52 protein-coding genes (2 of these 52 cut by a window edge) are annotated in these 57671 nt (G+C 59.3%); 38 read left to right on the top strand and 14 right to left on the bottom strand.

The genetic code is table 11. The features are described from left to right. The 9 genes from J2129_RS05580 to J2129_RS05540 all read left to right on the top strand — a co-directional run. A protein-coding gene (locus tag J2129_RS05580; RefSeq protein WP_209629929.1) for a DUF3344 domain-containing protein crosses the window boundary here: on the top strand, nucleotides 1-170 show its final stretch. Its footprint begins 2077 nt before the window's first position; only the last 170 of its 2247 coding nucleotides appear in the window; its start codon lies beyond the left edge, outside the window; the stop codon is at nucleotides 168-170. A 226-nt stretch (nucleotides 171-396) separates the two neighbouring features. Further along, nucleotides 397-5844, top strand: coding sequence for a PGF-pre-PGF domain-containing protein (locus J2129_RS05575; protein WP_209629928.1), 5448 nt, complete (start codon nucleotides 397-399; stop codon nucleotides 5842-5844). Nucleotides 5845-5903: 59 nt separating this feature from the next. Beyond that, complete coding sequence (locus J2129_RS05570; protein WP_245320641.1) at nucleotides 5904-6704, top strand: argininosuccinate synthase; 801 nt, start codon at nucleotides 5904-5906, stop codon at nucleotides 6702-6704. 7 nt (nucleotides 6705-6711) lie between these two features. Then, on the top strand, nucleotides 6712-9747 hold the full coding sequence (locus tag J2129_RS05565; protein WP_209629927.1) for a PEGA domain-containing protein: 3036 nt from the start codon (nucleotides 6712-6714) through the stop codon (nucleotides 9745-9747). Beyond that, nucleotides 9744-11015 (top strand): metallophosphoesterase family protein, encoded by a 1272-nt coding sequence (locus J2129_RS05560; protein ID WP_209629926.1) that lies wholly within the window; start codon nucleotides 9744-9746, stop codon nucleotides 11013-11015. The genes J2129_RS05565 and J2129_RS05560 overlap by 4 nt, the downstream gene beginning before the upstream one ends. Nucleotides 11016-11019: 4 nt before the next feature. Continuing rightward, on the top strand, nucleotides 11020-11871 hold the full coding sequence (locus J2129_RS05555) for an argininosuccinate synthase (protein WP_209629925.1): 852 nt from the start codon (nucleotides 11020-11022) through the stop codon (nucleotides 11869-11871). After that, nucleotides 11868-12446 carry a molybdopterin-dependent oxidoreductase gene (locus tag J2129_RS05550; RefSeq protein WP_209629924.1) on the top strand — a complete coding sequence of 193 codons (579 nt, stop codon included), beginning with the start codon at nucleotides 11868-11870 and terminating at the stop codon, nucleotides 12444-12446. Before J2129_RS05555 ends, J2129_RS05550 begins: the two co-directional genes overlap by 4 nt. Then, nucleotides 12443-13438 (top strand): tungstate ABC transporter substrate-binding protein WtpA, encoded by a 996-nt coding sequence (gene wtpA, locus J2129_RS05545; RefSeq protein WP_209629923.1) that lies wholly within the window; start codon nucleotides 12443-12445, stop codon nucleotides 13436-13438. Before J2129_RS05550 ends, wtpA begins: the two co-directional genes overlap by 4 nt. An 866-nt stretch (nucleotides 13439-14304) precedes the next feature. After that, entirely contained in the window at nucleotides 14305-15225 is a 921-nt protein-coding gene (locus J2129_RS05540) for a PocR ligand-binding domain-containing protein (protein WP_209629922.1), read from the top strand. A 203-nt stretch (nucleotides 15226-15428) separates the two neighbouring features. Here J2129_RS05540 and J2129_RS05535 read toward each other — a convergent pair whose 3' ends face one another. From J2129_RS05535 to J2129_RS05520, 4 genes are all read right to left on the bottom strand, one after another. Next, entirely contained in the window at nucleotides 15429-15593 is a 165-nt protein-coding gene (locus tag J2129_RS05535; RefSeq protein ID WP_209629921.1) for a hypothetical protein, read from the bottom strand. Between the two features lie 819 nt (nucleotides 15594-16412). Beyond that, nucleotides 16413-17216: a hypothetical protein gene (locus tag J2129_RS05530; protein ID WP_209629920.1), complete on the bottom strand. Its 804-nt coding sequence runs from the start codon at nucleotides 17214-17216 to the stop codon at nucleotides 16413-16415. A gap of 1082 nt (nucleotides 17217-18298) precedes the next feature. After that, nucleotides 18299-18622: a hypothetical protein gene (locus tag J2129_RS05525; RefSeq protein WP_209629919.1), complete on the bottom strand. Its 324-nt coding sequence runs from the start codon at nucleotides 18620-18622 to the stop codon at nucleotides 18299-18301. A 598-nt stretch (nucleotides 18623-19220) separates the two neighbouring features. Then, nucleotides 19221-21473, bottom strand: coding sequence for a hydrophobe/amphiphile efflux-3 (HAE3) family transporter (locus J2129_RS05520; RefSeq protein ID WP_209629918.1), 2253 nt, complete (start codon nucleotides 21471-21473; stop codon nucleotides 19221-19223). 145 nt (nucleotides 21474-21618) lie between these two features. On the opposite strand from J2129_RS05520, the gene J2129_RS05515 reads away from it, so the two are divergent. Beyond that, entirely contained in the window at nucleotides 21619-22446 is an 828-nt protein-coding gene (locus tag J2129_RS05515; RefSeq protein WP_245320639.1) for a methyltransferase domain-containing protein, read from the top strand. A gap of 580 nt (nucleotides 22447-23026) precedes the next feature. On the opposite strand, the gene J2129_RS05505 is transcribed toward J2129_RS05515, so the two are convergent. From J2129_RS05505 to J2129_RS05495, 3 genes are all read right to left on the bottom strand, one after another. Beyond that, complete coding sequence (locus tag J2129_RS05505) at nucleotides 23027-23167, bottom strand: hypothetical protein (RefSeq protein WP_209629917.1); 141 nt, start codon at nucleotides 23165-23167, stop codon at nucleotides 23027-23029. 111 nt (nucleotides 23168-23278) lie between these two features. Continuing rightward, the gene (locus J2129_RS05500; RefSeq protein WP_245320638.1) at nucleotides 23279-24109 is read right to left on the bottom strand and encodes an alpha/beta hydrolase; all 831 of its coding nucleotides are present in this window, start codon (nucleotides 24107-24109) and stop codon (nucleotides 23279-23281) included. Nucleotides 24110-25123: 1014 nt separating this feature from the next. Further along, nucleotides 25124-26161, bottom strand: a complete 1038-nt coding sequence (locus J2129_RS05495; RefSeq protein WP_209629915.1) for an AI-2E family transporter — start codon at nucleotides 26159-26161, stop codon at nucleotides 25124-25126. Nucleotides 26162-26365: 204 nt separating this feature from the next. Between J2129_RS05495 and J2129_RS05490 the strand changes: the two genes are divergently transcribed. The 19 genes from J2129_RS05490 to J2129_RS05400 are packed head-to-tail and all read left to right on the top strand — an operon-like array spanning nucleotide 26366 to nucleotide 37370. Next, a complete protein-coding gene (locus J2129_RS05490; protein WP_209629914.1) occupies nucleotides 26366-26851 on the top strand; it encodes a hypothetical protein in 486 nt (161 codons plus the stop codon). Beyond that, complete coding sequence (locus J2129_RS05485; RefSeq protein ID WP_348632294.1) at nucleotides 26839-27090, top strand: DUF2109 domain-containing protein; 252 nt, start codon at nucleotides 26839-26841, stop codon at nucleotides 27088-27090. Before J2129_RS05490 ends, J2129_RS05485 begins: the two co-directional genes overlap by 13 nt. After that, complete coding sequence (locus tag J2129_RS05480; RefSeq protein WP_209629912.1) at nucleotides 27083-27322, top strand: DUF2108 domain-containing protein; 240 nt, start codon at nucleotides 27083-27085, stop codon at nucleotides 27320-27322. The genes J2129_RS05485 and J2129_RS05480 overlap by 8 nt, the downstream gene beginning before the upstream one ends. Continuing rightward, the gene (locus tag J2129_RS05475) at nucleotides 27312-27548 is read left to right on the top strand and encodes a DUF2107 family protein (protein WP_209629911.1); all 237 of its coding nucleotides are present in this window, start codon (nucleotides 27312-27314) and stop codon (nucleotides 27546-27548) included. Before J2129_RS05480 ends, J2129_RS05475 begins: the two co-directional genes overlap by 11 nt. Next, nucleotides 27545-28009 carry a DUF2106 family protein gene (locus J2129_RS05470; protein WP_209629910.1) on the top strand — a complete coding sequence of 155 codons (465 nt, stop codon included), beginning with the start codon at nucleotides 27545-27547 and terminating at the stop codon, nucleotides 28007-28009. The genes J2129_RS05475 and J2129_RS05470 overlap by 4 nt, the downstream gene beginning before the upstream one ends. Next, complete coding sequence (locus tag J2129_RS05465; RefSeq protein WP_209629909.1) at nucleotides 28009-28605, top strand: DUF2105 family protein; 597 nt, start codon at nucleotides 28009-28011, stop codon at nucleotides 28603-28605. The genes J2129_RS05470 and J2129_RS05465 overlap by 1 nt, the downstream gene beginning before the upstream one ends. After that, entirely contained in the window at nucleotides 28598-29263 is a 666-nt protein-coding gene (locus tag J2129_RS05460; RefSeq protein WP_209629908.1) for a hypothetical protein, read from the top strand. Before J2129_RS05465 ends, J2129_RS05460 begins: the two co-directional genes overlap by 8 nt. A gap of 5 nt (nucleotides 29264-29268) precedes the next feature. Next, the gene (locus tag J2129_RS05455; protein ID WP_209629907.1) at nucleotides 29269-29472 is read left to right on the top strand and encodes a hypothetical protein; all 204 of its coding nucleotides are present in this window, start codon (nucleotides 29269-29271) and stop codon (nucleotides 29470-29472) included. Nucleotides 29473-29474: 2 nt separating this feature from the next. Continuing rightward, nucleotides 29475-30317 carry an NADH-quinone oxidoreductase subunit H gene (locus J2129_RS05450; RefSeq protein WP_209629906.1) on the top strand — a complete coding sequence of 281 codons (843 nt, stop codon included), beginning with the start codon at nucleotides 29475-29477 and terminating at the stop codon, nucleotides 30315-30317. Further along, nucleotides 30314-30553, top strand: a complete 240-nt coding sequence (locus J2129_RS05445; RefSeq protein ID WP_209629905.1) for a hypothetical protein — start codon at nucleotides 30314-30316, stop codon at nucleotides 30551-30553. The genes J2129_RS05450 and J2129_RS05445 overlap by 4 nt, the downstream gene beginning before the upstream one ends. 1 nt (nucleotide 30554) lies before the next feature. After that, nucleotides 30555-30917 (top strand): DUF1959 domain-containing protein, encoded by a 363-nt coding sequence (locus J2129_RS05440; RefSeq protein ID WP_209629904.1) that lies wholly within the window; start codon nucleotides 30555-30557, stop codon nucleotides 30915-30917. Further along, the gene (locus tag J2129_RS05435) at nucleotides 30914-31369 is read left to right on the top strand and encodes an NADH-quinone oxidoreductase subunit B family protein (RefSeq protein WP_209629903.1); all 456 of its coding nucleotides are present in this window, start codon (nucleotides 30914-30916) and stop codon (nucleotides 31367-31369) included. Before J2129_RS05440 ends, J2129_RS05435 begins: the two co-directional genes overlap by 4 nt. Then, nucleotides 31366-32451 carry a nickel-dependent hydrogenase large subunit gene (locus J2129_RS05430; protein WP_209629902.1) on the top strand — a complete coding sequence of 362 codons (1086 nt, stop codon included), beginning with the start codon at nucleotides 31366-31368 and terminating at the stop codon, nucleotides 32449-32451. The genes J2129_RS05435 and J2129_RS05430 overlap by 4 nt, the downstream gene beginning before the upstream one ends. A 7-nt stretch (nucleotides 32452-32458) precedes the next feature. After that, nucleotides 32459-33064: a 4Fe-4S binding protein gene (locus tag J2129_RS05425; protein ID WP_209629901.1), complete on the top strand. Its 606-nt coding sequence runs from the start codon at nucleotides 32459-32461 to the stop codon at nucleotides 33062-33064. Continuing rightward, complete coding sequence (locus J2129_RS05420; RefSeq protein WP_209629900.1) at nucleotides 33061-33459, top strand: molybdopterin dinucleotide binding domain-containing protein; 399 nt, start codon at nucleotides 33061-33063, stop codon at nucleotides 33457-33459. Before J2129_RS05425 ends, J2129_RS05420 begins: the two co-directional genes overlap by 4 nt. After that, nucleotides 33456-34751, top strand: coding sequence for a formylmethanofuran dehydrogenase subunit B (locus tag J2129_RS05415; protein ID WP_209629899.1), 1296 nt, complete (start codon nucleotides 33456-33458; stop codon nucleotides 34749-34751). The genes J2129_RS05420 and J2129_RS05415 overlap by 4 nt, the downstream gene beginning before the upstream one ends. Next, nucleotides 34748-36448, top strand: coding sequence for a formylmethanofuran dehydrogenase subunit A (locus tag J2129_RS05410; RefSeq protein ID WP_209629898.1), 1701 nt, complete (start codon nucleotides 34748-34750; stop codon nucleotides 36446-36448). The genes J2129_RS05415 and J2129_RS05410 overlap by 4 nt, the downstream gene beginning before the upstream one ends. After that, on the top strand, nucleotides 36445-37221 hold the full coding sequence (locus J2129_RS05405; protein ID WP_348632293.1) for a formylmethanofuran dehydrogenase subunit C: 777 nt from the start codon (nucleotides 36445-36447) through the stop codon (nucleotides 37219-37221). Before J2129_RS05410 ends, J2129_RS05405 begins: the two co-directional genes overlap by 4 nt. Beyond that, on the top strand, nucleotides 37221-37370 hold the full coding sequence (locus tag J2129_RS05400) for a DNA helicase PriA (RefSeq protein ID WP_209629897.1): 150 nt from the start codon (nucleotides 37221-37223) through the stop codon (nucleotides 37368-37370). The genes J2129_RS05405 and J2129_RS05400 overlap by 1 nt, the downstream gene beginning before the upstream one ends. A 1216-nt stretch (nucleotides 37371-38586) precedes the next feature. Here J2129_RS05400 and J2129_RS05395 read toward each other — a convergent pair. From J2129_RS05395 to J2129_RS05385, 3 genes are all read right to left on the bottom strand, one after another. Beyond that, complete coding sequence (locus tag J2129_RS05395; protein WP_348632292.1) at nucleotides 38587-38859, bottom strand: DUF1922 domain-containing protein; 273 nt, start codon at nucleotides 38857-38859, stop codon at nucleotides 38587-38589. A gap of 77 nt (nucleotides 38860-38936) precedes the next feature. Beyond that, nucleotides 38937-39164 (bottom strand): DUF5320 domain-containing protein, encoded by a 228-nt coding sequence (locus J2129_RS05390; protein ID WP_281069818.1) that lies wholly within the window; start codon nucleotides 39162-39164, stop codon nucleotides 38937-38939. Between the two features lie 100 nt (nucleotides 39165-39264). Beyond that, on the bottom strand, nucleotides 39265-39444 hold the full coding sequence (locus J2129_RS05385) for a hypothetical protein (RefSeq protein ID WP_209629895.1): 180 nt from the start codon (nucleotides 39442-39444) through the stop codon (nucleotides 39265-39267). A 1434-nt stretch (nucleotides 39445-40878) separates the two neighbouring features. On the opposite strand from J2129_RS05385, the gene J2129_RS05380 reads away from it, so the two are divergent. After that, nucleotides 40879-41619, top strand: a complete 741-nt coding sequence (locus tag J2129_RS05380) for a coenzyme F420-0:L-glutamate ligase (RefSeq protein WP_209629894.1) — start codon at nucleotides 40879-40881, stop codon at nucleotides 41617-41619. A 1119-nt stretch (nucleotides 41620-42738) separates the two neighbouring features. On the opposite strand, the gene J2129_RS05375 is transcribed toward J2129_RS05380, so the two are convergent. Next, a complete protein-coding gene (locus J2129_RS05375; RefSeq protein WP_209629893.1) occupies nucleotides 42739-42897 on the bottom strand; it encodes a preprotein translocase subunit Sec61beta in 159 nt (52 codons plus the stop codon). Between the two features lie 50 nt (nucleotides 42898-42947). Between J2129_RS05375 and J2129_RS05370 the strand changes: the two genes are divergently transcribed. The 7 genes from J2129_RS05370 to J2129_RS05340 all read left to right on the top strand — a co-directional run bounded on the left by J2129_RS05370 (nucleotide 42948) and on the right by J2129_RS05340 (nucleotide 50883). After that, complete coding sequence (locus J2129_RS05370; protein WP_209629892.1) at nucleotides 42948-43991, top strand: amidohydrolase family protein; 1044 nt, start codon at nucleotides 42948-42950, stop codon at nucleotides 43989-43991. A 32-nt stretch (nucleotides 43992-44023) separates the two neighbouring features. Continuing rightward, complete coding sequence (locus tag J2129_RS05365) at nucleotides 44024-44449, top strand: universal stress protein (protein ID WP_209629891.1); 426 nt, start codon at nucleotides 44024-44026, stop codon at nucleotides 44447-44449. A gap of 20 nt (nucleotides 44450-44469) precedes the next feature. Next, a complete protein-coding gene (locus tag J2129_RS05360) occupies nucleotides 44470-45333 on the top strand; it encodes a CBS domain-containing protein (RefSeq protein WP_209629890.1) in 864 nt (287 codons plus the stop codon). Between the two features lie 77 nt (nucleotides 45334-45410). Further along, entirely contained in the window at nucleotides 45411-46049 is a 639-nt protein-coding gene (gene psmB / locus J2129_RS05355) for an archaeal proteasome endopeptidase complex subunit beta (protein ID WP_209629889.1), read from the top strand. Between the two features lie 22 nt (nucleotides 46050-46071). Continuing rightward, a complete protein-coding gene (locus J2129_RS05350; protein ID WP_209629888.1) occupies nucleotides 46072-47961 on the top strand; it encodes a beta-CASP ribonuclease aCPSF1 in 1890 nt (629 codons plus the stop codon). A gap of 1 nt (nucleotide 47962) precedes the next feature. Continuing rightward, nucleotides 47963-49033 carry an MFS transporter gene (locus tag J2129_RS05345; protein WP_209629887.1) on the top strand — a complete coding sequence of 357 codons (1071 nt, stop codon included), beginning with the start codon at nucleotides 47963-47965 and terminating at the stop codon, nucleotides 49031-49033. Nucleotides 49034-50460: 1427 nt separating this feature from the next. Beyond that, on the top strand, nucleotides 50461-50883 hold the full coding sequence (locus J2129_RS05340; protein ID WP_209629886.1) for a hypothetical protein: 423 nt from the start codon (nucleotides 50461-50463) through the stop codon (nucleotides 50881-50883). 1512 nt (nucleotides 50884-52395) lie between these two features. On the opposite strand, the gene J2129_RS05335 is transcribed toward J2129_RS05340, so the two are convergent. Continuing rightward, entirely contained in the window at nucleotides 52396-53109 is a 714-nt protein-coding gene (locus tag J2129_RS05335) for a ribonuclease III domain-containing protein (protein WP_209629885.1), read from the bottom strand. A gap of 84 nt (nucleotides 53110-53193) precedes the next feature. Between J2129_RS05335 and J2129_RS05330 the strand changes: the two genes are divergently transcribed. Next, nucleotides 53194-54606 carry an aldehyde dehydrogenase family protein gene (locus J2129_RS05330; RefSeq protein WP_209629884.1) on the top strand — a complete coding sequence of 471 codons (1413 nt, stop codon included), beginning with the start codon at nucleotides 53194-53196 and terminating at the stop codon, nucleotides 54604-54606. Nucleotides 54607-55179: 573 nt separating this feature from the next. On the opposite strand, the gene J2129_RS05325 is transcribed toward J2129_RS05330, so the two are convergent. Together J2129_RS05325 and J2129_RS05320 are read right to left on the bottom strand one after the other, a co-directional pair. Next, nucleotides 55180-55641 carry an S-adenosylmethionine decarboxylase gene (locus tag J2129_RS05325; RefSeq protein ID WP_348632291.1) on the bottom strand — a complete coding sequence of 154 codons (462 nt, stop codon included), beginning with the start codon at nucleotides 55639-55641 and terminating at the stop codon, nucleotides 55180-55182. 521 nt (nucleotides 55642-56162) lie between these two features. Beyond that, nucleotides 56163-57671, bottom strand: partial view of a M1 family metallopeptidase gene (locus tag J2129_RS05320; RefSeq protein ID WP_209629883.1) — the 3' portion only. It continues 1329 nt past the right edge of the window; only the last 1509 of its 2838 coding nucleotides appear in the window; its start codon lies beyond the right edge, outside the window — the gene reads right to left on this strand; it ends in the stop codon at nucleotides 56163-56165.

Below are 57671 nucleotides of genomic sequence, written 5' to 3'. Positions count from 1 at the left end.
TTGCCGTGGCCGGTGTGCCGGGCGCTGATGTGCAGGTCGCGCAGGAAGGGGCCGCAGGCGGACCAGATGGAAACGACATCCCCCCTACCTCCCCACAGGAATCTTCGCCCGCATGGGCGCTCTCTCTGGCTGCCGCCGGTGCGGCGCTACTGATCAGGCAGAATTCTTGAGATCTGAGCAAGTAATAGATATAAATATTTTTTTCTTTTCGATTTGTGTGAATTTTAGCTATTTTCGGAAATTGCTGGCATTTGTGGATTCCCCAGATATTCCGTAAAACACGTTAATTTAACATTTTGAATCTGGTAACCCTTTTTATGCCTCTGCTGGGAGATTTATTGTGTAGATCACTGGAATGGAGGCTCCCCCTCCTGATTATGAGGTGAGTACGTGAAGATGAAGAACCGATTTATAATCCTGGCACTTCTGGTCTTTGCCGTTGCAGGGATGCTTGTCGCCCCTGTGGCTGCGGGAGACCCAACTCCCACGACCGAAGTGACCGTGATAAAACTGGCTGAAGACGGTACCAAACTTGATGAGGTACCGATCAGCCTCAACACATTGAAAGCAGGTAGACCAGACCTCCCCATCCAGGGAGATGGTGAGACCCACTATTATCACCAGGGTCCGGTCACCTCAGATCCCTGGAACCTTGCCGAGGACCAGAACCTTCTGGACATGGGCGCCCTGAAGGGTACCGATCTCAAGGATCTCTGTGAGGTCGTCGGCATGGATGAAGGGGACACGGTGACGGTCACCCCCATCGACAACTATGACCCACAGACCTACCCTTACGAGAATGTGTACAACCCCGACCCCAGACAGGGGAAGATGGTCGTCACCTGGTACAAGGATGGGGCAGATGTGCCTGAGTATTATGATGGGATGCGCCTGGTCTTCTTTGCCGAGACCACCAATGCAGACGGCAAGCATGTCTTCGGCAACCAGGACATGAAGGACTGCCTCCCTGACAACTGTCATTATAATGACGGCCTCCCCTCCTCAAAGGGCCTCTCCTCAAAGGCAGTCACCAACATCACCGTCCAGAGTGGTGACCCCGCCCCAGAGGACTGGTCCATCACCCTCAACGGTTCGACCGACCGCACCCTCACCAGGGACGAGTTCATCACCCTTGCTGCGGCACACCCTGCTTCATTCCAGACAAACAAATTTGGTCTTCTTGAAGGCGCTGACCTCTCTGCGGTCATCGGTCTTGTCGACGACGACGACCCCGCGACCGTGAACAAAGCCCTCGCCGCGCAGAACTACACGATCACGGTCTACGGTGAGAAGAAGGGCACAGAACAGATCTCTACCTTCTACTCCACCGAAGTGACGGACGGCGAGAAGACCTATGTCCTCGGGAACAGACTCGACGGCATCGAACTGAACAAGACCGGGATTGACGGCCGCGTCTTCTTCCCCCTCTACTTGCAGGGGACCGGTGTGGATGGGACCCAGCGGGCACTTGAAGGGATCTCGAAGATCGAACTCGACCTGCCAGATCAGCCTGGCGGGGACGTCGACGTACTCTATGACGGCGAAGTCACGCTCACGCCAGAGACCTTTACTGTCATGGCCTATAATGGCGATGTCGAGACCGACCGTGAGGTCAACCGACTGACTGCTCTCGGTGCCCTTGATGCGGTATCGGAGATCGAGGCCTTCACCTACAAGGTCGGCGACAAAGACTGGCCGACGCTCTATCTTGACGACATCGGGAAGTACGCCTACAACAGGAGTGCCAAAGATGCAACGCCTGGTTACAAGTATACCTGGACCTGCCTCTTGAACGACGACACTGTCCTTGACGGGTATGACAACAACCCGATGGCGGTCAATGTCTACGAACTCCACGACGGCGACCGTCTCCTCTTCTATTACGGTGACACGAAGATCGAGAACTTCGGGCCTGAGAAGGCAGACGCGATCGTGCGAATCACCGTCAGGATCAGCGATGGCATCGACTCTCTCTATGACGGCGGTGTAATCCTTGAAGAGGGCACATTTGACCAGACGGTCAATACCAACGTCTACCAGGTCAACAACTTCACCCCTCTCGGAGCGTTACACGCAGCCGCAGAGGTGGGCGGCTTTGACTATGTGCTCACCGACAAGAAGATGACAGATAGCGGCATCCTGATGCTCGACGACGTCGGGGAGTACACCTTCAGAAAAGTCAAGGACGAGGGTGGAAAAACTGTCGAGCAGTGGGCATGGACATGCTCGGTCGACGGCGCCACGCTTGACGACTACGGCAACCCCTCCACCGAGGGTCTGAATATCTACCCGCTTGAGAACGACAATGATGTCCTCTTCTACTATGGCGACATCAAGCAGGATGGTTATGGTCCCGAAAAAGCCATCGCCAAAGTTAGAATTTTCATCGGTGGCGAACCACCAGTTGAAAAGAACTGGGCCCTTACGCTGAAGGGCAAGACCCCGCTCTCGTTCACCAGGGCACAGTTTGAACAGGCAGTGGCCTGCGGCCATGTCGCCACCTACACCAACGAGGACGGCGAATGGAAGGGCGTGCCCCTCTGGTACCTCGTGGGAGCAGTCGACGACGAGGAGAGCGGCGACCACTACACCTTCAACGACGAACTGGCCGCTGAAGGCTACTCGGTGAAGGTCACCGACCGGAACCGTACAAGTCCATACGACATCAACTTCCCGAGCGAAACCATTGCCAGGGACGACACCTATATCGTGGCCAACACCCTGAACGGGGAGCCCCTGCCTGAACTGACCTCTGGAGGCAAACCCTGCTGGCCGCTCCAGATGGTGGGCCCGGATGTAACCATGGGCAAGAAGATCGGGAATATCGGCACCATCGAACTTGTCGGTCTCCCTGATCCTTCAGAAGGCTGGAGACTTACCCTGAAGGGTGATATCGAAGACACCTTTACGCAGGCGTTCTTCGAAGAGTCTGTCAGGTGCCACGGCGTCACCTACACCGACGAGGACGGTGAGTGGAAGGGCATTCCACTCTGGTACTTCGCCGGATGGGTCGACGACCACATCGTCCATGGTCAGGATGCATTCAATGACAATCTCGCTGCAGATGGCTATACTGTGAAGGTGAGTGCGCCAGACGGATTCAATGCAACCTTCGACAGCGCCGACGTCGCAAAGAGTCCCAACTATATCGTGGCCAACACTCTCAACGGAGAACCGCTTGCAGAGGGAGACTTCCCGCTCAAACTGGTAGGGAAGAACGTCACCTCTGGGAAACAGAAAGTCGGAACCATCAGTGAGATCTCACTTGTCGGCCTGCCGGGAGGCCCGAAACCCGGCGAATGGACCCTCACTCTGAAGGGTGAGATCACCGATACCTTCACCCAGAGCGAGTTTGAGGCGGCAGCGGCATGTCCATACCACACCGTCACCTGGACTGACAATAAGAACCGTGAATGGTCGGGTATCTCACTCTGGAGTCTCTGCGGATGGGTCGACGACTACACCATCCATGGCTCTGGCGCATTTAACACAAAACTTGCTGCACAGGGTTACACGGTGATAGTCACCGGGTCTGGGGACTACAGCAAGGAGTTCAGTAGCGAAGCGATCTCGAAGAACAACGATTTCATCATTGCCAACAAACTGAACGGGACCCCTCTGACTAACGAAAACGGTTACCCAGTCAGGTTGGTCGGTTCTGCACTGACCGAAGGCTCTCAAAGTGTTGCCAGTATCAAAAGCATCGAACTGACCGAGTTCCAGAAACCGACCGAGATCCCCACGGTGCGGATCGTCAAGTACGCCGAAGATCGCACGACGGTCATCGGCGAGAAAACCGTCGACTACACCTGGATGAAGGAGAACCTCAAGGTCTATGGAGATGGCGAGACATATTACCGCTATGAAGGCCTGAACTTCCCACCCAACGACCCATGGGACCAGGACGAGACCTATCCTCATGGTTACTTCAAGATCGAAGAGCAGATGATGGGCACCTCAGTCCGTGACCTCTGCGACCTTGTTGGCGGTATGGGCCCGGACACCGAGATCACCTTCGCCGCCCCTGACGGATGGGAGACGACCCTCCATTACGACAACATCTATGCTCCGGATGAGCGGCAGGGCGAGGCCGTCCTTGCCTGGTACTCCGGAGGGAAGGGCTATGTCCCTGACTACAATGACGGGTATCGGCTCTTCTTCACGCCCGAAGACCGCATTTTCGGCCAGTGGGACATGCACGAGTGCATCGACGAGAAGTACTGGCACTACAACTCCGGCCTCCCGTCCTGCGCCGGTCTCTCGGCCAAATATGTCTCAGAGATCAGGATCTACGACGTGCCTGAACCAGACTGGAACCTCCAGCTCGAAGGGGCCATAGACAAGGCCATCAGCAAGGGTTACTTTGAGAGCGGTCTTGCCTGCACCATGGGCGCCAACCATGAGAAGTCCTATATCGACAAGAAAGGTAGAGAATGGTCTGGTATGCCCCTCTGGTTCCTCCTTGGCTATGTCGACGACGAGAACTTCCATACTGGTAAGTCATTCAATGCCGACCTTGCAAGAGAAGGCTATGATGTCCATATCATCGGCCGCGACGGTTCAGAGACAGTCATCAACAGCCGCGATGCGATGTACAGCGACAACTACATCCTTGCAAACTCGCTGAACGGCCTGCATCTCGACGGTGACGATGAAAATTGGCCGCTCAGGCTTGTGGGCGAGAATGTCAGCGGCATGGACACCATCAAGGGCGTCGTCAAGATCGCCTTCATCCCGTCGACCATGGAAGACGAGGTCGTCGCCATCGGTGACATCGGTGCCGGTGAGAATACGACGCTCGACCTTGAAGAGGGAGCGTTCTCGGCGATCACCATCAAGGCCGCCGGTGACATCACAGATGGAAAACTCGCGATCAGAACCCCTGAAGAACTCCCTAACTACATCGACACACCGGCAGAGAGGATCTACCAGTACCTCCATGTCGTCTACCCGGCCCCAGAGAACACCATCGACGAGGCCGTCATCACCTTTGACCTCCCGGTCAGCTGGCTGTGTGACCACGGGATGAAGGCCGGCGATGTGAAGTTGATGCGGTACACCGACGGTGCCTGGCAGACTCTCACGACCACATATGTCAAGGAGGAGAATGGAAGAGCGTACTTCAGTGCAACCACCGACAAATTCTGCTACTTCGCGGTCGGCGGTGCAGCACCTGAACCCAAACCAGATCCAAAACCGGTCAGCCATACTTCTTCCTCCAGCAGCGGTTCCTCCGATGTCTCCGCCTTTGCCGCTTCATTCAAGCCCGACGAGACGAAGACCTTCCTGGTAGGCGAGACGGCGATCGAAAAGATCACGGTCACCGCCTACGAAGAAGTTTCAGACTTCCTGGTCACAGTGAAGAAGGCCCATCTCGGAAACGACGTCCAGATGCCTGACGGCCAGGTGTATGAACTCCAGGAGGTCACCCTCTACCATGCCGACCCTGCGGCGCTCGACGGGATCACCCTCGAGTTCGCCGTGCCATCGACCTGGCTTGAGAGTCATGATGTCGAGGCAGGCGACGTGGTCATGCTGAGGTATGTCGACGGCGCCTGGAAGCACCTCGACACCACCCTTGTCAGCGAGGAGAATGACAGGGCAGTCTACCGCGCCGACTCGCCAGGGTTCTCGTACTTCGCCATCGTCACCATGACGGGCGGGGCCGCAGAGCCTGAGGAGACGCAGCCGGCAGTCGAGGCCCCGGTCGAGACCCCGACCATGCCGGTGAACCAGACGGCAGATGAGACGACGGTGCCGACCACCGCACCGACCAAGACCCCGGTCTTCTGGGGCCTGCCGCTCATCGCCCTCGGTGCACTCCTGGTCCTCAGGAGAAAATAATCCCCATTTTTTTATGCAACATGAATTTTTCCGGATTTGAAAAAGGAGTTGAATGACAAATGAAAGAGCACGGCGTATTGAAAATCGCCCCACTCGTGCTGCTCATGCTGGTCTTCATGATACCGGCGGCCGCCGCGACGAGCGAGGTGCATGTCGTCAAGTACGCCCCTGACGGGACCACCGTCCTGGACGAGCGGACTGTAGATTACACATGGATGGAGGAGAACCTGCCTGTCCTTGGGGACGGCAAGACCCATTATTACCACCAGGGCCCGACCTTCAACGAGTCTGACCTCTGGGACCCTGCCGAATACCAGAACGTCGACACACGTGATCTGGGTGCGGTGAAAGGGACCGCGGTCAGCGACCTCTGCGACCTTGTCGGCGGCATGACCGCCGGCGATACCCTCAAGGTCAAGGCTGAAGACGGGTTCTACAAGAAATTCTCCTACGAGAGCGTCTACGAGGAAGACCCACGAAAAGGATCCATGGGGATCGCCTGGTACGTGGGCGAGGACTCCCTCACCGGCGACCCGCAGGGGTCAGGGTATGTCCCTGAGTATTATGACGGCATGCGCCTGATCTTCTTTGCCGACACCTCGACCAATCCCTGGGGCTGGCATGTCTTTGGGAACAATGATATGAAAGAGACCCTCCCTGAGAACGAGTGGCATTTCTTCGGCGGCGACTGGCCCTCGACGAGCGGGCTTTCAGTCAAGCATGTGGGCGAACTCGCGATCACGGCACATGACGCCGGGAACGATACCGGCGATCTCCCGACGACCCCGGCCACCGAGTCTCCCCTCTCTCCCCTGGCAGGGCTCCTTGCCCTCTGTGCCGTCGCCGCCCTGAGGAGGTGAACCAGCCATGAAGAGCATGCACAGCACGACGGCCAGGTGCCTGGCCGTCGCCGCACTCTTTCTTTTTCTTGCAGCATTGATCGCGGTCCCTGCCTCTGCGGCGCCGACGACCGAATTGACAATTACTAAACTGGCAAACGACGAGAAGACAGTCCTCGACCAGAAGACCGTCACCTGGGAGTGGATGAGAGACAATCTCCCTGTGCAGGGCGACGGCGAGACGACCTATTACAACCAGGGCCCGATCTTTGAGGGGGGCTGGAAAGAGGCCCATCCTGGCGAGGAGTATAACTACTGGAACCCGACCGAGGACATCAACCTTGATTATAAGGACTATGGCGAGTTCATGGGCACTGACGTCAAAGACCTCTGCGACCTCGTCGGTGGGGCGGCAGAGGGAGACATGATCGAGATCAAGGCCTGTGACGGGATGTATAAAAAGTGGCCGGCAGAGTACGTCAATTCTCCCAACCCCAGGCAGGGCCCGATGGTGATTGCCTGGTATCATGGAAAAGAAGATGAGGGGCATGGTTATGGCTACATCGACGAAGGATTTTCAAATGGCATGCGCCTCTACTTCCTCTCCGAGACTATGAACGATGCCGGGATGCATGTCTGGGGCAACTGGGACATGCACGAGTCGTGGGATGAGGAGTATTGGTATTTCTATAATAACGAGTTGCCCTCAGCAAGCGGTAACTCAGTCTATCATGTCGATCGGATCACTATCTTCAGCCAGATCGATCCCAGCCAGGGCGGTTCCTCCTCTGGTAGCGGAGGGGGCGGCGATAGCGGAGGGTTCTCAAAGTCCCACGGGTTCGAGGGCGCAATGCTCACCCAGGCCCTTCATGGGACAGTGAACGGTTCGGTCTCTCTTCTCCAGACCGATGGCGGTGCACAGAACATCACCTCCGGCGAGACCGCACACTTCACGCTCAACACCACCGGGCTTGAGGACGTCGAGACCGCACGCCTGTACCTCTTCGGGACCAACAACACCGCAAAGGACGAGGCCAAGAAGGACGATCTCTCTGCCGTGCTCGACTCGCAGACACTCACTCTCGCCGAATATTATGCCGACCTCGGCCCTGACGACGACGAACCTGCCGTCGAGACCTGGTGCTATGATCTCAAGGCTCCGGTGCCGGCAGGCAACCTCTCACTTGACATGAACTATCATGGCCCTGAAGAGACCGGGCTCACCCTGTACGGCGGGGTGCTCTTTGCGGTCGTCAGGGAGAATGAAACGACCACTACCTACTGGGTGGCCGAGGGTGCGGACGCCATCGAGGCCGACCAGGCTGCGGGTGTCAAGGAAGAAGCCGCGACCAGCAAGGCGGAGTTTGCCGAAGAGGTCATGCGAAACGGGGATATCGAGGCCAGGGTCTTCTCGGTCGTGACCGGGGCATGCGGGAACGACACCTACACCAACGCTCTCACCTTCCATGACGGAGAGTGGATGAACCTCCTCAATGCAGGTGAAGAGAAGATCTCGATCGGAGAGGCTGAGGTGACTCCGTACCTCAGGCCGGTGGAGAACACCCTTGCCGTCTCCAGCGTCTCCTATGATGAACGCGGCGATTATCTGGAGAACCGTCTTGCGGTCCTGGTCGTCGGCGACGCAGAGCCGGAGGCTGAGCCGACGCCGACACAGACAACGCCACCCCCCACCGTCGTCCAGACCACCGCCACGCTCCCGCCCACCACCCAACTTGCGGCAGGAGATGGCGAGGACACCGAGGAAGGAGATCTCTGGTCCGGGCTTTTTGGTTGGCTTCATGGCCTCCCGCTCGTTGGCTCGCTCTTCCCGGCACCGGAGGCCGATATTCCTGCGGTACCCACGCCGCCTCCGGTCCTTGAACCAGTCTCGACCCCCACGCCCGCACCTGCGCTCCCTGAGAGCGCATCCCTCACCATCATCACCGCCCCGGCCGGAGCACAGGTCGTCCTTGACGGGGAGTATCTCGGGACGATCACCCCGGCCAGACTGGAGGACGTGTCCACCGGCACCCACTCCCTCGAATTGGTCCTTGAGGGCTATCGCCCTTACGAGACCACCTTTGACCTCACCGAGGAGACCGATGTGACCGTTGCCCTTGAATCCACCAACCCCAACAGGAAAGTCGACCCGAACGGCCTGGACCTCCTTGCCACGCAGGGGAGCGACCTGCGCTCTGGTGGGATCTATGTCGACGCCTCTGACGCAGGGGCCACGATCTATATCGACGGCAGAAAGATCGAGGGAAAAACTCCCAAGGTGGTCAACGGCCTCAAGGAAGGGCGGCACAAGGTGAAGATCAAAAAAGACAAGATCTCGTATAATGTCGACACCAAGGAGGTCTGGGTCATCGCCGGTAAGATCGTCCCAGCCTATTTCAGCCGTTATGAAGGCGGTTCCATGGACCGTGCGGTCACCATCGAGGCCCCTGGCTTCAAGGGCGAGATGTGTGCCGTCAATGGGCATGCGACCGGCAAGAAGATCCCGGCAAAGGTGAAGGTTCCGCCGCTCACGGCATATGTCTCTCTCTGCCATAACGCCACCTTCCTCTCTTTCCCGGTCTCGGACCGGGCGGAGGATGGCGGGACCGTGACGCTTGATGACGTGCCTGCTCTGACCACCCTCAGGGTCGACTCGACTCCGGGCGGGGCCGAGGTCTTCATCGACGGCTTTGCCACCGGTCACGCGACACCTGCCCTCATCGAGAATGTCTCGTACGGGCGGCATGGCGTGATGGTCACAAAGCCGGGGTATCTCCCCAAAGAGGATGAGGTCTTCATCCCTGAGAGGATCGACGACCGCGCGATAAAGTTCACCCTGGATACCTATGCCCACGGCAGTCTGTATGTGAACAGCACCCCGGCGGGAGGGCGGATCTATCTCTACGAGAAGAACACCGGAGAGGTCACCCCGCACCTCTTCACCGGGATGGACCTCGGAAAGTACTCTGTCAAGGTGGTCGGGCGCTCTGACTCAAAGACCGTTGAAGACGTGATGGTCCACCCGGACCAGGTGGCGACCTGTGAGGTCAGGTTGAGGAGATGATTGGCGTAAGATCTTCTGAGCAGAAGGGCGGCGTCGCATGGCTCCTTCTTGCCATGCTCCTCCTCCCTGCCGCAGCGACGGCAGCGGGGGACGCCCTCCTCTGGGGGCCGTATGTCACCGGGACCGACGAGACCTCGGCGGTCGTCTCATGGAAGACCGCCGGGCCGACGGCCGGGGGTGTGGTGGCCTACGCCGATGAGACAACCTTTCAGGAGGAGGGATACACCGCGGAGGTGACCGACGACGTCACAACCTCGCTCCACCACGTCGCCCTCACCGATCTGACCCCTGGGACTGTCTATCACTACGCGGTAAACACCGACGGGGCGACCGGCCCTGACTGCCGGTTCAGGACTTTCGGGGAGGGGGCATGCACCTTTGTGGTCTACAGCGACACGCGAGGCCAGGCCCCTTACTTCACCCCCATGGAACGGCATAAACTGGTCGCCGACCGGATTGCGATGGAGGAGAGCCTCTCGTTTGTCCTCCACTGCGGGGACTTCGTCACCTTCGGGCATGACCTCGACGAGTGGAACCAGTTCTTCGCGTCAGGACGGCAGATGCTTTCGAACACCACCCTCTACCCGGCCCTCGGCAACCACGAAGGGAACCGTTCGGTGTACTACGAGACTTTCGAGGTGCCTGAGTGGTACTCCTTCGACTGCGGCCGGGCCCACGTTGCGGTCCTCGACTCCAATGACTGGGCGAAGGGGCGGCTCGACGAAGAGACCGTATGGCTGGAAGACGACCTTGCCGGTGCCGAGGAGCAGTGGACTTTTGCCGCCTTCCATCACCCGGTCTTCTCCTCCAATGAGCGCCACCGGGGCGGGGACCGCACTCTCCGCGAGGCCTGGACCCCGCTCTTCGAGCGCTACGGTGTTGCCGGGGTTTTCAGCGGGCATGTCCATGCCTACGAGCGCTACGAAGTGAACGGGACCGAATACTTCGTAGTCCCCTGCGGCGGGGAAGCGCTCTACCCGCTTGCAGAGGAAAAAATGGCCGGGTATGCGAACAGTCTTGAGCACACCCTCGCCTACCTCCGGGTCCACGTGACCGCTGAGAATGTCACCGCCGAACTGGTGCCGGTGGCAACGCTCTCTGAGGACAGCAAGGAGGTCGTGGCCCTCCACCCCCCTGACGCCGTCTTCGAGACCGTGGTGATGACGCCGCAACGTGGAGGGGGAGAGCCCGCACAGACGCCGCTCTCTCCGTTCAGCGCATGCGCGGCATTTGGTCTCGCGACTCTGTGGCTGAGAAAAATATGGTGATTGTATGAACGAAACAAAGAGTATATTTCTAATCCTGCTCCTCTGCGCATGTTTCGCAGGGGTGCAGGCCGCACCGACCGACTCGGTGTATGTGGTAAAGCTTGGAGACAACGGCACCACGGTGCTCAATGAGACGACCGTCGACTACCAGTGGATGGAGACGAACCTCCCTGTCCTCGGCGACGGCGTGACCCATTACTACCATCAGGGCCCGGTCTTTGCTGAAGACAAAGAGACCCAGTGGGACAGGAACGAGACCACCAACTTCAAGGACCGCGGGGCAGTGAAGGGGACTGACCTTGCCGACCTCTGCGACCTGGTCGGTGGGATGGAACCCGGCGACGAAGTGATGATCAAGGCGGGCGACGGGTACCATATCGAGTTCGGGTACGAGAACGTCTATGAACCCCAGCCGCGCCAGGGCCCGATCGGCATCTGCTGGTACAATGGCGAGGACGCCGCTGTCGGTGAACGGCAGGGTGTCGGCTATCCGTCTGACTATCATGCCGCCATGCGTCTGGTCTTCTTTGCCGACAACTCCACCAACCCTGAGGGCAAACATGTCTTCGGGAACCAGGATATGCGCGAGTGCTTCCCGCCCGAACGCCTCCACCTCTTCAACAACCTCTACCCCTCTACCTCAGGCTATACCGTGAAGTGGATCGACGAGGTGCGGGTCTATGAGGACGGCTACGGCGGGGCCAAGAATGTCCCTGTCAAGTCACTCCAGGGCTCTGCCTTACCTGAGACGACCGGGGTTCCGGCGACCACAGAACCCACAGAGAGTCCGGCACCGGTCTTCGGGCTGCTGACCGGACTTGGTGTTGCCGGACTGGTATGGAGGATGCGCCGATGAAGGCCCGTATCATCCAGTGCCTGGCCCTCGTTGCGCTCGTCTGCGCGGCGGCCGCAGTCTGCGGGTGTACCGGGACGAACGATCCTGGTGCTCAGGTCGAGGACAAGGTCGCCTGGAACCTCACGCTCACCGACGGCACGCAGGAGAAGGTGCTCACCTTCGATGAGGTCAAGGCACTCCCTGCCTGGGAGGGCTATGGCTATGCGGTCTCCACGGTCGGGATCAAATACGGCCCCTATACGGTGAAAGGTGTCCCTCTCACCACGCTCTTCGAGCAGATCGGTGGGTTTGAAACCGGCGACCAGGTCGGGATCTCGGCGCCTGACGGCTACTACTGGGTCTTCGACGACGAGCAGGTGGCCGGGAAGGGGTTTGTGACCTTTGACGAGGATCTCAAGGAGAAAACCTCGCCAGACCTCACCCTGGTCCTTGCCTACGAGTTCAACGGCACGGCGGTCCCAGAAGGGGATGGCGGCCCGCTGAGGATCGTGGTCGGCACCGACGACCCTGGCACCATCACTGAAGGGAGCGCCTGGGTGAAGTGGGTGGACACGATCGAGGTGGAACGTTCATGAGGGGCCTCCCCCTCATGCTCCTCCTCCTTGCGGCGGCGTGCGTCCTGACTGCCGGGTGTACCGGCGGCGACGACGCACCCACCACTCTCCGTGTCGTCCCGGCCGGGAGTCTTCTTCTTCCTATGGAAGAGGTGGAGGCCGGGTTTGAGGCCTCCCATCCTGGGGTGGATGTCCAGATCGAGGGGCACGGGTCCATCCAGTGCGTGAGGCAGGTGACCGACCTCCACCGCGCCATCGACGTGGTGGTGGTCGCAGACGAGGCACTCATCCCTGATATGATGTACCGCCCGATGGAGGAAGGCGAAGGGAACTACACCGACTCGTACACCACCTTTGCCACCAACCAGGTGGTCGTTGCCTATACCAACCACAGCCTGTATGCCGACGAGATCTCCAGCAAGAACTGGCATGAAGTCCTTGCCAGGCCAGACGTCGTCGTCGGGATCTCGAACCCGATGCTCGATGCCGCGGGCTACCGCTCGCTGATGGTGACGACGCTTGCCGAGGACTACTATGACAACGACACCATCTATGACGCCATCCTCGGCGACTATCTCAATCCCGCACCAGAGGTCTCTCAGGACGGGGACGCCACGGTGATCACCCTCCCTGAAGTCCTCAAGGCAGAGGGCGAGAAGGTCCGGGTGCGGGACGGGAGCATCTATCTCCTCTCGCTCCTGGACGCCGGCGGAGTGGACTATGCCTTCGAGTACCTGAGTGTCGCCGAGGGGCATGGCCTGAACTATGTCACCCTCCCGACCGAGATCGACCTCAGTGCTGCGGCATATGCCGACGACTACAAGAAGGCAGTGGTGAAACTTGGGTTCCAGCGGTTCGGGTCCATCGGGAGCGAGCGGATCGGTAACCCGATCGTCTATGCGGCGACGGTCCCGAACACCGCCCCGCACCCTGACCTTGCCCATGAGTTCATGGACTACATGGTTGCAGAGTTCTCTGAGGGGCATGGCGAAGGCTGGCCTTCACCCCTCTGAACATTTTTTTCTGGGAAGGCATATGGCAGACCGCCGTGTGTCTCTTTTTTTCAGGCCCTATAGAATCCGGCATGAACCCCCGGCCCACGCATACATGATTGAAACATGGTCGTGGGTCTCCAGGGTGTGTGGATCTGTGCCCGCCCCTTCACACAGGACACCTTGTGAGACCGCCGCCTCATTGCCGCCCCGCCCCTCTCTCCGTCTCCGGTGCGAGACATCAGTGAAGATGCTACGCTGAGGGCGCCCGATAATTCTGAGAGCGTTTCTGTAGTCCGTATGTCTGGTGTGGAGGATCCTGGCGAGGAGAAATCATCATACAAATCTCCCTGGTCGATCGTCAGGGCCGTTTTCATGGTAATCCCTCGCCACTTTTTGGCGCGAGCGTGACCGCCCCGCCCCGCCTTCCCCGCCACACGAGAGGTCGAGGACGGCCCTCCCTTTTCAGGGACTTCGAATGGATGACCGGTATGAACACCCGCGACCTTGAGAAGGTCAAACACCTTCGAGCGGCGAGTCCCCCCGTACTCGCACTGCAGGGACGCCCTTTCACAGAGTCAAAGACCATTTTTGATCCCTGAGAGGGTCCACGCCGTGACTACGTCCGGGATGGCCTCAGGGCCTGTTTCTCGAAGGTGCTTCCATATTCATGAGCGCTGTCCTGATGTCATGCAGTTGTCAGGGGGATGGTTCCGCATTTTAAGCAGTTCTCCATTCTTTCTTTTTACATTATGCTTCTCTCCAGAGATCAGGATTATTCAAAGAAACTATATGGGGGAACAGTGATTATTTCTCTATATCAGGAACCAGATCCACCACCAGGTCAGTGCCTGAAATGTACCCAGGAACACATTGATTGATACACTATGAGCGAACGAGTTGTTGTCCAGGCCCCTGAACTCACCAGGTTGCATACCCTGCTCGATGAAGCCGGCGACCTTCTTGGTCTCCCGTCGTCTCTCCTCACTCTCGAAGGCCGTGAGTGCGTGTCTGTCGGGGAGGCACGAGTCTGCTCTGAGTTTCACAGGAAACATACGGCCAGTGGGAGGGAGTGCAGGAAATGTATGGCAAAGGTCGGCACCTATGCCTCATCTCGGAGTTTTTTCGTCTATCTCTGCCCCTATCATCTCTGGCGGATCGCCGTCCCGGTCACCATCGGGGAGCGGCATGTGGCGACCCTCCTTGGACCCCCGTTTTTCCGTTCAGAGAATGAGCCGAAGTCTGGATATTTCCTGAGCCTGGCGCAGCGGTATGGATATCCTGTCAGGGACTATGAAGATGCCCTTGCAGAGGTCTCGGTTCTCTCTGAGAAGGAGGTCGAAGAGGCCAGGAAGAAGTATATCGTCCTTGGCCATTTCCTCTCCCATAACCTCACCCACCTCCACCGGTCCATGACCGAGGCGGCGAGACGAAAAAATGTGGAAGAGCGTCTGAATCGCCTGGAAAATAATCTTCGGGCAATCTTTGAGCATGCAGGGACGGCGATGGCGATGGTCAGGGAGGACGGAGCCCTGATCCATGTCAACACCCGGTGTGGTGAACTCCTTGGCGAGGACAGAACTCACCTGATAGGGCGGCGCTGGACCTCGATATTTCTGCCTGACCAGCAGCATGTCCTCGACGAGTTCAACCGGTGCAGGAAGGGGGGTGCGGCGTCTCCTTCTGAGGGGTGCGAGGCGGTGATCAGGCGGGCCGATGGCGAGGAGATCGACGTGCTCCTGACCGTGGGCAAGATCTCTGAGCGGCCCCTGTACCTGATCTCCCTGGTCGACCGTCGCAGGCGCTGAAGGTGCAGGTGGGACTGGGACTTTCGGGTCTGCAGATACCTTCACCTCTTCGAGGTGCACCCCTGACTCGACCGCCTTCCTCGATGCTCACGTAGGTGGGCGTTGCCCCCGGACCCTGGATGGAGATGAGACCAGGAAGGCACAATCAACAACCATGTGGAGGGGATTGCCGTCCCCTGCCTATTATCGCTTACGCGGGGGGTTCAGGGGGCAACATGTCCCCCGTCGAAGAGCACTGTCGAGAGAATTTCTACACAACCGTCTCTCCAAGAGGTCATCTCAAAACTCTCCTGTCTTCCCCCCTCTGCCAAAAGATAAAGAGAGATGATAGTGTCAAACTCTCCTCTCTTTGTAGCGTGTACATCCATTCATCATCTTCTTCTATCTTTTCACCGGGTGTTCTGCCGCCCGACCTCTATCTTCGTCGTGGGGGGGTTCCGGGGGGTCTCCCCCCCGGCGAAAGAAACCAGGAGAACATTCTTTAGTCTCTATACATGTGGGGCGGCACGTCAGATCATCATGCCTTCTTCGAACAATCGCCCTGGGGGCGCGGCTCCCCCAGACCCCCTGGATGAAGATAGGGGCAGGAAGGCGCATGTGATGATGCAGAAGAGGGGATTACCGTCCTCCCCCCTCTCTTCTGTGGGGGGGGACCGCGGGGCAGCCAACCACCCGACGGAAGATCTGTGCTCAGAATTTCTGGAATGAAAGGTTTTGATCCAGACGAAGATTCATGTCAGGATACTTTTGGGATTTGCTCCAGGTTTGCATGAGGATTCGATCCCCTCAAGTATCCCCTCTGACTGATACCCACAGGACAAGATCCAATTTTGGCTCTGTAGAGTTCCTCACTTTTCGTGGGAAGAATGCGTGTCATCCGCCTACCCATAGTTTCCCTCCGGAGGCTCTGCCCCGGACCCCTGGGAAGAAGATAGGGGGGAAGGCATCATGGGCGACTATGGCAAGAGTGCTGCCCTTCTCGCCCTCTCGTGTCGCGGCACGCCCCCCCCTCCAGAGAGATTCATTAAGAGGATTTCTACAGAGCCGTACTTTCGGCTCTGCAGAAATTCAGGTTCCTGTCCGTGTGCGACACACACTCTCGCGTCCAATGGGCGGGGTGGATGGGGACGCAATTTTTGAAAGAGTGGGCATGCGGGTGAAAAAAAAGGAGAAGAGATGAGATGGACTCAGGCGACGAGCAGTGCCCGTCCCACCTTTTTCTCACCGGTGAGGAGGTCGAATTCAAGGGTGGCGGGTTCAGGCCTCTCGGGCGTAAAGAAAAAGTCGCGCCACCGCCCCCTGTACTTCACCTTCGCACTCAGGTCGAACCTCACCCAGAGACTCTCAAACCCCTTTGGAGCCCTGACCAGGAGGTAGAAGTAGCGGATCCCCTGCAATTCCTCCACCTCGGTCCTCTCCAGGTCCCAGTGTCCCCCACTCTGGCCGGTGTCGAAGTGAGCGGTGACCTTTGGGACAAGCCTGGAGTACTCGACTCCGGTCTCGATCGTCCCCTCGAGCCCGGCGGTCACCCCGACCATTGGGACCAGTTCCAGTGAACCGGTGAGCCCCATCGTACTCGTCTCCCTGACGATGTCCGAGACCAGTCTCGGGTACATCGCATAAACCAGGGGTGCGTTCTTTTTTCCGTCCTGACGCAGGGCAACCCCGAATTCTGCCGAATGGAGGGCCGTCTCTTCACTCACAGGATGGAGTGAGCAGCAGAGCCTGACAAGGAAAAAGTCGTACGTCTCCATATCGGTCCTGACAAAGGGGTCAAGAACCTTCCAGTCGTCCTTGTCCAGGAGCATGGCAAGGTTCCTGGTCTCCGGCACCCCGATGACCGCGACCGGAGACTCTTCCCGTTCTGACACCGCCCTGAATCTCCTGGAAAACCCGGCCTTTTCATCCTCAGGTGCCGGGACAAGAAAATCGGCGGCAAGGATCTCTCCCTCTGTGATATGTGTGGTATGTCTTCCAAATGCCTGCTGCATGATACATCCCCCAGGTCTCCTTGCTGGCTTCTAAGATATAAGGGGATGGGGGTGTCACGAGGGGGAGGTGCAGGGAAAATCCTCTCAACGCGGGAAGAAAAATATGTAGAATCGACGTTGTAGTCCTCCTCGCCAATGCTTGAAGTCCGCCTGACCCATGTGCCTCCCTCCTGTCGCTTCGGTTTGGAGGGACGATCAGGTCTGAGGGAGTTTTGGGATATGCTCCATGAACATGATCCTGAAGCTTATCTCTTTGGCTCTGTAGAATCGGGCATGAACGTGGGGTTCAAGCATACATGATGAAAATTTCTCGTCACGTGCTCTCTTTCTCTCTCTTTTCAAGAGAGGAGAACCGGTGGGGATCGTGTTTCATCGCCGCCCCCACCGATCTTCGTCGTGGGGGGTTCCGGGGGGTTTCCCCCCGGCGCGAGATGACAGGGAAGATTCTATGATCAGGGCGGCACATCGGATCATCACGCCTTCCCGCAACACCATGTCGGGGGCGTTGCCCCCGGACTCCTCACGACGAAGATAGGGCAGGGAAGGCAGAGGCCTGATCATTCGGAAGATGTATCCGAAATCTTCGTGTCAGTTCAGACGGTGTTTGGTGGACTCAAATCATTATGGAAACCTGGAAAGGCGATCTTCTGGATCATTTTCATGGTAGATCGTCTTGATGAATCTCTCTGGCGGGGGGTATGCCGCCCCCCGAACCCCCCGCCCCCTGATAGGTCAAGGACAGCGGCACTCTCTTTATGGTTATTTATTCTGCCTTCCTGATCCTATCTTGTTCTTGGGGATCCGGGGGCAGAGCCCCCGGCCAAAGAGGCGGGACGGCGGGTGACACACATCTCCCCCACACAAAAGGTGAGGGTTTCTACAGAACTATCTCTTCGGGTTTTTATGAGAGTTTGAAATCCCCAAATTTCACTGATGGCGATACGCAGAGGATGGAAAAATCCTACGAGTGACCGACCGCCCCAATTGTTGAATTTTCATCGCCGTCTCGCACTGAGGGCTCTGCCCCCCTGACCCTCTGCGGATGGTGATTGGCAGGGGTTCGCATCCCCTCTTCACGATCATCACGCTGCCTTCCCGACCCACTCTTCATCCTGGGGATCCGGGGGCAGCGCCCCAGGTGCGGCGGTGTGGGAAGGGATGAACCCATAGGGACACACCGAAAAGGGGAGGATCTCCTCACCATATTTACTGCTTTTTGGGATGAACTCCATGAAAATGATCCTGACGATCAATCGGGGAGGTCTGTATGATGATTTCTCCTTACCGAGATCCTCCATGCCTGATATACGAACTACAGACACCCTCTCAGAATGATCGCCCACCCTCAGCGCAGCACCGTCACTGTCGTCTTGCGCCGGGGATCTCCCCCCGGCGAAAGAAAGCATGAGAAAGTTCTTTAGTCTATATGTGGGGCGACACGTCGATCTGTCTGCCTTCTTCGAACACTCTCTCCGGGGGCTCCGCCCCCGGACCCCCGGCGAGAAGATAGGGTCAGGAAGGCACAATCAATCGCCATGAAGAGTTCAATGCCGTCCACCGCCTCTCGAATCGCGCGGGGGACCGGGAGGTGGCACCCCCCGCCAGAGATACCTGTCCAGAGGATTTCTACAGAGCCAAAATTTTGATTATTCCCGGAGAAAGCGTGCACCGATCGCCTTTCCTCATTCTCTCGCCGAGGTTACTTGAAGACTCTCGTCTTCTCGTGTTCGCTCCGCTTATATCTGGAATATCAGAGATGCCCAGAAGATTGAAGATCGTCCTCTCAAGTGAATGTCTCAAATATTCTGTGCACGAAAAAAATAGTTCATATTTTTTCTTCACAGGAAATCTCCGACCGCCTGCGTTTTCAAGTTCGCTCCTGCTCGCAGCCGCCGGACCTTTGGGGTGGCGACTGGGGGGGAAGGCGGACTCGAGATATTTGCCGGAGACGATGGTGCCGTCTTTGGCCAATGTGAGAAAAAAATGTGACGCCAGGGAGGAGGCTCAGGCCCCGCCTGTGGAGGAGGGTGCGTCGTCCTGCTGCGCCTCGGTCTCCACACCCTTCTTCCCGCCGCCGACGACTGCGAGGGCCGCCGGCATGATGATGATCGCCCCGATCAACGAGAACCCGACGGCGATGACGGTCGTGACCCCGAAGTTGGCGATGATCTGGAAGTTCGAGAGGACCAGGGCCGAGAACCCGCACGCGGTCACCAGGCCCGAGACCGTGATCGCCGTCCCGACCTTCTGGACGCCCTCGCGGATCGCCCGTTGTGGGTCGCCGTGCTCGCGCATCTCCTCGCCATAGCGCTCCATCATCAAGATGGTATATTCTGAGGCCACCCCGATGGTCATCGAGCCCAGACATGCGGTCATGGGGGTGTAGTTGATCCCGAGCACCAGCATCCCGACGGCATTCCATCCCACAATACAGACGAGCGGGATGATCGGAGAGACCGCATACCTCTTCCTGTAGACCAGGACAAGGTAGGCGAAGATGAGCGCAAACCCGAGGTACGTCATCTCTGCCTTGCTCTTCGCGATGTTTGCGATGAGCGAGGTGAACATATCATAGTCCCCGGTCGGGTCCACCTCGATCCCTGGCGGCGGGCGCATCCACCCGACGTCGGCCATCACTTCCTTCTTGACCCGGTCCTGGGCGCCCATCTCCATATCGATGGTCGCAAGATCGATGACTCCCGCGGTATGCCCTGAGAGATAGCCTTTCAGTTCTTCCTGGGGCACCCGTGCGAGGGCGGCGTCGATCCCTGCCTGGTCAGAGGGGAGGACGCCCCCATTGTATTTTTTGATCAGCGTCGCCGCGCTCGTGACGCCGGTAAGTTCAGGATGGCGGGAGAGCGTATACTCCCCGAACCGGTCCATCCAGACGATGGTCTCGTAGTCGTCCACCCCCTCGCCCTGGACCAGGAGTGGGAGGGGCCTGACCGCCCCGACCATCCCGGTCACCTCGTTGAGAGAGAGTTTGGTCGGCATCTCAGGCGGGACAAAGGTATTCTGGTTGGTGTCGATCGGGATCGAAGAGTCGGCGACCACCCCGCCGTACGCCACGAAGGCGGCGACAAGGAGAACCGGGACCGGGTTCTTTGCGATCTTCCCGGCGATCTGCGAGAGGACCCCGTCGTACTTCTCCTTCATCTCCACCGCACGCCCGGACGCCGCAGGCTTTGGTGTATAGTTCCGCAGCAGCGCATAGGCCGGGAGACCGAGGAGCGTCACCCCATAGCAGCAGGTGATCCCGATGAGACTGACGATCCCGAAGGACTTGACCATCGGGACCGGCGAGATGAACATCGCGATGAACCCCATCGCGGTCGCCGCCATCGCCACCAGGATCGCCGGTCCTGTGCGGATGATGGTGGTGCGCACCGCCTCAGGCAGGGGCGAATGGCGGCACTCCTCGTCCAGGCGCGCCTGGAACTGGATCGCATAGTCGATCCCCAGACCCAGGAGCACCGGGAAGGCTGCCACCACCCCGATGTTGAGGTTGATCCCGGCAAATCCCATCACCCCGAAGGTGAGGATCATCCCGACCGCCACCAGGAGTGCAGGGAGGAGACGGTGACTCATTGAGGCGAAGAGGACGGCAAGGGTGACGCCCATCAGCCCCATCGCCGCGACGATCAGCACCGCCAGCGAACCAGAGAGTTCGTCCTCCATCTGCTCGTCGAAGGCGGTGTTCCCGGTCACCTCGATCGAGACGCCTGCAGGAGGTGACTCGCTCTCGATCACCGACTGGACGCTGTGGAGCACGCCGCGCGAGACGTCGGTCGAGACTCCCTGCTCGACATCGACGAGGACGAGCGTGAGGATGTTCGAGGGGAGGAGCCGATCCTTGAGGTCTGCAGGGAGGTGACCGAGGAGCATCTCGGCCTCGGCCCTCGAGCCTGGGAGTCGTCCATGGTTGATGCCCTTCAGCACGTCAGGAAGTCCTTGCGCCGAGTCTACATGGCGGACCTCCCGCACCTCGGTTTCCAGGCGGTCCAGAAAACTGAGGAATTCGGGGTCGAGGGGGTCGTCGCACTTGACCAGCAGGACGGCATTGTCTGAGAGGAAGTGTTCGGTATAACTGTCATAGAGTACCCCTTCCCGCGACGACTTGTCGAGATAGGTGTCTGACCCGGTCTCCATCGAGACGCCGGTCATCCCGACGATGCCGAGCAGGAAAAGGCAGAGGAGGAGCAGGGCCACCTGACGGGGGTACCTGACGAGGACCGAGGCCACTCGTTCAAAGAACATGGTCCCTCCGTGGGGGTGTTACCCGGTGATCCTGGTGTCTGGCCATTGAATTCACGGTAAGAATTTTTCTTCTCCAAGGTCTATGCACTTTTCGAAGGTCCGGGGTATGGAGGGGTGAGGGCCGGGCGCCGACCGCCAGACTGATATGGCCACACTCGAATGGGAGAACATGGACGACCTCCCTGACTACAATGCACTCTGGCGGGCGGCGGTCGAGGCGCGGCATGGGGAGGAGCGCGATCCCGGCGCCCGCTGGGACAAAAAATCCGTGGCCTTCGACCGGGCGGCCCGCGCCGACGGGGTTCCGGTCGAGTGCTGCATGATCGGTGTGAGGCCGAACGAGACGGTCCTTGACATCGGCGCGGGGACCGGGCGGCTCGCGGTCCCGCTTGCGCGCCAGGCGCGCCATGTTACCGCCCTCGACCCATCCGGGAAGATGCTCGAGCGGCTCAGGCGGCATATGGAAGAGGCCGGGCTCTCCAATTATGTGGTCCTCAAGGGGCGGTGGGAGGATGCGGAGGTCGAGAGCCACGACGTGGTGGTGGGCGCGAATGTCCTGGGCTTTGCCGATCTCCGTGCGGCCCTCGCAAAGATGGACGCCGCCGCACGCCGGGTGGTCTATCTCTTCTGGCACGCGGGGGAGTGGCGGGAGCCTGACGAGATGGCCCTGTACAGGGCGGTTTTTGAGGAAGAGCACGTCGGCTACCCTGACTATCTCTGGGTGGTGCATGTCCTCCACGAGATGGGGATCTATGCCAATGTCACCATCTACAGGACCGAGCATGCCGCCAGGTACGACTCGGCCGATGAGGCGGCGGCCTCGTGGTGTCGTCTCCATGAGGTGCCTGAGGGACTCGAGGCGACGGTGCGGGCGCATTTCGCGCGGGTGCTTGTCCCCTTAGAGAGAGGGGGATACATTCTCAGGCGGAGGAGGAGGATGGCGATGATCTGGTGGGAGAAGGGGATGGGGTGAGGGATCTTCTCTGTCGTCTCCATGATGTCTGGATCCGTACTCCCCACATGACTGATAAGCAGAGGACAGGTAAAACCTCTGAACGATCAGCCCTCTGCCTTCCCGCTCCTATCTTCATCCCGGGGGTCCGGGGGCAGCGCCCCCGGCACCGATATCTGGAAAGGCCTGATGATCAGAACGTGCCGCCCGCATCGAGATCTTTTTCCATCGTCTCGCACTGGGGGTTGCACCCCCGGACCCCGCCGGAGAGAGGAGAGGTGGGGGCGGCGATGAGGAGGTGGTCTCATAGCGTGTCCTGCTCAGAAGGGGGGTGATTTTTGATCAGCCACTGATTCACGCTCCAGAGGAGGAATTCTACAAAGCCAGATAAATTTTCAGACTCCAGCACCTTCACGATTATGTCTTCCATGGACTGTTTCATGCTACGGGCCAGCACATCCAGCAGTCGCCACCGATATCAACAACCTTGGGAGTGCCCTACGTGCCCTCGGCAACCTTGAAGGAGCGAAGAAGGCATTCGAGCGAGCACTCGAAATAGAAGAGAAAGTTTACGGGCCCGATCATCCGAATGTGATACTAATCAGAGAAAACCTGCAATCCGTACATACAAAAATCTCCCCACCTTCGCGCCCTTCATCTCCTCAATGAAGAAGATCCTGTACCTCATAATCACGATCATCACGATGGTCCGTCCCAGGACGAACTCGGCCCACCCTCTCATCCTCAAATCACCGAACTCTCTGATCCAAATGGTTCCTGGCTACGTACGCACCCCCTGCCAACGATCAAAACCAGAACAGAATAAAAACCCTTCAACAAAAAAAGAAACCCCTCACTCAGGCGACTCATCCACCTCCAGGAAGGTCAGGACCACCCGCCCGTACTCCTCAGGCGCATAGGCCGATCCCACATGCGGGATGCCCTTGAACCGCACCAGCCACGATCCCTCGATCTCTCCGGCCATCTGTACGGCGATCGAATCGGGAGTGATGACGTCGTCGGTTCCGACAAGGAGCATCACGTCATTGGTGATACCGGAGAGACCATCATAGGTACCCTCCCAGGCAAGAATCGCCCCCGCCTCTTTTCGTACTCCTTCGGGCAGGGAAGGATCGCCGGCGCTCTCTATTACCAGGGTATACAGCGTCGCCGTCTCGTTCGGTCCAACGATGTAACTGGGGGAGGAGAGGACGAGTTTTCTGACCGTCTCCGGGTGGTCGACGACCAACTGCTGCGAGACCGACGACCCCATCGAGACGCCGTAGATGTGCATGCTCTCGTGCCCAAGCGCATCCACGAGCCCTGCCGCGTCGTCGGAGAGTTGCGGGAGCGTATAGGGAGCGTCGCCCTCGCCGCTGTGTCCCATCGCCCGGTGGTCGTACATATAGACATGGTACTCTTCTGCAAGCATCCCGACGAAGGTCTCGTTCCAGTCCTCCATCACCTCGCCAAACCCGGTGATCAGCAGCAGGGGGTCGCCCTCGCCGAACTCACGGTATGCCAGACTGACCCCGTTCACCTCTGCATACTGGACTGGTGTCTCATTGATGGAGACCGCCGGGGCGGACGGCAAGGGGGTCGCTGTCGGTGTCGTTGCAGTTTCGTTGTCGACCGTCCCTGTGCATCCTGCGGTCACAAGCACGCAGAGGCAGAGAGACGCCATCAACCATGAGCGCCATTGTGTTCTCATCGACTTCATCCTCCAGAATACTGGTATGATCCTATCTGAACAATGCAGCAAAAAATGGTTTTATAACCCCGAGGCCACCCCAGAACATTCCTATCCCCACCCCTCGCCGAAGATGGAGACAGATGGTGGGGTGTCGTAGCCCTCACAAGCGGATAGCAGGGGAAACACCCCGCCTCGCTGAGGAGGGGTCGGGGGGTGCACCCCCCGGCGAGAGATTACTGGGAAAGATTCGACGATTGGGGCGGGCCGTCGGATCATCACGCCTTCCCGCACCTTTACGCCGGGGGCGCGTGCCGCCCGCACCCCAGGGAAGAAGATTGGTCAGGAAGGATCATGAAGAAGGATCTGCCATCCCCCGCCTATCTTCGCGTGGGGGACCAGGGGGCGGCCGGTATTCAGGAAGTACGACCAATTCAGGGGGGTCCACAGACCAGGAGCCCATCAGGATCTGACCCCCCAGAATCCGCCCGCAATCCTCTTTCCTTTCCTGCCCCTCTTGCAGCCGTACCGGGCGGCCACGGGGGTTTCCCATTACTTGCAGTAATTCAAGGGTCTGGAGGGCCTTGTGTGGCCCGTTTTCCTCGCTGCGTTGGATGTAATAACAGCTCAATGGCCTGATCGGGAACAAAGCCCAGATTGACCCCGAATTGTGGGCCCCATCTGTGAAACAGGGGCCAATTTGGCCGTATTCGTAGCCGAATCGTACTCGCTGGGCGGGCCAGACCCCCCATAATCCCCCCGTAATCCTCTCTCCTATTTCCACTTTCCACAGGCGTACCGGGCGACCACAACGAACTACATTACCCCAGGTAATTCAGGGGCTCTAAGGGGCGTGTGTGACCCGGTTTTCTCACTGCGTTGGATGAAATAAGGCTACTATGGGCAAATCTGGAACGAAGCCCAGGACAGGCCCTGATCAGATCCTCAGCCCGTGAAATGGGGACTGATTCAGTCGTATTCGAGGGCGAGTCGTACCCCCCCTCTCCTTCACCCCTTTGCCGTCTCCTTCGCCCCCTCCAGTTCCTCCACCAGAATATGATAGGCCGTGATCGCGAGCACCACAAGGACCGGTCCCAGGATGAACCCGACCAACCCCATCACTACCAGGCCGCCGAAGAACCCGATCCACATGATCACCGGGTGGATCCTCGCCCGCCGCCCCATCATGAGCGGACGGAAATAGATGTCAGGGAGGGCGCATACGAGCGGGTAGCCGACGAAAGCGGCAAGGGCCGCCCCCCTGAGATCGCCCTGCGAGAGGGCGAAGGCCCCCACGATGAGCATGATCACCGAAGGCCCGATGATCGGGATGAGCTGGAAGATCCCGGCCATCACCGCAAAGAAGATGACATGATCATAGCCAAGCACCCAGAAGAAGGGGATGGCCAGGAAGAAAGTGATCACCGACGTCGCCACATGCACGATATAGATCGCATAGAGGGTGTCGACCGAGGCCCTGGTCATCCGCTCCACCGCCGCCCGCAGGCGGGACGGGAGCGCGGCCGTCAGTTCGGCGGCGACCGCGGCGCCGCGGTAGATGAACATGTACAGGGCCAGGAAGAAGACGATGAAGTCCAGGACCAGGGTCGGAACCTGTGCGGCGAATGTCGTGGCAGCATCTGTGAGTGAAGCGGTCCACTCGTTAAACCAGGCGGCTGCCTCGCTCTCCGGGCCCACACTGGCCACGGGGTCGACACCTGCCGCGCCGATCCAGCCCGTGATCCCCTGCACGATCTCAGCGAGGAAATCGGCGTTCTGCGCGAGAACCGCCGCCGTAAACCCGACCGCGCCGGTCAGCGCCAGGAAGACGATGACCGTCACGGCCAGGGCCGCCACCCCCTCCGGGATCCCCCACCTGACCAGGCGACGCTGGAGAGGCAGCACGACCACCGCCAGGGAGAGGGCCAGCACGACCACCCAGAGAAGGTCCCAGAATGCGACCGTCGCCGTGAGGAAGACGGCAAAGACCAGGACCAATGTCAATCGGTCAGGGGGGGAGAGGTGGTACGTCATAGAGATGTACATGTGAGTGCGCCTCACGTGGTATAAACCCTCCCTGATCATACCCTGACAAAAAAATGCCATGATATCAATTTTATTATAGGATGGCAGGCAAATACCTCGTTCATCCTGAAATAAATAGAGAACAGACCAATTAACGGAAATTCAAAAGATTTATCCATTGGTCCAAGTTAATTACGTTTAATAAACCGTACCCGGAGACCTGAAATGCTCGCTGACTATGAACAAGTACTGATCGCTGCCGTCCTCTGCTGGCTCCTCTTTGTCACCATCGACGTCCTCTTTAGACTGCCTGAGAAGGGAGGAGTGAGCGGGGCGGCCGCGATCGGGAAGAAGATCGAGGCCGACGGTGGCGCCCTCCACGGCGGCTACATGATGGGCAACATCGTATCCTCGCCCGACGCCTCTGCCGGTACCCTGCTGGCCGCATGTGGGATCTATGTCGCCGGGCTGCCTGGAGGGCTTGCTGCGGCGGTCCTGGTCTATATCGGGAACCGTATCTGCCATGACCCAGGATATGCCGGGACGACCGGCGCGGTGCTTGCCAGCTTCATCTTTACCGGCCTTGTCGGGGCCGGCTTTTCTGCTGAAAACTTTATCGCCGGGATGGTCATTGCAATCCTTACCATCCAGGGCCTCTCGCACCGGTATGCGAGCAGGCTCCTCGGGCGCGTCTGGGGGTGGCGGAGTTGATCGCCCTGTACATCTGCGGGGTGGTCGCCCTCTTTGCGGCCGCCAGGACACTCATCGAACCCGACCCCTATAGAAAGCTCCCGTACCTCAATGTGCTCAACTTCGCGATTGCCGGACTCATTGTCCTGGTCCTCCAGCACCCGCTCTCTCTCGTCGCGGCTGCCGCCTACTTTGTCGGCTCGACTCTGGAGGCCAACGCCATCGCCTCGGCCCGCGCGGGGGTGACCCGCGATGACTGAGTTCCTGATCATCGTGCTGGCGGCGATCGTGCTTGCCGGGGCGATCGCCACCGCCTGGGTGCGCGACCCCTTCTCCAAACTCATCGCCCTTGGGGTGATGATCGGCGGGATCGTCCCCTTTATCGTGGCACGGGGATACCTCGACGTCGCCATCGCCGTGAGTCTCATCGCCCCGATCGCGACTATCTTTGTCCTGCTCATCGCAGGGAGGAGGGAGTTCTATGACGCCTGAGTTCTATCTCGGCCTCGCCGTACTCGTCATCGGAACCCTTGCCGCCGCAAAGCCGCGGCCGCACACCTATCTCTCCCGGATGATCAGCCTGGAGATCCCGGCCTGGGGTCTGCTCCTCATCATGCTCGCCTACGACGAGACCCTGGCCCTCCTCACCTTCATCGCGGTGACGGCCATCTCCACCTTCGTGCTGGTGCGGGTGATCGAGCGGAGGGGTGAACCATGAGGATCTACGAACTCGTGCACCGGATCTCCGAAGTGCTCTCGGACTACGAACAACTGGTCAGCGTCTTTGCGGCCATCGTCGTGCTCGTCGCGGTCGTCGGGATCTTTACTCTGCCTGAACTTGCCTATCACGACGACCAGCTCTACCCAAAGACCATCGACCGCACCAGCCCCCTCGACCCCTACGACCGTGGCGGCGAACCCTTCGGGAACGCCACCGTCGTGGCGCAGTACCCTGAGAACTCGCCGTACCTCGGCTACGTCACCGCCTACCTCACGCCCCTGACACGGGCCCTGGCGGCGCTCACCCTCTACACCGGGACGACGATCGTCTCCCATCCGGGCGGGATCATCGACGAGATCCTGTACAACACCAGGGGCCTGGATACCGTCGTCGAGACGACCATCCTCTTTGTGGCCTTTGCGATCGCCAGTTATGTCTTCAGGAGGGGACGAAATTGATGAACGAATATACTCTCGGACTCGCCGTCGCCTTCACCGGGATCGCCGTTGCTTTCCTGGCACTGGCACGGGAGAGAGACGACCTCCACCGCCTCCTCCTCACCGACCTTGCCGAGATCCTGGCCCTTGCGGTCATCGCCCTCGTCGGCACCGACCTTGCCGAGGCCCTTATCCTCCCCGGCCTGGTGGTCGGGATCTCGGAACTGATGGCCCTCTCCGAGATCTATCTCAAGAAAGAGCAGCTCTATGACGAACCATCTGAACGGGTGCACTTCGAAGTGATGGACACCGCCCCAGGGATCCTCGCGGCCGTCCTCGTCGTCTACGGCCTCGTCCTTTCAGGGTTCTCCGGCGGGGTCGTCGCAGGCCTTGGCGTCGTCTTCTGGTTCCTCTGCAAAGGCCACCAGGAACAGTTCGAGCTCCTGGAGACGGTCAGCGGATATGCCTGGGCGGCATGGATCGGGGCCTTCCTGGTCTTCATGTTCCTGCCGCAGTACTGGTTCTTCGCCGTCATGGCCGCAGGGTCTGCGGTCCTCGTGAAGGTGATGACCAAGATGTCCCTCCTCGGGACGATGCGAGGTGGTCAGGATGCCTGAGTTCACCGGCGGCGCCATCGGCGGCGACCTTCTTGCGACCGTCCCCTTCGGGGACATCGTCAACTACATCACGCCCCTGACGGCGACCCTCTTTGCAGTGGCCCTGATCTTCACGGTCTTTGCCCTCATCTCCAGGCCGGAGAAACAGCTTGACATCGTCTTCGGCACCGACGCCTTCTATACAAAGGAAGTGAGCCCGGACGAACTCAAGTTCAGGCGGTTCATGGCCGTCGCCTGCGGGATCGCCACCATGGGCGCGATGATGAGCGGCGACATCTTCAACTTCACCCTCTTCGTCTCCCTCATCGGGATCACGATCATCGGGATCGTTGCGGCAGTGAAGAACCAGCACGTCCTCAACGCCGCCTTCCAGTACGGGATCGTCGCCATGACCGCCACGGTCCCGCTCTTTGCCGGGGCGGCGATCACCCTGGCGACGACCGGCACCCTTTCGATCTGGGAACTCTCCGCAGGGGCGGGCATGCCGCTCATCGCCAAACTCCTCCTCCTCCTCGGCGTGATGGGCGAAGGGATCGCCCCCTTCTACGCCGCAAAGACCGAACTGTTCAGGGCGCCGGGTGCGCCCTACGTGATCCTCATCCACGTCTCGTCCCTGCTGATGTTCCTGCGGGTGGTCGAGATCCTCCTGGCGGTGTGATGCATATGAAAAAAGAGACATACGGACTGGTTGCCGCGGTCTCGACTCTCCTCTGGGTCGGAGCCGGCTTTGTCGGCCTGCTGGGCCTCGTGCCCGACTGGGCCGCAGCAGCCCTCACCATCGTTGCCTTCCCGGTCTCTGCAGTTACCACCATGCTCTGGTGGATGGCCGGGAAGGGCGAAGGGGACATTCCATTCATGGGGTACTAGAGATGATCGGCTATCTGATACTTGCAATCTTCATCGGGCTGCTGTATATGGGCATCCACCGGAAGGTGATCGCCAGGATCCAGGGACGCCCGGGCCCGCCGATCTGGCAGGAACTCCTCCACACCCTGAAGTTCTCCTTCAAGCGGACCTGGGTGCCGAAGACCGCAAGCCCCGCGATCTTTATCGGGATCGTCATGGTGGCCATCGGGATCTGGACCACGGCCCTCTGGGTCGTCATCTCAGGCGGGAGCCTTTTGATCATCTTTGGGCTCTATATCTGCTACAAGATGGTCGAGCACGGGGTCGGGCTCTCGCCGGGGTCGCCCTACGCCAAGTTCGGCGGGGTGCGCTCGGTCATCTCGGCGGCCTCCGAGATCCCGCTCCTCCTCTCGGTGGGAGTGCTTTACTTCTTCACCGGGTCACTGATGATCAGGGACATCGCCGCCTTCCAGGTCGAACACGGCTCCCTGCTTGTCACCGCGGCCCCGGCGGCCCTGGCACTGTACGTCGTCATCCTCTCGAAGATGCACTACAGTCCCTTCTCTATTGTGGAGAGCAAAGAGATCGTCAGCGGCTACAAGACCGAGCACTTCGGGGTCTGGCGGGCAGGACTGGAGGCCGCAGACGGGATCAAGACCTTTGTCCTGCTGTACCTCTTCGTGCTCCTCTTCGTGGGGCCGCTCCCGCTCCTGTTGATGCTCCTGGCGATGCTCGTGCTCATGCTCACCCTCTCGTTCGTCTGCGCCCTCACCCCGATGCTCGCGCCCTTCGACTCGGTCACGGTACAGACCGGACTCATCGTGGTGGTGCTTGCATGGACGGCGCTCCTGGTGGTGGTATTATGATACGTGAACTCATCGCAGGCGGTGCGGCGGTCTACCTTGTCATCGCCCTGGTCGAGGGCCTCCTTACGGGATCGGTCCTCCTCCAGGCCAGCGGAGTCGCCGCCCTCCTCGTTCTCCTCGGGGCCCTCCTCTTCGGGAGAGAGGAACCCCTGCACCGGGCCGAACAGGCCCTGCTCTGGTGCATGGTCCTTGCGATCGCAGGCTATGCCCTTGCCCGGATCGGAGGTGTGTTCTGAGATGGTGGATATCATCTATGAGAAAGACCTGCGTCCGATGAAATATCATGTTCTGACCGGCCTACGCCAGGACCAGGCCGTGCGGGCGATCGCACGATGGTTCAATGTCCGTGTCCAGCCGATGCGCAAGTTCCTCATCGAGAGGCTGGACATGTCAGATATGGAAAATATGCCGGCCCGCTGGGAGGTCGCCGAGGCGGCGCCAGAGACCGACCCGCTTGAGGCCGCGCTCGGTGCCCGCCGGTTTACCAGGAACATCCCGCTCTTCACCGAGGAGGAGATGGCCCGCGCCCTTGAGGCGGCGCGGGCGGCAGGAGACGAAGGTGCCGGGAAAACACTGCTCAAGGAAGTGATCATAGGATGAGCGTCCTCCAGAAAATGAAAAACGCCGTGCGCTCCCGTTCGATCCACGTCTCGTACGTGGACACGGGTTCGTGTAACGGCTGCGACATCGAGGTGCTCGCGTGCCTCTCCCCCAGGTACGACCTGGAGCAGTACGGGATCTATGTCCACAACAACCCCAGGGAGGCCGACGTCCTCCTGGTGATCGGGTGCTGCACCCCACAATGGGAAGACAAACTCAGGTCGATCTGGGAGAAGATCCCCGAGCCCAAGGTGGCGATCGCCATCGGCAACTGCCCGGTCTCGGGTTGCGTCTTCAACCGTGACGGCGGCTACGTCAACCCGCCGGCAGAGAAACACATTCCGATCGCGGCCACCGTGCCGGGATGCCCACCGCGGCCGACCGAGATCATCAGGGCGATCCTCTCACTTGCGCCGCAGGTCTTCGAGGACTACGAGGAGAAGAAAGAATGAAAAAGACCGTCGACGTTGCAATGCCGATCGGGCCGGTCCACCCCTGCTGGAAGGAACCGGTCAGGATCAAGTGTGAGACCAAGGGCGAGAAGGTGCTCGGTGCCGAGGTCGAGATGGGATACATGAAGAAGGGGATCGAGCGGATCATGCAGGGCCGCCCCTGGCAGGAAGTGATGTTCCTGGCCGAGCGGGTCTGCGGGATCTGTTCGATCGTCCACAACATGGTCTTTACCGAGACGATGGAGGAGATCTCAGGGATCGTCCCGCCAGAACGGGCGGCGTTCCTCAGAGTCGTGGCCAACGAACTCGACCGGATGCAGAGCCATCTCATCGCCAACTTCTCGTACTGCTACACCATTGAGCACGAGACCCTGGCGATGTACCTCCTCAACGAGCGCGAGACGGTGATGGACATGATCGAACTTCTTACCGGCAACCGCGTGAACACCGCCTACATGATCCCGGGCGGGGTGCGCTATGACCTGCGCGAGGAAGACGCCGAGACGATGAGGAACAACCTCGACCGTCTCGAGAAGAACCTCAGGCGCTACACGAAGATGTTCGACGGCGGCCCCCTCATCGCCCTGCGGAGCCGCGGGATCGGGGTGCTCACGAAAGAAGAGGCCCTCGAAGCCCATGCCGTCGGCCCGACAGGACGGGCAAGCGGGATCCCCGCAGACTGCCGGAGCAACCACCCGACGTACCAGAAGCTCGGGTTTGAGCCGATTGTCAGGACTGAAGGGGACAACTACGCCCGGATCATGGTCAGGTTCGACGAACTCATGCAGAGCATCGGGCTGATCAGGCGTGCCCTGGCGATGATGCCGGAGGGCCCGGTGCGTGGCGGCGGCGAGTGCAAGGGCGGCGAGGCGCGCTACTCTGGCGAGGCCCCGCGGGGAGAACTCACCTACTTTATCAGGACCGACCGCTACGGCCGGGTGGAAGAGATCGCCATCCAGACGCCGTCCATTATGAACATCGATGCATGTGCCCACTATATGCTCACAGAGGTCAACTCGCTCGCCGACGTGACCTCGACATTTATCAGTTCGGACCCGTGCATCGCCTGCAATGAGAGGTAGAGAGAGGATGAGTGCTTCGGTCATCTGGTATCTGAGAGAATTTCTGCGTGGCGAGTGGGTGAAGAAGTTCTTCTTCGCAAAGACCGCCCCGCTCGTCGATCCCCCCTACTTCAGGGGCTACCCGACGCTTACCGGGAAAGAATGTACCCATTGCCTCTCCTGCATGATGATCTGCCCGACACCGGGTGCGATCGAGGTGGTGAAAGAGGGCGAAGGATGGACCCCGAAGATCTACGAGGGCCACTGCATCAGGTGCGGCCTCTGCGTCGAGGCCTGCCCTGAAGATGTCCTGGATTCCGGGCGGGTGCTTGCCACCCAGCACCGCGACCACACCGCGATCTCGGTGAGGTATCAGGTGACGGTGAATCCTGAGGCCTGTGTGCGGTGCGGCAACTGCGTCGTCGCCTGCCCGGTGAACAAGGAGGCCGACCCGCAACTCGGGTCGACCGGGACGTCGGCAAACGATGAGGTGATCATGAAGATCCGCAACGGTAACCTCTGGGTGATCCATGACGAGAAGTGCACCGGGTGCAAGACCTGCGAGGAGGTCTGCCCGACCGACGCCATCGCGATCGCACGGGTCGCCGAAGGGACGCAGGAGGGGAGGAGATGAAGGCCCTCTTCAATACCGGGCGCACTTCGGCACAGGGCCAGGGACTGGAGGCGAAGGCGCGGCCTGAATATATGGAGGCGACCTCGGTCTGTATGATGAACCCGGTGGACCTGATGGACCTCGACCTGGAGGAAGGGGAGCGGGTGCATGTCCGCGGCCCCGCAGGCGAGGTGGTCCTCACCACCGTCCTGAACGAAGGGGTTCCACGTGGAACGGTCTATGTCCCGATGGGGCCGTATGCCAACGCCGTCATCGATGCGGGCACCCATGCCACCGGGATGCCTGACTACAAGTCCTGCATGGTCGACCTCGAAGCGACCGACGACGAGGTGAAAACCCCTGCCGACCTGATGGAAGCGGTCGGCGGGGTCGCCTACAGGGGGGACGAAGAATGATCCACGAAGATATGATCTGCCCGTTCTGCGGGTGTCTCTGCGACGACCTGGTCATCGAGACCGAGGGGACCGAGGTGGTGCGGGTGGACAATGCCTGCACCCTCGGGAGCCACAAACTGATGAATGCCGGGACGCACCGGCTCAAGAGTCCGATCATGCGGGAGGGCGGAGCGTGGCGCGACGCCAGGTACGAAGAGGCGATCGAGTACGCCGCCGGGATCCTCCTGGACGCCGACCGTCCCCTGCTGTACGGGTGGTCGAGCACCCAGGGGGAGGCGCAGGGGACCGGGGTCTCGATGGCCGAACTCCTCGGCGGGGTGATCGACTCGACCACCTCGGTCTGTCACGGCCCTTCCATCCTGGCCATCCAGGAGGTCGGCCATCCAGGCTGTACCCTGGGCCAGGTGAAGAACAGGGCCGACCTCATCGTCTACTGGGGGTGCAACCCGACTGAGGCCCATCCGCGGCACATGAGCAGGTACACCACCTATGCCGACGGCTACTTCCTGGAGAACGCCTTCAGGGACAGGAAACTCATCCTTGTCGATGTCAGGAAGACCGAGACGGCGAGCATCGCCGACGAGTTCGTGCAGGTGAAGCCTGGCGGCGACTATGCCGTCCTCTCGGCGCTGCGGGCGATTGTGCGGGGACGCGAGGACGTCGTCCCGCCGACGGTGGCCGGGGTGACCAAGGAGCAACTCCTCAGGGTCGCCGCCCTCTGCAAGGAGGCCAAGTTCGGCGCCCTCTTCTTCGGCGTCGGGCTTACGATGTCGCCTGGCAAGTACAAGAATGTCAGGAACGCCATCGAACTGGTCGACGAACTGAGCCGCCACACCAAGTTCACGCTGACCCCCCTGCGTGGGCACTACAATGTCTATGGTTCCAACGAAGTCTTCACCTGGATGACCGGCTACCCGTACGCCGTCGACTTCTCCAGGCAGATCGCCTTCTACAACCCTGGCGAGACGACGGCGGTGGACCTCATGGCCAGGAAGGAGTGCGACGCCGCGCTCATCGTGGCAAGTGATCCTGGAGCCCATTTCCCGAAGAAGTGCCTCGAACACCTGGCCTCCATCCCGTCGGTGCTCATCGACCCGATGCACACCATGACCACCCCGCTTGTCAGGTGCCAGATCCCGACGGCGGTCACCGGAATGGACGCCCCGGGCACGGCCTACCGGATGGACGGGGTGCCGATCCATGTGAAGAAATTCATGGACCTGGGCTACCCGACCGACACCGAGATCATCGGTTCCATATTCGAGAAAGTCAAGGAGGTGAGACATCCATGAGCGAGTTACTGGTCAAAAACGCCTATGTCATCGACCCAATCAACCATATCGACGGCGAGGTGATGGACATCGCCGTGAAAGACGGGTATATCGTCGAGGACGTCGGCCCGAAGGCAGAGGTGATCGACGCCGGGGGCTGCCTCACCCTGCCCGGCGGGGTCGACTCCCACACCCATGTCTGCGGGACCAAGGTGAACTTCGGGCGCTATATGAGCCCTGAAGACATGCGGGCCGGACGTGAGGTGCGCCGCGGCGTGAAGCACGCCACGTCCGGCTACTCGGTCCCGACGACGTACGCCAACTCGTACCGCTACGCCCTCATGGGCTATACCACCCTTCTCGAAGGGGCGATGGCGCCCCTCGAGGCCCGTCACACCCATGAGGAGTTTTCGGCCACGCCTCTCCAGGACATGATGGCCAACACGCTCTTCGACGGAAACTGGGGCGTGATGAAGGCGGTGGCCGAGGGCGACATCGAGCGGGTGGCCGCGATCGTCGGGTGGACGCTCTCGGCGGTGAAGGGGTTCGGGATCAAACTGACCAACCCTGGCGGGACCGAGGCATGGGGCTATGGCAAGGATCTCAGGTGCATCAAGGACGAGGTCCCGCACTTCGGGGTGTCCCCGGCCGAGATCATCGAGGCGATGATCAGGGCCTGCGAGATGCTCAGGCTCCCTCACTCGGTCCATCTTCATTGCAACAACCTGGGCACGCCAGGCAACTATGCCTGCACGATCGGGACCTTCAACCTGGTTCCTGACCTTAACAAAACGCGGCAGAGCCTGTACGCCACGCACGTCCAGTTCCATAGTTACGGCGGGTCTGACTGGAAGACCTTCTGCTCGAAGGCCGAGCCGGTGGCCTACACCGTGAACAACCTCCCCCAGATCGTCATCGACATGGGGCAGGTGATGTTTGGCAAGACCACCACGATGACCGCGGACGGCCCGATGGAGTTCAACCTCTACCGTCTCCACCACAACAAGTGGTCCAACCATGACGTGGAACTGGAGACCGGGTCAGGGATCATCCCGGTGCTGTACAGGAAGAAGAACCTGGTCAACTCGATCATGTGGTCGATCGGGCTTGAACTTGCTCTGCTCGTGAAGGATCCATGGCGGTGTCTGCTCACGACCGACAACCCGAATGGGGCGCCGTTCGTGAAGTACCCCGAGATCATCGCCCTCCTGATGAGCAAGAAGTACAGGGACGCCGAGTTTGCGACGGTGAACCGCAGGACCGAGTCCAGGGTTATCCTCCCGTCCCTTGAGCGCGAGATGGACTGGAACGAGATCGCGGTGATGACGCGGGCCGGACAGGCAAAAGCCCTCGGGATCACCGGGATCGGGAAGGGTCACCTGGGCATAGGGGCCGAGGCCGACATCGCCGTCTACCCGCTGAAGGTCGGCGAGATCGATCCGGCGCAGGAGTACCAGAAGATCATCGACGGGTTCTCAAAGACCAGGTGGACTGTCAAGCGGGGCCGCCCGGTGGCGCGGGACGGCGAGATCCTGGTCCATGGCGAGAACACGACCATCTGGGTCGACCCCAAGATCAGCCCTGCGCATGATATGAGCCGTGACCCTGAGTTCACCGAGATGTTCAACCACTGGTATTCGGTGCGGATGAGCAACTATCCGGTCCAGGACGAGTATCTCAAACGGAACCTGCGGATGGAGACGGAGGCGACGATATGATGCGGATCGTGCTGACGATGAAGCCGCGCACAAACCCACATGTCCCCATCGAGGCCGAGAAGATCAACCCGGCCTTCCTGATGTGGGGGACCGACGACCTCACGGTCTGGGAGGGGAACAAGGAGCGCCGTCTCGACGAGGTCTTTGAGGTCGAGGTGGAGGGGAAGGCCACCTCGGTCAACGAGGTCGAAGTGGTGCTCCGCGGCGATACCTCAAGGGTGAAGCGGGTCGGTGAGTATATGGACGGCGGGAAGATCACCGTCGAGGGGGACGTCGGGATGCACTGCGGGAACTTCATGGCCGCGGGTACCATCGAGGTGATGGGAGATGCCGGCGGCTGGTTCGCGCGAGAAATGCGGGGCGGCACGATCACCTGTCATGGCAACGTGGGTCATTACTGTGCCGCAGGCTACCGGGGCGAGAAGAAAGGGATGAGAGGCGGGAAGGTGGAGGTCTTCGGGAATGCCGGAGACTTCACGGCCGAGCATCTCTTCGGCGGCGAGGTGGTCGTCCACGGGAACTGCGGCGATATGCCTGGTGTCGATATGCAGGGGGGGTATCTCACCATCCATGGCAACTGTGCACGTCCCTGTGGGAACATGACCAAAGGGAAGTGCACGGTGCTGGGGTGTGTCTCAGGGATGATCCCGACGTTCAAGACAGAGGGCGAGGTCGAAGGGCCGGACGGTCTCCCACTCACTCATTTCACCGGGGACGTGGCCAACCGAGGAAAAGGAAATCTTTTGGTCAGGCACTATCAATATCTGGACTGATGATACGGCACGAATGCGGGTATGAGGCGCCGGTCTTCTGCCGGCGCTGCGGCCGCCCCCTTGCATATTCTGAACGTCGTGGAGTATATTGTCCAAACTGCGGCAGACAGGTGACGATGATCTGCCCGAGGTGCGGGAAGCGCTGGTGAAGGTGGAGGGTCGTCGGTCAGGAGAGGTCTGATGTGGGCGTGATGGATTCGATTTCTCTCTTGAAGAGCCAATTTTTAGCTCTGTAGAATCTGGCATGAGGCGAGAACACGCCTCAAGCATACGGGATGAAATTTTATATCAGAGTTGAATCAATTTTTGACTCTCCTCCTTGAGTCCCGGGAGTGAATCGAAGTCGAGCGTCGTGCCGCCCCTCGGCTATCTTCGTCGTGGGGGTCCGGGGGGTGCAACCCCCCGGCGCGAGATGGCAGGGAGATCTCCACGATTCGGGGCGGCCGATTCATCAGAAGAATCCTCTATCCTCTGCGTATTAACTTCAACGGGATATGGAGAATTAAAACTCCAATGCAAACCTGAAGAGAGGATCTTCTTGATCAGTTTCATGGTAACTTCTCTGGAGGTTTCTCTCTGGCAGACGGGCGTGCCGCCCCCCGGACCCCCGGCGCCACGATAGGTCGTGGACGGCAGCACCCTCTTTATGATCGAGGTCATCCCAAAACTCTCCGGCCCTCCTCCTCACCGATTGAGAGCGATGGATGACAATGAAGAGATCCCAGCTTTTTTTATCGCGCACCCATGTATTCGTCGCCTTCCACATCACCCACGCCGGGGGCTCTGCCCCCGGACCCCCGGGATGGCGATGAGGATGGGAAGATAGAGTTAAGTTCATGGAGACGGGACGCAATCCTCCGCCAATCTTCATCGGCGGGGGGCCCGGGGGGTCTGGGGTAGCGCCCCTGGCCAAAGATGTAGGAAGGTGGAGGAGTCGCGCTCACACCAAGAATTGACATGGGTTTCTCCAGAGCCGATCTTCTCGCATGCCGAGGTGCCGTCCAGAACAATGTTCATCCAGAGATATTCCTGAACTCTCAGAGGCTTAGATATCCCCTTGAACTAGGGCGCTTCCTTCCTGAAATTTAGAACCCTATTCTTCACCTGGTGGCGTGCCGCCCCCTAACTCTCGCTGATGAAGATGAAGCGGAGTTTTCCCAGTATGCGTGACCTCCATCTTCATCTCTGACTCTCCAGAGTCGGCACCGCGAAAAACCGTGTCGTCCTAACAAGTGTGGTGCGCCGAAAGGATAGCCTCCTGGAACAGGCACGAAAAACCGTGACGAACAAGACTCATGCGGCATGCCTGAGGCGTGCCATGTGCCTCATGAATGATTCAGGAAGATGCTCGGACCTTTGACACTCTCAGTCGATCCGGCTCCTGACCCAGCGGGCATATTCTGAGCGGATTTTTTTCTTCTCTGCATCGTCGAGATCTTCCCTGCAGGTTTCTTCGAGATAGTCCTGGAGCTGGCAGACGACCCTCTCCGCATCCTGGTGGTCGATGACTTCGAGATACACAGGTGCGCGCGTGGCGTCGATCACCTCGCCGCAGACATGACAGAGTTTCCAGTGCTGGTACGGATCGACATAGGTAAAGGTGAGGCACCCCGGACAGCGGATGACGCGGTACATCATCCGGAAATGGGGGTTGCTTGGTGAAAAAGATTCCTCTCTGTATCGATAAAAAGAAGAAGGGGCGTGCAGTGCCCCGGTCACCAGCGCCAGCCGCGACCGCGGCCGCCGCCAAACCCACGGCCGCACCCGCGTGGGAGTCCGCCGCGCCCGAGGCCGTAATAGGCGGCACTCTGTGGAGGCTGTGCGGGCTGTGCTGGAGCTGTGTTTTCAGTGGTCTCTGCAACGGGTGCGGGAGCGACCGGTCTGCACCGACCGCGCCCCCATCCGGTCATTGGCCCTCGTCCCAGAGGGCCGGTACCATCCATTCCTGGCATACAATTAGTACTCATATGCGCATTAATAGATAAAAGATGAGGATCAGGCAAATGTTCCCGAGTCCCAAAAAAAGAGATTACGCCGGCCCTTTCACCAGTGCCAGTGCCAGCGCCCTTCCTGCTTCCCGGTCTCGGTCCTGATGACGACTTCCATCGTGGCCGGGACTGCCGCTCTCTCGGCAGTCTCACCGGTGCCTTTCTTCACCGGGGGTCCAAACTTCCGCTGGGCAAGTTCCTCTTTCCCAAGTTTTCCGATGCTATACCATGTCATCTCGACACCTCCACGGACCTCCCTCCACGGACGCCCGCTCACTCTCCCCCATCACGGCACACCTATATCAAACCCATGGCTGTGTAGAAATTCTCCCCTCTTTGAGGTGCACGCGTGACTCGACTGTCTTCTCCTATACTCGCGCCGGGGGCGCTACCCCCGAACCCCAAGATGCAAGATAGAACTGGGAAAGCAGAATGGGTGACTGTGACAAGAGCGATGCCGTCCTTGATCTATCATGTGGCAGGGGGTCAGGGGGGCGGCACGCCCCCAGTCAGAGATTCATCAAGAGGATTTACCATGAAAATGACCCTGACGATGACATCTCGGGGTTTTTATGAGAATTTGAACCAGCCGATCTCGTTGAAGATGATATGCAGATGAGAAGGACTGCTTCAGCATGATCGGCGTTCTGCCTTCCAGCCCCATCGCCATCCCGAGGGTCCGGGGGCGCCGCGCCCGCGGCGTGAAGGTGTGGGATGGCGTGATAATCAGATGTGCCGCCCTCAATCGTCAAATCTTCACCGCCGTCTCGCGCCGGAGGGCCTTGCCCACCCGACCCCCCCACGACAAAGATAGGTGGGGGCGGCCATGTGATGATGTTCCCGCGTGGTGTCGTGCTCTGAAGGAGGAACACTGATCAGTGCACGATCCAAAGACCCATGATCATTTTTATCTCGTATGCCTGACCCCCAGGATTATGTCGGATTCTACAGAGCCCCAATGGCTCACCTTCCCACGTGGTCGCGCCGGAAATTCTGCCCCCAGACTCCAGGATGAAGATTGGGCCGAGAACGCAGCATCGAAAGTCCAGGAGAAGATTATGTCGTCCCTTGCCTCTCTTCGCGCGGGGGACAGGGTGGAACGGCCACCTCCCTGCCAGAGAACATCATCAAGCCGCGATATCACTGTATGAAGATCGTGGGCCTGTTCTATCGTGTGAATTTCCCATGATAGCGGCGTTCAGGTCTTGTATGGGCTTGCCGTCCTTCCGGCCATGTCGAAGACTTCTTTGTAGAAATCCTCACTCATTCCTGGAATGACCGTGACTCACTCACCTTCCCCCATCGAGCGTGCCGGGAGCTCTGCCCCTAAACCCCAGAGATGACGATTGTGTCGGGAAGGTACAATCGATGAACGTTCCCCTTCTCGCCTCTGTTGCATGGGGAAGGATCATTTTGTAGAGACCTTCGCCTCTTCATGGGGGATTTGTGCATCGCCCCCAGGCGGTGAGGATCACAGGACCTCCCTACAAAGCAAAGGATCAAAGATCGGTCCTCTCACGTCCCTGAGAACAGTGAAATGAGACATTCATCTGGTATGCCTGGGCCAGGGCTCATGCCCAGTCGATGTCTAAGGGCTCGCATGTATTCATGAACCACAGGCGCCCCGACCGATGGCTATTAGTCTGGAGGAGTATGATAAAGATATTCTATGCATATCGAGGTAATCCCGGTCAAAGGCCTCCCACTCATTCATCAGGGGGATGACCTCGCAGAGATGATCTGCCGGCAGGTCGCCCTCGAGGACGGCGACATCCTCTGTCTCGCCTCCTCGGTCTACTCCAAGGCGCACGGCCACACCAGACTGCTCGACGAGATCGTCCCCTCGGGCGACGCAGAACGGATCGCTCAGAAGACTCATGAAGACCCCAGGTTTATCCAGGCCGTCCTCGACGACACCACCGACGTCATCCTGGAAGAGCCCTTCATCCTTTCTGAGACAGTCACCGGTCATATCGGCGTGCGGGCCGGACTCGACCACTCCAATGTCGAGGACGGCATGATCGTCCGCCTCCCCCCCGACCCGATGCAGGCCGCATCAGGGCTATGTGACGCCCTCAAGGCGGCCTCCGGGAAAGAGGTCAGGGTGATCATCACCGATACCTGCGGGCGCTCATTCAGGCGGGGCCAGGCGGGCGTCGCTATCGGGTGGAGCGGAATGACGGCGATCCGCGACTTCAGGGGTGACCACGACCTCTTCGGCCACACCCTCGAGATCACCGAAGAAGCAGTAGTCGACGAGGTCGCCGGTTTCTCGAACTTCGTGATGGGCGAGAGCAACAACGGCATCCCGGTCGTGGTCTTCAGGAACTGCCCTGGGTGGACCGGGCACGACGACCTCCACTTCAGAAAAGACGAAGACCTCATCAGGCAGGCACTCGACAAGAACTGATCCTTTTGGTTCTGTAGAGCGGGGGGCGTGCCGCCTCCCGTTCTCCCCTCTACACGATGGGTCGAAGGCTGCAACGCATCCTTTATAGTCATCGATTCTGTTTTCAAAGCGCAATCGTGATCTTGGGGGTCCGGGGGGCACTCGTTCCCGGCCGAAGAGAAGGGAAGGTGATTCAGTCAGTCTATCAAGAACTGGCAGGAGTTTCTACAGGGCCACTCCTTTCAACTTTTATCTGTTCAAATGTCGGGTGCGAGTGGTCAGGCCCTCTCTCCCATGTTGGTGCCCTCGTCACGACAATTGGAGTGTCTTACCTGGTTCACCCCTCTGGCGTCCCCGTGCCTGTCGTCGCGCAGGAGAGTCAGGGGCGCGCCGAGCCCACGGTGGAGGGCATGAATACACTTAGAACATATCCCAAAACTCTCTTGGGGTGAACATCTCCTCGAACCTAAGTGCATCCTTCCAGAAATTCTAATCTTTCTCATCCCCTGGGGGGCGTGTCGCCCCCCGCACCCCCCGCCGATGAAGATTGACGGGAGATCGCAGCCTCTCTTCGTGGCTTCTCGCTGCCTTCCCGTCCCTATCGTCATTTATGGGGCCAAGGGCGGAGCGCCCGGATCGAAGGCGAGAAAAGGCGATCTGGTGCATGGAAGCATGACGAAAAATAAGAACCTCTCCATCATCATCCCGCGCTCTTTTCTGTAAGGATACAGTCAGAGAGTTCTGGGATAGGATTTGTAGAAACTTTCATTGATCTGTCAGAGTACCCTTCTGATCACGAATCTTTCCACCTTGATCACGCCGGGGGTTGCACCCCCTTTTTCATATTCGTCTATTCAGCCTTCCCGGCCCAATCTTGCTCCTGGGGGTCAGGGGGGCACTTGCCCCCGGCTATGTGATGGGAAGACGGTCCTGTCGCGCCCACACCAAGAACTGGTGAGGGTTTCATATAGAGCCCTGATCTCCGTACCGCTCACTCGGCCTTACCGTCGCATCAAGCGCAAAACAGGGACCGCAAGAGCCCTGTGAAGGGATAGGATACAGGGAAAACAAGGGTCCGCAGTTCGGTCGACGGCCCTCCGGCGATCTGCCCCGCCCACATCCGACTGAATAAAAAAAGTATCAGTAGAAGAGGTCCAACAGAAGAATAAAGACGCCCACCGCTGTAGCGATTGCGAGCACATACATCGGGTTGATATGGAACGCCCGCCGGCTCTCGCTGTCATAATAGTTCACAAGCCCCGCAGACGAGACAAGCCGTCCGCCACTTTTCTTCGCCATGATGAAAGGTTTACATTCAATATATATAAATACGGTGTCAATGGATGGGTATGCCCGAAGAGGTATATGAGGGGACCATCCTTCTCGGGGAGGGCCTTGACGCAGTGGACGGGAGACTCGTCGTCGAAGACGGGGTGGTGACCGGGATCGAAGAGGGACAGGTCTCTACAGACCACTGGATCTGCCCGGCCTTCTTCAATGCCCACACCCATCTCGGCGATACCGTCGCAATGGACTGCGCCACCTTCGGCAACCTCTCCGACCTGGTCACGCCACCTGACGGTCTCAAACACCGTATCCTCAGGGCGACCCCGCGTGACCGACTCGTTGCCGGTATGCAGGCCAGCCTTGACGTGATGGCCGCCACCGGCACCGCCGGGTTTGCCGACTTCAGGGAAGGAGGGCCAGACGGAGTGCTCGCCCTCAGAGAAGCCCTCGAAGGTTCGCCCCTCCACCCGTTCATCCTCGGGCGCGACGGAGGGGAGGGGCCAGGCGACGGCGTCGGGATCAGCAGCGTCAGGGACGTCGCCGACGCCGACGATCAGGTGGCACGGGCACGGGCCGCCGGCAAGGCCGTCGCCTTCCATGCCGGCGAGAAGGATCCAGACGACATCGACGAGGCCCTCGCCTATGACCCAGACCTCCTCGTCCACTGTACCCACGCCACCGACCGACACCTGCGGGCCATCGCCGACGCCGGCATCCCCATCGCCGTCTGCGTCCGTTCCAACTGGACCCTTGGGGTGACCACCGGTGCCGGTCACCCGCCCCTGAAAAAAATGCTTGAATTTGGGTGTAGCCCTCTCCTTGGCACCGACAACGTTATGTTCGTCCAGCCCGATATGCTCAGTGAGATGGCCTTTGTTGAGACCGTCACCCGGCTCCCTCCACCTGAGATCATGCGCGCCGCCGTGAAGGGCGCAGAACTGACCGGCCGGTCATATTTCATAGAAGAGGGAAAAAAAGCCCATTTCACCATAATTAATACATCTCGATCAAATCTCAGATTCAGTACAGACCCGGTCGCGTCCATCGTCAAACGGACAGGACGGAACGACCTCCTCGAAACTGTTATAAACACACAAACCGAGTGATCTTGCAAATTTTGATTTTTGGAGGTGCAGGTATGTTCCACACAATTGTCGTCGCTGTCGACGGCTCAGAGATAAGCATGAAGGCCCTTGAGACCGCCATGCACGAAGCAGAGGTCTGGGACGCAGACCTCCACCTGGTCTACGTCGTTGAGACCAGCATGTTCTCCTCTATCCCGATGGACAACACCTGGGAGATCATCTACTCTCTCCTGGAGACCGAAGGGAAAGAAGTCTTTGAAAAGGCCAGAACGCGCGCTGAACAGGAAGAACTCTCCGTTGAGACCCACCTCAGGGACGGTCACGCGGGAAGTGAAATCCTTGCCCTGGCTGACGAGGTCGGGGCCGACCTGATCATCATTGGTTCTCGCGGCAAAAGCAACATCGACCGCCTTCTCCTCGGTAGCGTCTCCGAGCACGTGGTCAGGAACAGCAGCTGCACGACCATGGTGGTGAGATAATTCCTGCAACAACAGTAGACATGTACGTCAGAGACTACATGACCAAAGACGTCGTCTCGGTTGAGATCCCCAGCAACCGCGACGACATTCTCAAGATCCTCAAGCGGACCGGGATCAGCGGCGTGCCGGTCACCGAGAAGGGCAAGATCGTCGGGGTCGTGACCAGAAAAGATCTCCTCCGCAAATCGGAAGAGACCCAGGTCGCCCTCCTGATGGCTCCAAACCCGGTCACGATCCACCCGGACGCCACCCTCACCGAGGCGGCCACCTTGATGACCAAACATCACTTCCGCAGACTGCCGGTCGTCGAAGAGAACGGTGCGCTCGTTGGGCTCCTCTCAGTCGCAGATCTCGTGGCGGCGATCGCTCAACTCAGGATCAAAGATGAGATCTCGTCCCACTTCACCAGCAACACCTTTGCCCTGTGGGAAGAGACCCCGCTCCCCCTCGTCGGTCGGATCATGGAGATCTCAGATGTCGAGGCGGTACCGATCATGGACGACAAGGGGCGGGTCGCCGGGATCATCGCGGAACGCGACCTCATCAGGAGTTCTCACATCGAGGACTCGGTCGAGGTCTCCGACTTCTCGAACGGGACCGACGACGACGAGTGGACCTGGGAGAGCATCAGGGACATGCACGTGATCAGCTATGGTGTCTCCAAGGTTCTGCTCCCAGACCGTCCTGTGAGTGCGGCGATGATCCAGAACGTCATCACCGTCCCGAAAAACGCCGGCGTGAGTGAATGCGCCCTTCTTATGAAGCGTTCGCGCCTCGACCAACTCCCGGTGGTCAACGGCGACAAAAAACTCATTGCAATGCTCTTTGACCGTGAGCTTATCAAGGTGCTCTGTGCCGGGCCTGAAGGGGCCCCAGATCAATAACCTTTAAATTTCTTGGTATCACTTATAACTGATAACGCTTTTCCAACTTTTAGCGTGTAGTTTTTGGGGGTATCCGAATGCCTGAAATTAATCAGGAAATACTCAAAGGGACCACAACTGTAGGTTTAGTATTTAAAGAGGGCATCGTTCTCGCCACTGAACGGCGTGCGACGATGGGCACCCTTATTGCAAGCAAGAAAGCAAAGAAGGTCTACCAGATTGCAGATCGCATCGGGATGACCACGGCAGGAGGCGTCGGCGACGCACAGTCGCTTGCCAGGCTGATGCAGGTGGAGTGCAACCTCTACAAGGTTCGCCACAGCAAACCGATCTCGGTCGGGGCAGCCGCAACGCTTCTCTCCAACTATCTTCAGCAGAACCGCTATTACCCGTATTATGTTCAGCTCCTTGTCGGCGGCGTCGACCGGAAGGGACCAAGTGTCTACTCGGTCGATGCGATGGGTGGAGCCTCACTGGAAGACGAGATCGTCGCCACCGGTTCAGGCTCACCCATGGCATACGGCGTCCTCGAAGACCGCTACCACCCTGAGATGGAAGAGGCCGAAGCGGCCGAACTTGCCACAAGGGCACTCAAGGCGGCGATGCGTCGCGACGCCGCGTCAGGGGAAGACATCAGTGTTGTTGTCATCACCAAGGAGAAATACGAGGAAAAAACCGTCGAGGCTACCAAGAAATATTCTGAACTGACTCAATAATTCTTTTTTCAGGACGATAGTAATGCTCATAGAGGACAGACTTAAAGAACTCAGGGACAAGATCAACGCCAAGGTCCCGGCCGGGATTACCATCTCCCAGGTCGAGTTTGAAGGCCCTGAGCTGGTCATCTACACCGACGAACCCAAGAAGTTCGCCGACCAGGAAGACCTGATCAAGGTGCTTGCCAGGGACCTGCGTAAGCGTATTGTTGTTCGACCCACCATTCTCGAAGATCCCGAGACTGCGGCCACCGAGATCAAGGGGGTCGTCCCTGAGAACGCAGGCATATCAGACATATTTTTCGATCCCGATACCGGTGAGGTGCTCATTGAGGCCGAGAAACCAGGAGTCGTCATCGGGAAGAACGGGGCAACCCTGCGTGAGATCACCAAGAAAACATGCTGGACTCCCAAGGTGGTACGGACCCCGCCGATCGAGAGTTCAACCGTAAAACAGGTCCGTCAATATCTTCGTTCTATTAAGGACGAACGTAAGGATTTCCTGCGCACGATCGGCCGGCGAATTCACCGGGACGTCATCGCCAGGGACCACTGGGTCAGGGCGACAACGCTCGGGTGCTGCCGGGAGGTCGGACGTGCGGCCTTCCTGCTCACAACCCCAGAGAGCAAGATCCTCATCGATTGTGGAGAAAAGCCGGGGAGTGCCACGAGCACGCCGTACCTGTACGTGCCTGAGATCTCCCCGCTCTCCTCACTCGACGCGGTGGTGCTCACCCATGCCCATCTTGACCACTGTGCTCTTGTCCCGCTGCTTTTCAAGTACGGATACGACGGTCCTGTCTATTCGACACCCCCCACACGGGACCTCGCGGCACTCCTCCAACTCGACTACCTGGACGTGGTCAAGAAGGACGCCGGAAAACAGCCATACACCTCCAATGAGGTGAAAGAATATCTCAAGCACTCGATCACCCTCAACTATGGGTCGGTCACTGATATCGCGCCTGATATCAAACTCACCCTCCATAATGCGGGCCATATTCTGGGGTCGGCCATTGCCCACTTCCATATCGGCGACGGGCTCTACAACATCGCCTTTACCGGCGACTTCAACTACCAGAAGACCCGTCTTTTCTCACCGGCGGTCTCGAGTTTCCCCCGTCTCGAAGCGATGTTTATGGAGAGCACCTATGGTGGGTCGAGGGCTCTCCAGCCACCACGCGACGAGGCCGAGAAGAAACTCTACGAGGTCGTGAACCAGACGATCGAGCGGGGCGGGAAGGTGATCATCCCGGCATTCGCGGTCGGGCGGTCGCAGGAGGTCATGCTCGCCCTCGAGGAGGGGATGCGCAAGAACAAGATCCCCAATGTCAAGGTCTACCTGGACGGGATGATCAAGGAGGCGACGGCCATCCACACCACCTACCCGGAGTATCTCAACAACGACCTGCGCAACCAGATCTTCAGGGACGGGCTCAACCCCTTCCTGGCCGAGTGTTTTGTTCAGGTCGACTCTTCTGAGCTGCGGGAGAAGGTCATCGGCGGCGACCCTTGCGTCATCATCACCACGAGCGGTATGCTCAGTGGTGGACCGGTGATGGAGTATCTCTATTCCCTGGCGCCTGACGAGAGGAACACCCTGATCTTTGTCGGCTACCAGGCCGACGGGACCTTTGGCCGCAGGCTCCAGAAGGGATGGCGCGAGATCCCGATGGGCAACCGCGAGACGCTGGTCGTCAAACTGGATATTGAGACGGTCGACGGGTTCTCAGGTCACTCTGACCGCAAACAGTTGATGAACTTTGTCCATCATCTCCAGCCAAGGCCAGAGAAGATCTTCACCATCCACGGCGACGAGGGGAACACCATCGACCTGGCCAGTTCGATCTATAAGCGCTACCGGATCGAGACTCGTTCGCCGATGAACCTCGAAACCTATCGTATGGTATAAGATGAGACAGCGCCTGACCCTTTTGCTCGGCGTCTTCGCCGTGATGGCGCTGTCCAATGCGGTCGTCCCGGTCCTGCCGGCCCTTGCAGAGGGTGCGGCATTCCAGGGCGCCATTTTTTCGGCATATTTTTTAGGAGCATTCCTGACTGTCTTCCCGGCGGGGCTCCTCTCTGACCGGATCGGGCGGGTGCCCCTGGTCAGGGCTGCGCTGGTGCTGACCCTGGTGAGCGGGGCATTGATCCTGGCGGTCGCAGATCCAATCGTCCTCCTGGCGGCACGGGCCCTGGAGGGGATCGGGGCCGGACTCTTTGTGCCGGCGGCGATGTCCTGGATCAATCTCCAGCCAGACCACCGGAAGATGAGCGGCAACTTCATTGCCGCCCTGAATGTGGGCCTGGTCTCGGGTCTGGTCGTAACCGGGTGGCTGAACGAGGCCATGGGGCCGGCAGGAGGAATCGCGGCCTTCACGCTTGCTACACTTCTCCCGCTCCTGCTCAGCGTGGTGATGAAGGACGCGGCGGTCGGGGATGTGCCGCGCGGGAGTGCCGACCTGGCGGCGATTGGCAGGGATTATTTCTGGATGTATGTCGCGACGATCATGCTGATCGGGGCGACCGGGGCGGTGACGGCGCTTTACCCGGAGTATACGGGCGAAGAGGCGGCGGCCCTGGGAGTGCTGATCGGGGCGATGAATGTGGCCACGATCTTCTCGTCGCTGGTGGCGTCGAGGGTCTCACTGAGCCCGATCCCGACGATACGGGCGGCGGCAGTGTTGATGGGAGCGGCGGTCGCGGCCCTGTACTTCACGCCGGCGGCCTTTGTGGTCATCGGGGCGCTGGCAGGGGTGGTGATCATCGCCCAGGTCAACTATCTTGCGGCCGACCCGACTCGTCAGGGGGCGGTGATGGGGCTCTTCAACACCTCGACCTATGCCGGGATGACGCTCCTGCCTTTTGTTGCAGGGGTCGTCGCCGAGGTCCAGGGGTTTGTGGCGGCGTTTGCGATGGTCGCCGTTCTTTCGGTCCTGATGGCCGTCACAATCGGGCGGTGCCGGTGTCATGTCCCGGCGTGAGAGGGTATATATTCGGGTGCAGGAGAGTCGGTGGTGGATGGGGGCGCGGCACCTCGCCTATATCCTGGTTCTGAAGTCATCCCAAACCTCTCCACCCTTCCTCCTTCCAGAAGAGAGCAATGGATGTGGTAGGAAGTTCATCACCTTTTCGTTGCGCACCCATGCATTCATGCCTTCCCGACACCACTGCGTCGGGGGCACTGCCCTCGAGATCCCGGGATGGCGATTGGAGTGGGAAAGTAGAGCGATGATCGTGAAGACGGGATGCGGTTCCCCCGCTAATCTTCATCAGCATGGGGTCAGGGGGGCGGCGCCCCCGGTGAGAAGATGAGGGAAATGGTTTCGACACAACCCCATTTTCACGTCTTCCTATCTCTGGATACAGATTGAAGTGGGCAGGCGATGATGGGGAGAGTGACCCCCCGGCATGAGATTACAGGGAAGGTTCTACGATCTGGGGCGGCACACCCGATTATCACTCTTTCTTGCACCTTCACGCCGCGGGCGCGGCTCCCCCAAACCTCCGGAATGAGGATAGGAGTGGGAAGGCAGAGCACCGATCATGCTGAAGGTGTCTCTCTCATCTGTATATCATCTTCAACGAGATCTGGATGGTTCAAATTCTCATAAAAACCAGGAAAGATAATCGTCAGGATCATTTTCATGGAGGTCATCCCAAAACTCTCCTGAGTTCCCCCTCTGCCAGAAATAAAGAAAATTGATGGTGTCAAACTCTCCTCTTTTCATAGCGTGAACATCCATTCATCGCCTTCTTGTATCTTTTTCGCCGGGTGTCCTGCCACCCGACCTCTATCTTCGTCATGGGGGGTTCGGGGGGCGGCAAGCCCCCCGGCGAAGAGAACCATCAAGAGGGTTTCTACAGAGCCTTTAATCTATATGTGGGGCGGCACGTGATCGGTCGCCGTCCTTGAACAATCTCGCCGGGGGCGAGTGCCGCCCGGACTCCCAGGATGAAGAGAGGGGCGGGAAGGCGCATGTGATGATGCAGAAGAGGGGATGACCTCCTCCCCCCTCTCTCTTCTGCGGGGGGACTGCTGGGCAGCCGGCCAGCCCCCCGGCGGAAGATCTGCGCTCAGAATTTCTGGAATGAAAGGTTTAGATCCAGACGGAGATTCATGTCCGGGATACTTTTGGGATATGCTCATGGTAAACCTCACGATTTTGGTTTGAGTATGATTTACCGGTCTCTCCTTGTGTGGGGTCTGAGGAGAGGAGTGAGATCTATCAAGGGCTTTTTCCAGACCCTGTTCTCCCTTCTGGGGGTATCTCCGGTATTATCTGGAGAGAAAGAGAAAGACCACTCCATCCTCCCTTTCCAGAACTTACATAACATCCGCACGAAAAACCTACTACAGAGATCAGCGCCAACCCGCCAGAAGGTTTCGGGACGAATTCGGTGAAAATCCATGAGTACGAAGAATGTGTTCGAATATCTGGACGGAGAAAATGTCCAGGAGAAGTTTGCCGGCCTGGGGATCGCCCCTGGCGAGCGGATCGATATCCTCGAGATCCAGCGGTTCAGCCAGGACTACGGGTTCAGGGCGGTCCTCTATTTCGAGGAGGAGATGGGGAGGAACGGCAACCTTGCGGCCGACGAGAAGGCATACGAGAACGTGCCCGAGACTGAGCGCCCGTTCATCTCGGTGGAGAAGTTCTTGCAATTTGCCAGGGAGTTCGATCCCTACTCGTTTGAAATGCGGCTCAAAGAACTCCCTCTCATCATCGAGGTCGTCGCCGTCGGCGAGATCGAGGGTGAGCCTTATATGACCGGGCTGATGCCGTTCCTCGACGATCTGGAAGACTTTGAAGAACCTGAGATCATCGGATAGGTGAACCTCAGATCTCTCTGGTTTAATCTTCAATCTTTATCCAGGGGATCCTGGGGTTTGGCTTCCGGTCGGGGGCATGAGTACACTTTTCCCAAACACCCTGCTCATTTCCTCACAGAGAGCATGAGTGTCTATCAGAAAAATAACGATCTTTTGGCTCTTTAAAAAGCGTCTTGATAATTATGATCTCCGCTGGGGGAGGCGTATCACGACACGATAGGGTTGCGGACGGCACCTCCCTCTTCATGATCATCCATTCCACCTTCCTGGCATAATCTTCCTCACGAGATCAGGTGGCTGTGAGCGATGGCGACCACTGGGAAATCTTTGAGTTTCGGGCTCTGTAGAAATCCTCCGGACAGGTATCTTTGGCGGGGGGGCGTGCCGCTCGCTCCCCCGGTCTCCCCGCGCGAAGAGAAGTGGTGGACGGCATTACGCCCTTCATAGCGATTGATTGTGCCTTCCCTGCCCTGTCTTCATCCAGGGGGGGGGTGCGGGGGCCGCGCCCCCGGCGAGAAGATGGGGGAAGGCAGCAAGAAGCCATGAAACGAGGCTGCAATCTCCCGTCAATCTTCATCGACGGCGGATCCCCGGGGTCGGCACGCCCCCTGGTGGAGGAAAACGTTTTGAATTTCTGGAAGGACGCACTTCAGTTCAAGACGATGGTCAGGCCTCAGGGAGTTTTGGGATATGTTCTATGAAAATGATCGCGAAGATCATCTCTCCCTCTTTCTATAATAGTTAGAATTCACGAGATATCCTTCAAGAGTGATAGCGCAGATCGCAGATACATCTCCAGAATGATCGAGCCTCTGCCTTTCTGGTCCAATCTGGTTCCCTGGGGTCAGGGGGCGCAAAACCCCTGTATGAGAGTGGAATGTGGGGAGGCGATGGAACAAGGTCTCCACCGATCTTCCAGTCTTGGAAAGAGAGGTAAAGCACGCGACGAGAACGTTTCATCCCGTGTTTCATCCCGTATGTGTGAGGCGTGCGTTTGCTTCATGAGCGGTTCAAAAGAGTCTATAATTCTCGTACCTGATCGCCTGTTTCGCCGTTTTCGACCAGTCACCTCTGTGGGTGTGTCCAGGGGCGGCATACCCCTGGCATGAAGATAATTTCTTTTGAGTCGGCCCTGTAGAATCAGGCATGACCCTGAGGCTCACGCGTACGTGATGAAAATGATCGTGGTTCCCCAGGGTGTGTGAAATTGTGCTCCCCTTCAGCGCAGGAGACTCTGTGAGACCGCCGCCTCATTGCTGCCGCCCCGCCCCTCTCCTCGTCGGGGGAGTTCAGGGGGTGCCCCCCCGGCACGAGGTAGATGAGAAGGCACGTGATCAGAGAGGTACTCTCACCGATCTATCAGGGTTTCTACAGAGCCTTTGAGTCGGTTTTTCTCGCGTTCAATCCCTCTCTCACCCGGCCCTGTCCATCCTCTTCTGGAGACGATGAGAGAGGGGCGAGAGCCTCTCACAACCCTGAACATACCTGCTTCCTTCGTTCCTGCCTTCCCAACTACCTTTCCGCTCTCTTCTCCAGGGCGGCGAGGGCCCTCTGTGCCGCGGCTCGTTTTGCGTCGGCCTTGCTCCGACCCAGGCCCCTTGCTGAGAGGAGGCCGGGGGCGGTGACCGCACAGGCAAAGGTCGGGGCATGGTCAGGGCCTGTGCGCCCAAGGAGGTGATACTCCGGCATCTCATTGTATTCTTGCTGGAGATGTTCCTGGAGCCTGCCGATGACATTTCCGTCTGGGTCGAAGTGGAGGACGTCGTCGGCGATAAGCCCGAGGACGATCTCGCGCGTCCGGTCAAGCCCGAGGTGGAGATAGAGGGCGCAGATAAATGCCTCAAAAACGTCGGCGATGATCGGACGGGTGAGAGGTTGGCCGGCGCCGAGGAGGATGTGCTGTTCCAATCCAATCCCGGTCCCCGGGACGATCGCCCCCAGGTGCTCGTTCTTGGTCGCCTCCATCCGTTTGGAGAGCGCACCCTCCGAGCAGTCGAAGTGGCGGAAGAGATATTCGGCCACGATGAAGTTGAGGACGCGGTCGCCCAGGAACTCGATCCGCTCGTAGTCTGGGCGGGGGAAGGGCCCGATGGGGTGCTCGTAGGCATAGGAGCGGTGCGTCAGGGCCTGGTCGTACCGGGCGAGGGCGTCGTCGTCGGGGTCGGTGACGCCGATCCCTGGCTGTGCAAGAAATTGTATGAGTTCTTTTTTTCTGGTCCATTCCATCGAATAACCACCGTCAGGTGAGGTTGGCCTGCCCGTTGCCCGGGGAAAAGGCTATTGTGCAGAGAAATATAGAAGTGACGCATTATGAAGATGCTCATCGGAGGAGAATGGAAGACGGCAGCAAGCGGAGGAGAGATGGAGGTGATCAACCCGGCGACCTGGGAGAAGGTCGGGGTGGTTCCCCAGGGCGGCCAGGACGACGTGGGTGCAGCGGTGGACGCCGCATCAGAAGCATGCTCGGGCTGGGCCGCCCTCCCGCCGGTCGAGCGGGGAAAGATCCTCTTCAGGACGGCGGCGCTGGTCCGTGAGGAGGTGGGACGACTTGCAGCCATGCTCGTTGCGGAACAGGGCAAACCCCTGCGTGAGGCGACCGACGAGGTGCGTGGGTTTGCTCATGTCCTGGAGTACTATGCCGGGCTCTCGTCGTCGCTGTATGGGGAGAGCATCAACACCAGGCTCTACGGACGGATCATCGTCGAGAAGCGTCCTCTCGGGGTTTGCGCCGGGATTATCCCCTGGAACATGCCGGTGATGATTGCGGGATGGAAGATCGGACCGGCCCTGACGGCCGGGAACACCATGGTCCTCAAACCGGCGAGCACCACGCCGCTGACGACCCTGGCCATCGGCGACCTCTTCCTCAAGGCCGGCCTGCCGGCCGGGGTGCTCAACATCGTCACCGGGCCTGGCGAGACTGTGGGGGAGGCCCTGGTCACGCATCCTGAGGTCAGGAAGGTCTCGTTCACCGGCGAGATCGGGACCGGGCGGCATGTGGCCGAGACGGCGGCGCAGACGATGAAGCATGTGAGCCTGGAGCTCGGCGGGAGCGATCCCATGATCGTCTGCGACGACGCCGACCTTGAGGTCGCGGCGGCCGGGGCAGCGGCCGGGCGGTTCTATAACTGCGGCCAGACCTGCACCGCGGTGAAGCGGGTGTATGTCTTCTCGGAAGTTGCCGAACGGTTCAGGGAACTGCTCACCGAGAAGACCCGCGCCTTCACTATCGGGAATGGGATGGAGAAAAGGGTGCGGATGGGGCCGCTGAACAATGCCGCGGGCCTCGAGCGGATCGAAGCGGTGGTCGAGGACGTGCGCGACGAGGCCGAGATCCTCACCGGCGGGACGAGGCCTGAGGGGAAGGGGTTCTTCTATGAACCGACCCTGCTTGCCGGGCTTCCTGCCGACGCCCCCGTCCTCAGCGAGGAGGTCTTTGGTCCGGTCCTCCCGGTCGTGGAGGTCGAGGACCTCGACGAGGCGGTGGAGGCGGCGAACAGCACCCGGTACGGTCTTGGCGCCTCGATCTGGACGAAAGATCTCGGGCGGGCCGAGCGCGGGTGCCAGGACCTGGAGGCCGGCATCGTCTGGGTAAACCAGCACATCAAGGTGCCGCCTGAGACCCCCTTCGGCGGGGTAAAGTGGAGCGGCACCGGGCGAGAGAACGGGGTGCATGCCCTTGAGCGCTACACCGAGGAGAAGGCGCTGTTGATCAGGCCGTGAACAGGGGAAGGGCAACGCCCCTCTGATCACTCACCCGAAGAGCCCGAAGATTGAAACAGGACGGCAGAGCGGTGATCATGAAGGGGGCGGTGCCTTCTTCGGCGCAAGAGATGATCTGAAAATACTGGCCCCGTAGAAAATCATTGTGATGGTTCTCTTTTCGAGGGGGGGTTGGCCGCCCCCAAACCCCCCCGCGCGATTCGATAGGCGGTGGACGGCATTACCCTCTGCATGGTCATTGATGGCGCCGTCCCACCCCCATCTTCATCCCGGGGGTCCGGGCGGCACTCGCCCCCGGCACCGGTGTTTGGGAAGGCGTGATGATTGATCAGGCGTGCCGCCCTCAATCGCAGGCAGCATCTTCACCGCCATCTCGCGCCCGAGGGTTGCACTCCCCGGAACCCCCCCACGACGAGGAGAGGCAGGGGCGGCGATGGAACAAGGTCTCCAACAATTCTCCTGTCTTGAATAAGAGAGATCAAGCGACGAGATATTTTCATCCTGTATGCTTGAGCCTGAGGCTCATGTTCAATTCTACAGATCCAAAAAAAGAAAAAAAGGGGAACGCTCTTTTCAGTCCCTGAAGAGGATGTGGGTAGTCATAGTGCGAGCGCCGAAGAACTGCTTGCAGAACCCCCCCATCTTCTTGGGGCCGTACTCTTTGCAGGAGAAGATGTCAAGGTAGGCGGCGTTGGTCTCGTTCGCAAAGTGGCCTGAGACCAGGGAAGTCTCGATGAGCTGGGTCATCGAGTAGCCCGCCACCTTCTCGTTCGGGCCGAAGTGGACGACGGTCGGCTCGCCAAAGCGCTTCATATCAATGAGGTCGCAGAGCTCAACAATGAACCGCCTGATCGTGTCGGCGTCTCTGATGGCCTGGGGGTCGCAGTCCTTGAGGTCGACACTGGTATACAGGCCCCATGAACCCTGTTCCCTGAACCGCTCGATGATCTCTTCGTCGGAGAGGGCGTCCCAGGTTGTCATCGCACGGTTCAGGCCAAGCATGTCAGGCTGGTTGTTCATTTTGGTAGTGGTCATCTCCATACTGATCCCCTCCTGGGGGTCTAGAGGATATTGATGGATCTACAACACATGATGGAGATTTAAAAATATCTCTCGCGATACCTCGGAGGGATTGAAAATATACTGCGAATATTCGATTAAAAATGCCAAATAATGGTTAAAAATGTGCATATCTGGACAATTGGGACAATTCCGGGAGGAAAATAGATGGGGGCCAATTATCGGCAAGATTCAGCCTCCCATATCCAGTGAGGGACGCTCAGGCCATTAATCGGTTCTGCGCCCCATACGCGTCCAGATTTGAATTTGGCATATCTCGGCACGATGAAAATCAAAATAAATAGGTTTTATTTGCCTGAATATTTCCAATTCTGTTTTTATTTGGGCTTTTAAGAATCATAGGGGAATAAAAGGGACAAAAAGTCTCTTAGATGTTATTATTTGTCCGATATTCGGGCTCATGAAATCCTACCGATATCGAATATGAAATATTGTTCAAAAAATATGTATACGTTAATGCACACTGCAGCACATCCTCACGCCCCATGCCCAGCCAGGTGCGGCACCTCAACCAGTTCAGGGGCAGGGCCGTGCTCGGCGACGTACCTCGCCACCGCATGCGGTGCCCCATGGAGGAGGCGGCGGGCGGTGTGGTAGACACTCGGCTGCATCTCAGGGTCGACGCCCCGCATCACCGAGAGAAGCACGCCCACCAGCGGAATCTGGTGCTCCTCTGCCATCCTGTCAAGGGCGCCGAAGACCTCGAGGGCGCTGACCGTGTTGTACTCGTTTATCTGGCCGAGACGGCCGAGCACCTCTGCAAGATACTCGCGTCCCTCAGGAGTTTCCAGGGAGAGCCGACGATTCCTGGTAAACCGCCCGAAGAGTGCCCGCTGATCATTGGACTGCTCGATATGGAAGGATGGCGAAGCCGCCACCTCCTGCACCAGGTCGAGGGTGTCGGGGGCTGACGACCCCGCGACAACGGCAAGGAACGTCTCCCATGAGACCGGATGTTCCTTCGACTCAGCCTCAAACTTTTCCAGTACCGCACACCGGTCAGGGGCCGAAGAATCGAGGTACGCGGCAAAGGCCGCAATCTGGTCGGTGGCGCAGCCCGCATCCTCGAACTGTTCCCTGATGAGGGCATGGACCTCAGGGGTGTCGAGGGCGGCGAGCACCTGCAGGACGGCGTTCTTCACCTGCCGTGCTTTGATCGCCGACGGGCTCCGGTCGGCCGGCGCCGCCGCGTACCGGTGGTACAGGGCCGTAAGCCGCTCCTGGTGGGCGGCCGCGATCCCCCTCAGCAGGCGCACCCGTGCCTCATGGAGGGCGGTGTAGCAGTGGGCATAGTGCGGGTCGGTCACCGACTCGAAGAGGGTGAGGAACTGCCCGCCGGCCCGGCGCATCAGGTCGTCGTCAGAGGCGAGGTCGACGTAGAGCGTACAGAACTCATTCGAGGGAGCGGCCGAAGGGTCCTGGAGCAACCTGAGCATCTCGGCCTCCGCACACCGCTGGAAGGCGCAGAAACGGGCAATGAGGTCGGGGTCGGTCCGCGCCTGGAGGTAGAGTGCCGCAGGCGCGGCGTCGTTGGTCACCCGTCCATAGAAGGTATAGCCGCGGTTGACCGAGAGGTAGGCAGGAGCGTCGACGCCCTCAAAGACCATGGTCTCGTGCCGACCTCTCACCAGATGCGTCTGCTCCGCGAGGTCGACGCCGTCGGCCCCGACCAGGGCCATGGTCAGCGGGAAGGTCCAGGGCTCTGCACCCTCGGGGGTCTCCTGCTCGATCGAGAGGGTGCAGGTGCGCCTCGTCGGATCGTAGCGGTGCGCCACCCGCACCTCCGGGTACCCGGTCTGCTTCAGCCACCCCGCCGCCATCTTGCCGAGACTGCACCCTGAGACCTCCTCCATCGCCTCCAGCCAGTCCTGCCTGGAAGCGTTCCCATGGGCGAACCGTCGGTGATACACCCCGAGCCCACGGGCAAAGGTCTCTTTTCCCACGACCGTCTCGACCATCCTCACAAACTCAGGCGACTTCACGTA

The sequence above is a fragment of the Methanofollis sp. W23 genome (genome assembly GCF_017875325.1).
Lineage (GTDB): Archaea > Halobacteriota > Methanomicrobia > Methanomicrobiales > Methanofollaceae > Methanofollis.
The sequence above is the reverse complement of the archived record's forward strand: the minus strand, read 5'-3'. Positions and strand labels throughout refer to the sequence as shown.

Excerpts from the sequence above, each read along its gene's own strand:
- J2129_RS05345 (WP_209629887.1), top strand. The coding sequence starts at position 47,963 with ATGAGACAGCGCCTGACCCTTTTGCTCGGCGTCTTCGCCGTGATGGCG.
- J2129_RS05415 (WP_209629899.1), top strand. The coding sequence starts at position 33,456 with ATGATCCACGAAGATATGATCTGCCCGTTCTGCGGGTGTCTCTGCGAC.
- J2129_RS05430 (WP_209629902.1), top strand. The coding sequence starts at position 31,366 with ATGAAAAAGACCGTCGACGTTGCAATGCCGATCGGGCCGGTCCACCCC.
- J2129_RS05530 (WP_209629920.1), bottom strand. The coding sequence starts at position 17,216 with ATGCAGCAGGCATTTGGAAGACATACCACACATATCACAGAGGGAGAG.
- J2129_RS05390 (WP_281069818.1), bottom strand. The coding sequence starts at position 39,164 with ATGGATGGTACCGGCCCTCTGGGACGAGGGCCAATGACCGGATGGGGG.
- J2129_RS05525 (WP_209629919.1), bottom strand. The coding sequence starts at position 18,622 with ATGCTTTCTTTCGCCGGGGGGAGATCCCCGGCGCAAGACGACAGTGAC.
- J2129_RS05440 (WP_209629904.1), top strand. The coding sequence starts at position 30,555 with ATGGTGGATATCATCTATGAGAAAGACCTGCGTCCGATGAAATATCAT.
- J2129_RS05340 (WP_209629886.1), top strand. The coding sequence starts at position 50,461 with ATGAGTACGAAGAATGTGTTCGAATATCTGGACGGAGAAAATGTCCAG.
- J2129_RS05375 (WP_209629893.1), bottom strand. The coding sequence starts at position 42,897 with ATGGCGAAGAAAAGTGGCGGACGGCTTGTCTCGTCTGCGGGGCTTGTG.
- J2129_RS05400 (WP_209629897.1), top strand. The coding sequence starts at position 37,221 with ATGATACGGCACGAATGCGGGTATGAGGCGCCGGTCTTCTGCCGGCGC.
- J2129_RS05450 (WP_209629906.1), top strand. The coding sequence starts at position 29,475 with ATGATCGGCTATCTGATACTTGCAATCTTCATCGGGCTGCTGTATATG.
- J2129_RS05335 (WP_209629885.1), bottom strand. The coding sequence starts at position 53,109 with ATGGAATGGACCAGAAAAAAAGAACTCATACAATTTCTTGCACAGCCA.
- J2129_RS05370 (WP_209629892.1), top strand. The coding sequence starts at position 42,948 with ATGCCCGAAGAGGTATATGAGGGGACCATCCTTCTCGGGGAGGGCCTT.
- J2129_RS05535 (WP_209629921.1), bottom strand. The coding sequence starts at position 15,593 with ATGGATGTACACGCTACAAAGAGAGGAGAGTTTGACACTATCATCTCT.
- J2129_RS05350 (WP_209629888.1), top strand. The coding sequence starts at position 46,072 with ATGCTCATAGAGGACAGACTTAAAGAACTCAGGGACAAGATCAACGCC.
- J2129_RS05330 (WP_209629884.1), top strand. The coding sequence starts at position 53,194 with ATGAAGATGCTCATCGGAGGAGAATGGAAGACGGCAGCAAGCGGAGGA.
- J2129_RS05465 (WP_209629909.1), top strand. The coding sequence starts at position 28,009 with ATGAACGAATATACTCTCGGACTCGCCGTCGCCTTCACCGGGATCGCC.
- J2129_RS05565 (WP_209629927.1), top strand. The coding sequence starts at position 6,712 with ATGAAGAGCATGCACAGCACGACGGCCAGGTGCCTGGCCGTCGCCGCA.
- J2129_RS05395 (WP_348632292.1), bottom strand. The coding sequence starts at position 38,859 with ATGATGTACCGCGTCATCCGCTGTCCGGGGTGCCTCACCTTTACCTAT.
- J2129_RS05420 (WP_209629900.1), top strand. The coding sequence starts at position 33,061 with ATGAAGGCCCTCTTCAATACCGGGCGCACTTCGGCACAGGGCCAGGGA.
- J2129_RS05325 (WP_348632291.1), bottom strand. The coding sequence starts at position 55,641 with ATGACCACTACCAAAATGAACAACCAGCCTGACATGCTTGGCCTGAAC.
- J2129_RS05550 (WP_209629924.1), top strand. The coding sequence starts at position 11,868 with ATGAAGGCCCGTATCATCCAGTGCCTGGCCCTCGTTGCGCTCGTCTGC.
- J2129_RS05365 (WP_209629891.1), top strand. The coding sequence starts at position 44,024 with ATGTTCCACACAATTGTCGTCGCTGTCGACGGCTCAGAGATAAGCATG.
- J2129_RS05520 (WP_209629918.1), bottom strand. The coding sequence starts at position 21,473 with ATGTTCTTTGAACGAGTGGCCTCGGTCCTCGTCAGGTACCCCCGTCAG.
- J2129_RS05475 (WP_209629911.1), top strand. The coding sequence starts at position 27,312 with ATGACGCCTGAGTTCTATCTCGGCCTCGCCGTACTCGTCATCGGAACC.
- J2129_RS05505 (WP_209629917.1), bottom strand. The coding sequence starts at position 23,167 with ATGAGAGGGTGGGCCGAGTTCGTCCTGGGACGGACCATCGTGATGATC.
- J2129_RS05495 (WP_209629915.1), bottom strand. The coding sequence starts at position 26,161 with ATGTACATCTCTATGACGTACCACCTCTCCCCCCCTGACCGATTGACA.
- J2129_RS05460 (WP_209629908.1), top strand. The coding sequence starts at position 28,598 with ATGCCTGAGTTCACCGGCGGCGCCATCGGCGGCGACCTTCTTGCGACC.
- J2129_RS05540 (WP_209629922.1), top strand. The coding sequence starts at position 14,305 with ATGAGCGAACGAGTTGTTGTCCAGGCCCCTGAACTCACCAGGTTGCAT.
- J2129_RS05410 (WP_209629898.1), top strand. The coding sequence starts at position 34,748 with ATGAGCGAGTTACTGGTCAAAAACGCCTATGTCATCGACCCAATCAAC.
- J2129_RS05470 (WP_209629910.1), top strand. The coding sequence starts at position 27,545 with ATGAGGATCTACGAACTCGTGCACCGGATCTCCGAAGTGCTCTCGGAC.
- J2129_RS05480 (WP_209629912.1), top strand. The coding sequence starts at position 27,083 with ATGACTGAGTTCCTGATCATCGTGCTGGCGGCGATCGTGCTTGCCGGG.
- J2129_RS05425 (WP_209629901.1), top strand. The coding sequence starts at position 32,459 with ATGAGTGCTTCGGTCATCTGGTATCTGAGAGAATTTCTGCGTGGCGAG.
- J2129_RS05500 (WP_245320638.1), bottom strand. The coding sequence starts at position 24,109 with ATGGCGTCTCTCTGCCTCTGCGTGCTTGTGACCGCAGGATGCACAGGG.
- J2129_RS05490 (WP_209629914.1), top strand. The coding sequence starts at position 26,366 with ATGCTCGCTGACTATGAACAAGTACTGATCGCTGCCGTCCTCTGCTGG.
- J2129_RS05380 (WP_209629894.1), top strand. The coding sequence starts at position 40,879 with ATGCATATCGAGGTAATCCCGGTCAAAGGCCTCCCACTCATTCATCAG.
- J2129_RS05575 (WP_209629928.1), top strand. The coding sequence starts at position 397 with ATGAAGAACCGATTTATAATCCTGGCACTTCTGGTCTTTGCCGTTGCA.
- J2129_RS05515 (WP_245320639.1), top strand. The coding sequence starts at position 21,619 with ATGGCCACACTCGAATGGGAGAACATGGACGACCTCCCTGACTACAAT.
- J2129_RS05570 (WP_245320641.1), top strand. The coding sequence starts at position 5,904 with ATGAAAGAGCACGGCGTATTGAAAATCGCCCCACTCGTGCTGCTCATG.
- J2129_RS05455 (WP_209629907.1), top strand. The coding sequence starts at position 29,269 with ATGAAAAAAGAGACATACGGACTGGTTGCCGCGGTCTCGACTCTCCTC.
- J2129_RS05405 (WP_348632293.1), top strand. The coding sequence starts at position 36,445 with ATGATGCGGATCGTGCTGACGATGAAGCCGCGCACAAACCCACATGTC.
- wtpA (WP_209629923.1), top strand. The coding sequence starts at position 12,443 with ATGAGGGGCCTCCCCCTCATGCTCCTCCTCCTTGCGGCGGCGTGCGTC.
- J2129_RS05445 (WP_209629905.1), top strand. The coding sequence starts at position 30,314 with ATGATACGTGAACTCATCGCAGGCGGTGCGGCGGTCTACCTTGTCATC.
- J2129_RS05560 (WP_209629926.1), top strand. The coding sequence starts at position 9,744 with ATGATTGGCGTAAGATCTTCTGAGCAGAAGGGCGGCGTCGCATGGCTC.
- J2129_RS05435 (WP_209629903.1), top strand. The coding sequence starts at position 30,914 with ATGAGCGTCCTCCAGAAAATGAAAAACGCCGTGCGCTCCCGTTCGATC.
- psmB (WP_209629889.1), top strand. The coding sequence starts at position 45,411 with ATGCCTGAAATTAATCAGGAAATACTCAAAGGGACCACAACTGTAGGT.
- J2129_RS05385 (WP_209629895.1), bottom strand. The coding sequence starts at position 39,444 with ATGACATGGTATAGCATCGGAAAACTTGGGAAAGAGGAACTTGCCCAG.
- J2129_RS05360 (WP_209629890.1), top strand. The coding sequence starts at position 44,470 with ATGTACGTCAGAGACTACATGACCAAAGACGTCGTCTCGGTTGAGATC.
- J2129_RS05555 (WP_209629925.1), top strand. The coding sequence starts at position 11,020 with ATGAACGAAACAAAGAGTATATTTCTAATCCTGCTCCTCTGCGCATGT.